Origin of the sequence: Roseomonas gilardii subsp. gilardii, from assembly GCF_023078375.1 — a bacterium.
In the GTDB taxonomy this organism is placed as follows: domain Bacteria; phylum Pseudomonadota; class Alphaproteobacteria; order Acetobacterales; family Acetobacteraceae; genus Roseomonas; species Roseomonas gilardii.
Window position 1 is genome coordinate 731,914 of record NZ_CP095554.1, and the last position, 55,986, is coordinate 787,899.

At 71.5% G+C, this 55,986-nt stretch carries 49 protein-coding genes and 2 pseudogenes (2 of these 51 cut by a window edge); 21 read left to right on the forward strand and 30 right to left on the reverse strand.

All coding sequences use genetic code 11. The features are described from left to right. Together MVG78_RS03445 and MVG78_RS03450 are read right to left on the reverse strand one after the other, a co-directional pair. On the reverse strand, positions 1-377 hold the 5' end (the start) of the coding sequence (locus MVG78_RS03445) for an IS110 family RNA-guided transposase (RefSeq protein ID WP_247558213.1). It extends 592 nt beyond the left edge of the window; only the first 377 of its 969 coding nucleotides appear in the window; its start codon is at positions 375-377; the stop codon falls past the left edge of the window. A gap of 356 nt (positions 378-733) precedes the next feature. Then, positions 734-1,681 (reverse strand): MYG1 family protein, encoded by a 948-nt coding sequence (locus MVG78_RS03450; protein ID WP_247558215.1) that lies wholly within the window; start codon positions 1,679-1,681, stop codon positions 734-736. A 350-nt stretch (positions 1,682-2,031) separates the two neighbouring features. Here MVG78_RS03450 and MVG78_RS03455 point away from each other — a divergent pair, with 350 nt between their 5' ends. The 4 genes from MVG78_RS03455 (at position 2,032) to efeO (ending at position 7,365) form a co-directional block, all read left to right on the forward strand. Beyond that, positions 2,032-3,108: a hypothetical protein gene (locus MVG78_RS03455; RefSeq protein WP_247558217.1), complete on the forward strand. Its 1,077-nt coding sequence runs from the start codon at positions 2,032-2,034 to the stop codon at positions 3,106-3,108. Positions 3,109-3,288: 180 nt separating this feature from the next. After that, a complete protein-coding gene (gene efeU, locus MVG78_RS03460) occupies positions 3,289-5,166 on the forward strand; it encodes an iron uptake transporter permease EfeU (RefSeq protein ID WP_247558219.1) in 1,878 nt (625 codons plus the stop codon). A gap of 33 nt (positions 5,167-5,199) precedes the next feature. Further along, complete coding sequence (gene efeB, locus MVG78_RS03465) at positions 5,200-6,459, forward strand: iron uptake transporter deferrochelatase/peroxidase subunit (RefSeq protein WP_247558221.1); 1,260 nt, start codon at positions 5,200-5,202, stop codon at positions 6,457-6,459. Between the two features lie 42 nt (positions 6,460-6,501). Continuing rightward, positions 6,502-7,365, forward strand: coding sequence for an iron uptake system protein EfeO (gene efeO / locus MVG78_RS03470; protein WP_282615045.1), 864 nt, complete (start codon positions 6,502-6,504; stop codon positions 7,363-7,365). Between the two features lie 236 nt (positions 7,366-7,601). Here the strand turns inward: efeO and MVG78_RS03475 are convergent, their stop codons facing one another. The 4 genes from MVG78_RS03475 to hemE are packed head-to-tail and all read right to left on the reverse strand — an operon-like array spanning position 7,602 to position 12,386. Beyond that, on the reverse strand, positions 7,602-8,594 hold the full coding sequence (locus tag MVG78_RS03475) for a hydroxyacid dehydrogenase (protein ID WP_247558222.1): 993 nt from the start codon (positions 8,592-8,594) through the stop codon (positions 7,602-7,604). A 6-nt stretch (positions 8,595-8,600) separates the two neighbouring features. Beyond that, positions 8,601-9,650, reverse strand: a complete 1,050-nt coding sequence (locus MVG78_RS03480) for a trypsin-like peptidase domain-containing protein (RefSeq protein ID WP_247558224.1) — start codon at positions 9,648-9,650, stop codon at positions 8,601-8,603. A 13-nt stretch (positions 9,651-9,663) separates the two neighbouring features. Beyond that, a complete protein-coding gene (locus MVG78_RS03485; protein ID WP_247558226.1) occupies positions 9,664-11,337 on the reverse strand; it encodes a DUF4118 domain-containing protein in 1,674 nt (557 codons plus the stop codon). Then, entirely contained in the window at positions 11,337-12,386 is a 1,050-nt protein-coding gene (gene hemE, locus MVG78_RS03490; RefSeq protein WP_247558228.1) for a uroporphyrinogen decarboxylase, read from the reverse strand. The genes MVG78_RS03485 and hemE overlap by 1 nt, the downstream gene beginning before the upstream one ends. 315 nt (positions 12,387-12,701) lie before the next feature. Here hemE and MVG78_RS03495 point away from each other — a divergent pair, with 315 nt between their 5' ends. After that, the gene (locus MVG78_RS03495; RefSeq protein WP_247558230.1) at positions 12,702-13,598 is read left to right on the forward strand and encodes a pyruvate, water dikinase regulatory protein; all 897 of its coding nucleotides are present in this window, start codon (positions 12,702-12,704) and stop codon (positions 13,596-13,598) included. A 387-nt stretch (positions 13,599-13,985) separates the two neighbouring features. Here the strand turns inward: MVG78_RS03495 and metX are convergent, their stop codons facing one another. The 5 genes from metX to MVG78_RS03520 form a co-directional block, all read right to left on the reverse strand. Continuing rightward, entirely contained in the window at positions 13,986-15,140 is a 1,155-nt protein-coding gene (gene metX / locus MVG78_RS03500) for a homoserine O-acetyltransferase MetX (protein ID WP_345892854.1), read from the reverse strand. Between the two features lie 440 nt (positions 15,141-15,580). Further along, a complete protein-coding gene (locus MVG78_RS03505) occupies positions 15,581-16,801 on the reverse strand; it encodes a YeeE/YedE family protein (protein ID WP_247558232.1) in 1,221 nt (406 codons plus the stop codon). Between the two features lie 162 nt (positions 16,802-16,963). After that, on the reverse strand, positions 16,964-18,625 hold the full coding sequence (locus MVG78_RS03510; RefSeq protein ID WP_247558234.1) for a Na/Pi cotransporter family protein: 1,662 nt from the start codon (positions 18,623-18,625) through the stop codon (positions 16,964-16,966). Between the two features lie 129 nt (positions 18,626-18,754). Then, the gene (locus tag MVG78_RS03515) at positions 18,755-19,393 is read right to left on the reverse strand and encodes a Maf family protein (protein WP_247558235.1); all 639 of its coding nucleotides are present in this window, start codon (positions 19,391-19,393) and stop codon (positions 18,755-18,757) included. Next, complete coding sequence (locus tag MVG78_RS03520) at positions 19,390-19,656, reverse strand: hypothetical protein (protein ID WP_247558237.1); 267 nt, start codon at positions 19,654-19,656, stop codon at positions 19,390-19,392. The genes MVG78_RS03515 and MVG78_RS03520 overlap by 4 nt, the downstream gene beginning before the upstream one ends. Positions 19,657-19,913: 257 nt before the next feature. Here MVG78_RS03520 and metW point away from each other — a divergent pair, with 257 nt between their 5' ends. Continuing rightward, positions 19,914-20,528 (forward strand): methionine biosynthesis protein MetW, encoded by a 615-nt coding sequence (gene metW, locus MVG78_RS03525; RefSeq protein ID WP_247560287.1) that lies wholly within the window; start codon positions 19,914-19,916, stop codon positions 20,526-20,528. 77 nt (positions 20,529-20,605) lie between these two features. Next, positions 20,606-21,853: a glycoside hydrolase family 99 protein gene (locus MVG78_RS03530; protein WP_247558239.1), complete on the forward strand. Its 1,248-nt coding sequence runs from the start codon at positions 20,606-20,608 to the stop codon at positions 21,851-21,853. A 45-nt stretch (positions 21,854-21,898) separates the two neighbouring features. Here the strand turns inward: MVG78_RS03530 and MVG78_RS03535 are convergent, their stop codons facing one another. Then, the gene (locus MVG78_RS03535) at positions 21,899-22,087 is read right to left on the reverse strand and encodes a soj family protein (RefSeq protein WP_247558241.1); all 189 of its coding nucleotides are present in this window, start codon (positions 22,085-22,087) and stop codon (positions 21,899-21,901) included. A 284-nt stretch (positions 22,088-22,371) separates the two neighbouring features. Here MVG78_RS03535 and phbB point away from each other — a divergent pair, with 284 nt between their 5' ends. Next, entirely contained in the window at positions 22,372-23,094 is a 723-nt protein-coding gene (gene phbB, locus MVG78_RS03540) for an acetoacetyl-CoA reductase (RefSeq protein WP_247558243.1), read from the forward strand. A 152-nt stretch (positions 23,095-23,246) separates the two neighbouring features. Beyond that, positions 23,247-23,558 carry a YciI family protein gene (locus MVG78_RS03545; protein ID WP_247558245.1) on the forward strand — a complete coding sequence of 104 codons (312 nt, stop codon included), beginning with the start codon at positions 23,247-23,249 and terminating at the stop codon, positions 23,556-23,558. A 21-nt stretch (positions 23,559-23,579) separates the two neighbouring features. On the opposite strand, the gene MVG78_RS03550 is transcribed toward MVG78_RS03545, so the two are convergent. Then, complete coding sequence (locus MVG78_RS03550) at positions 23,580-23,921, reverse strand: phage holin family protein (protein ID WP_247558247.1); 342 nt, start codon at positions 23,919-23,921, stop codon at positions 23,580-23,582. 89 nt (positions 23,922-24,010) lie between these two features. Between MVG78_RS03550 and yddG the strand changes: the two genes are divergently transcribed. After that, positions 24,011-24,901 (forward strand): aromatic amino acid exporter YddG, encoded by an 891-nt coding sequence (gene yddG / locus MVG78_RS03555; RefSeq protein WP_247558248.1) that lies wholly within the window; start codon positions 24,011-24,013, stop codon positions 24,899-24,901. Positions 24,902-25,250: 349 nt separating this feature from the next. Here the strand turns inward: yddG and MVG78_RS03560 are convergent, their stop codons facing one another. Together MVG78_RS03560 and gloB are read right to left on the reverse strand one after the other, a co-directional pair. After that, on the reverse strand, positions 25,251-25,640 hold the full coding sequence (locus MVG78_RS03560; RefSeq protein WP_428480741.1) for a cupin domain-containing protein: 390 nt from the start codon (positions 25,638-25,640) through the stop codon (positions 25,251-25,253). A gap of 19 nt (positions 25,641-25,659) precedes the next feature. Further along, positions 25,660-26,439, reverse strand: coding sequence for a hydroxyacylglutathione hydrolase (gloB, locus tag MVG78_RS03565; RefSeq protein ID WP_247558250.1), 780 nt, complete (start codon positions 26,437-26,439; stop codon positions 25,660-25,662). 40 nt (positions 26,440-26,479) lie between these two features. On the opposite strand from gloB, the gene MVG78_RS03570 reads away from it, so the two are divergent. After that, positions 26,480-27,304: a class I SAM-dependent methyltransferase gene (locus MVG78_RS03570; protein ID WP_247558252.1), complete on the forward strand. Its 825-nt coding sequence runs from the start codon at positions 26,480-26,482 to the stop codon at positions 27,302-27,304. Positions 27,305-27,432: 128 nt separating this feature from the next. Here the strand turns inward: MVG78_RS03570 and MVG78_RS03575 are convergent. The 3 genes and pseudogenes from MVG78_RS03575 to MVG78_RS03585 form a co-directional block, all read right to left on the reverse strand. Continuing rightward, positions 27,433-28,607 (reverse strand): annotated as a pseudogene (locus MVG78_RS03575) (acetyl-CoA C-acetyltransferase). 148 nt (positions 28,608-28,755) lie between these two features. Beyond that, positions 28,756-29,535, reverse strand: coding sequence for an SDR family oxidoreductase (locus tag MVG78_RS03580; RefSeq protein WP_247558254.1), 780 nt, complete (start codon positions 29,533-29,535; stop codon positions 28,756-28,758). A gap of 430 nt (positions 29,536-29,965) precedes the next feature. Then, a complete protein-coding gene (locus tag MVG78_RS03585; protein WP_247558256.1) occupies positions 29,966-30,955 on the reverse strand; it encodes an aldo/keto reductase in 990 nt (329 codons plus the stop codon). 158 nt (positions 30,956-31,113) lie between these two features. On the opposite strand from MVG78_RS03585, the gene MVG78_RS03590 reads away from it, so the two are divergent. Continuing rightward, a complete protein-coding gene (locus MVG78_RS03590) occupies positions 31,114-31,392 on the forward strand; it encodes a CBU_0592 family membrane protein (RefSeq protein WP_247558258.1) in 279 nt (92 codons plus the stop codon). Between the two features lie 35 nt (positions 31,393-31,427). Here the strand turns inward: MVG78_RS03590 and MVG78_RS03595 are convergent, their stop codons facing one another. Further along, positions 31,428-32,600 (reverse strand): alpha/beta fold hydrolase, encoded by a 1,173-nt coding sequence (locus tag MVG78_RS03595; RefSeq protein ID WP_345892855.1) that lies wholly within the window; start codon positions 32,598-32,600, stop codon positions 31,428-31,430. 459 nt (positions 32,601-33,059) lie between these two features. On the opposite strand from MVG78_RS03595, the gene phaR reads away from it, so the two are divergent. The 3 genes from phaR to MVG78_RS03610 all read left to right on the forward strand — a co-directional run bounded on the left by phaR (position 33,060) and on the right by MVG78_RS03610 (position 36,277). Further along, positions 33,060-33,704 carry a polyhydroxyalkanoate synthesis repressor PhaR gene (gene phaR / locus MVG78_RS03600; protein WP_247558260.1) on the forward strand — a complete coding sequence of 215 codons (645 nt, stop codon included), beginning with the start codon at positions 33,060-33,062 and terminating at the stop codon, positions 33,702-33,704. Positions 33,705-33,765: 61 nt separating this feature from the next. After that, on the forward strand, positions 33,766-35,400 hold the full coding sequence (locus MVG78_RS03605) for an ABC transporter substrate-binding protein (protein ID WP_247558262.1): 1,635 nt from the start codon (positions 33,766-33,768) through the stop codon (positions 35,398-35,400). Continuing rightward, positions 35,372-36,277, forward strand: coding sequence for an alpha/beta hydrolase family protein (locus MVG78_RS03610; protein ID WP_247558264.1), 906 nt, complete (start codon positions 35,372-35,374; stop codon positions 36,275-36,277). The genes MVG78_RS03605 and MVG78_RS03610 overlap by 29 nt, the downstream gene beginning before the upstream one ends. A gap of 61 nt (positions 36,278-36,338) precedes the next feature. On the opposite strand, the gene MVG78_RS03615 is transcribed toward MVG78_RS03610, so the two are convergent. From MVG78_RS03615 to MVG78_RS03625, 3 genes are all read right to left on the reverse strand, one after another. Next, entirely contained in the window at positions 36,339-37,946 is a 1,608-nt protein-coding gene (locus MVG78_RS03615) for a serine hydrolase domain-containing protein (protein ID WP_247558266.1), read from the reverse strand. An 11-nt stretch (positions 37,947-37,957) separates the two neighbouring features. Further along, complete coding sequence (locus MVG78_RS03620) at positions 37,958-38,929, reverse strand: serine hydrolase domain-containing protein (protein WP_247558269.1); 972 nt, start codon at positions 38,927-38,929, stop codon at positions 37,958-37,960. 427 nt (positions 38,930-39,356) lie between these two features. Further along, a complete protein-coding gene (locus tag MVG78_RS03625) occupies positions 39,357-41,210 on the reverse strand; it encodes a putative bifunctional diguanylate cyclase/phosphodiesterase (protein WP_247558271.1) in 1,854 nt (617 codons plus the stop codon). A gap of 240 nt (positions 41,211-41,450) precedes the next feature. On the opposite strand from MVG78_RS03625, the pseudogene leuS reads away from it, so the two are divergent. The 4 genes and pseudogenes from leuS (at position 41,451) to MVG78_RS03645 (ending at position 46,140) form a co-directional block, all read left to right on the forward strand. Next, a pseudogene (gene leuS / locus MVG78_RS03630) lies at positions 41,451-44,044 on the forward strand (leucine--tRNA ligase). An 11-nt stretch (positions 44,045-44,055) separates the two neighbouring features. Then, on the forward strand, positions 44,056-44,616 hold the full coding sequence (locus tag MVG78_RS03635) for an LPS assembly lipoprotein LptE (protein ID WP_247558273.1): 561 nt from the start codon (positions 44,056-44,058) through the stop codon (positions 44,614-44,616). A gap of 38 nt (positions 44,617-44,654) precedes the next feature. Then, a complete protein-coding gene (gene holA / locus MVG78_RS03640; RefSeq protein ID WP_247558274.1) occupies positions 44,655-45,689 on the forward strand; it encodes a DNA polymerase III subunit delta in 1,035 nt (344 codons plus the stop codon). A 127-nt stretch (positions 45,690-45,816) separates the two neighbouring features. Then, a complete protein-coding gene (locus MVG78_RS03645) occupies positions 45,817-46,140 on the forward strand; it encodes a hypothetical protein (RefSeq protein ID WP_247558276.1) in 324 nt (107 codons plus the stop codon). 44 nt (positions 46,141-46,184) lie between these two features. Here MVG78_RS03645 and MVG78_RS03650 read toward each other — a convergent pair whose 3' ends face one another. The 6 genes from MVG78_RS03650 to MVG78_RS03675 all read right to left on the reverse strand — a co-directional run bounded on the left by MVG78_RS03650 (position 46,185) and on the right by MVG78_RS03675 (position 52,335). Beyond that, a complete protein-coding gene (locus MVG78_RS03650) occupies positions 46,185-47,042 on the reverse strand; it encodes a ParB/RepB/Spo0J family partition protein (protein ID WP_247560291.1) in 858 nt (285 codons plus the stop codon). Positions 47,043-47,062: 20 nt separating this feature from the next. After that, entirely contained in the window at positions 47,063-47,857 is a 795-nt protein-coding gene (locus tag MVG78_RS03655; protein WP_247558278.1) for a ParA family protein, read from the reverse strand. Positions 47,858-47,933: 76 nt separating this feature from the next. Next, positions 47,934-48,527, reverse strand: a complete 594-nt coding sequence (rsmG, locus tag MVG78_RS03660) for a 16S rRNA (guanine(527)-N(7))-methyltransferase RsmG (RefSeq protein WP_247558280.1) — start codon at positions 48,525-48,527, stop codon at positions 47,934-47,936. Continuing rightward, on the reverse strand, positions 48,524-50,398 hold the full coding sequence (gene mnmG / locus MVG78_RS03665; protein ID WP_247558282.1) for a tRNA uridine-5-carboxymethylaminomethyl(34) synthesis enzyme MnmG: 1,875 nt from the start codon (positions 50,396-50,398) through the stop codon (positions 48,524-48,526). The genes rsmG and mnmG overlap by 4 nt, the downstream gene beginning before the upstream one ends. 119 nt (positions 50,399-50,517) lie before the next feature. Then, positions 50,518-51,159: a TIGR02186 family protein gene (locus MVG78_RS03670; protein WP_247558284.1), complete on the reverse strand. Its 642-nt coding sequence runs from the start codon at positions 51,157-51,159 to the stop codon at positions 50,518-50,520. 264 nt (positions 51,160-51,423) lie between these two features. After that, the gene (locus MVG78_RS03675; RefSeq protein ID WP_247558286.1) at positions 51,424-52,335 is read right to left on the reverse strand and encodes a sulfite exporter TauE/SafE family protein; all 912 of its coding nucleotides are present in this window, start codon (positions 52,333-52,335) and stop codon (positions 51,424-51,426) included. 211 nt (positions 52,336-52,546) lie between these two features. Between MVG78_RS03675 and MVG78_RS03680 the strand changes: the two genes are divergently transcribed. Next, positions 52,547-53,230: a metallophosphoesterase gene (locus tag MVG78_RS03680; RefSeq protein WP_247558288.1), complete on the forward strand. Its 684-nt coding sequence runs from the start codon at positions 52,547-52,549 to the stop codon at positions 53,228-53,230. Beyond that, a complete protein-coding gene (locus tag MVG78_RS03685) occupies positions 53,214-54,173 on the forward strand; it encodes a bifunctional metallophosphatase/5'-nucleotidase (RefSeq protein WP_247558290.1) in 960 nt (319 codons plus the stop codon). The genes MVG78_RS03680 and MVG78_RS03685 overlap by 17 nt, the downstream gene beginning before the upstream one ends. A 243-nt stretch (positions 54,174-54,416) precedes the next feature. Here MVG78_RS03685 and ssuD read toward each other — a convergent pair whose 3' ends face one another. Both ssuD and MVG78_RS03695 read right to left on the reverse strand, forming a co-directional pair. Further along, on the reverse strand, positions 54,417-55,574 hold the full coding sequence (gene ssuD, locus MVG78_RS03690; protein WP_247558292.1) for an FMNH2-dependent alkanesulfonate monooxygenase: 1,158 nt from the start codon (positions 55,572-55,574) through the stop codon (positions 54,417-54,419). Positions 55,575-55,613: 39 nt separating this feature from the next. Beyond that, a protein-coding gene (locus MVG78_RS03695) for an aliphatic sulfonate ABC transporter substrate-binding protein (RefSeq protein WP_247558294.1) crosses the window boundary here: on the reverse strand, positions 55,614-55,986 show its final stretch. It continues 590 nt past the right edge of the window; 373 of the gene's 963 nt are visible here — the last part of the coding sequence; its start codon lies off the right edge, out of view; the stop codon is at positions 55,614-55,616.

Genomic DNA, 55,986 nt, shown 5'->3' on the forward strand with positions numbered 1-55,986 from the left:
AGCGGGCGCGGCTCGGGGCGGACGCGCTCGGCAAAGAGGGCCAGGATCTCGGCATCGAGCCGGTCGGTCTTGGCCAGCCGGCCCAGGGCGCGGGCGAAGTCGCGGGTCTGGCGCGGATTGACGCGCACCACCGGCAGGCCGGCCTCGTGCAGCAGGGCCACCAGGGTGGCCTCGTGGCCGCCGCTGGCCTCGATCACGATACGCGTGGGCGCGGCCTGGAGCAGGGCATCGAGCAGCTTGCCATAGCCCTGGGGGTTGCCGGGCAGGGTCAGGCGCTGCACCCGCTCCCGCGGGGCGGCGCCCGGGCGATGAAAACAGGCATCGAAGCGGGCCTTGGCGACGTCGATGCCGACAAAAAGGGGCGCGCTGGCGTCCATGGGCGTTCTCCGGAGCGGCCCGTCCTTGCATGCGGGGTCACAGGAGACCTTGCCGTGGCGGAGCCACGGCAAAGGACCGCGCGCCCCAGGCGACTGTTCGGGCTTTGCGGGACAAGGCGCCCGGCCCCCGCGCTGGACCACGGGCTCGGACCCAAGGGCTCATCGGGGTACCGGGCGCACGCCCAGTCTCCTGGACGCATCACCCAAGATGCAAGGGCGCCCCATGGGACCCTTGGGCGTCCTGGCGGATAAGGGGGGCCGGGGCGAGGGGCAGGGCCTCTCCCCCGGGGCGGGCCGAAACGCGCCACGCCGGAACACGCACCAGCCGGGGCGGTCAGGAAAGACCGCCACCTGCATCAGACATCCGGCATTCCGAGGAGCACGGCGCGGCGGGCCATGGCGAGGGCGCCGGCACGGGAGCGGGCAGCGCCGATGAAGCGTCGGACGTGGACGAAGACGGCATCGGGCACGCCGGAAGCCTCGGCGAGGTCCTTGTCCTGCAGGCCGGCCCAGGATTCGGGGAGGGGGAGGCGCTGGGCGAAGGATTTCGGCTCGGGCGGCATGGTGTCCACCATCCAGTTGCCGTTGTTCACCGGATAGATGGCGTAGAGCACCGGCAGGTCATGCTGGAAGACGGCGCTCTTCCAGGGCATGCGGCGACTGAGTTCCAGGATGCGCCGGTCGGCCGAGGCGGTGTGCGCCGCCACGACCTGGGCATCGGCGACCAGGCGCGCGCGCTGGGCCTCCACCCGGCGGCGCAGCACCGCCTCGACCAGGGCGACGGCCTCCAGGAAGGCGGCGTCCTCGGCGGCCTGATCCTCCGCACCCGGCGCGTCCCAGGCCAGGTTGCAGTCGCCGACCAGGCTGGCGAGATCCATGCTGCCGCGCGAGGTGGCGACGCCGTTGTCCACCTCGTCGATGAAGCGGACCATGGAGGCGTCGAGGTCCGCCGCGATGGCCGTGGCGAAACCGGCATCCTCCGGCCGCAGCAGGGCGCGCACCGCCGCTTCCCCATGCGTCTGCCAGACCAGCCCGGCGGAGCTGAAGGGTGTGCCGTCCGGGCGCGTCGGGGCACCGCGCTGGTGGTGGTCGAAGCGCTGCGTCGCCACGTCATGGACCAGCCCCACATCCCAGACCACATCGCCGCCGGTGATGCGATCGGCGTCGCGGGTGCGCAGCAGGACATGGTCCCGCCCAGGGGCATGCAACCCCAGGGCGAGGCGCAGCGCGACATAGGCGAAGGCCTCGTCGCAATGGAAGCTGCCGCTATGGGTGACGAGGAGGGGGAGGCGGGGTTCGGACATGCGGGCTCTGTAGCCGCCCTGGATCAGCCGCGGCAGGGGTCGATCCGTCTTTCCGGCCATGCCGGGGAAACGCCCTGCGGACCGCTTCGGGATGGGGTCCTGCCGCCACGGCGTGTCCTGGGCTCACCAGCCGGAAGCCCTGGAATGGGTCCGGGCGGCCCTCCACCGGCATGTCGCGGGAAAGTGACGGCGGTCCGAAACAGGCCGCGTGCCGTTTTCCCAGAGCTTCTCTCGATTCTTTCGCAAATGTACGAAATTTGTTAAAAAATCTGGATATTGATCTGCATGAGAGGCGGTTTATAGCATCAGGCACAGTCCTGCGTCAAAAAATTCAACCAGGGGTTGCCAGAATGGGTTTCGTCCAGAGCCCTAGCCATGCCTTCCCGAATCCAGCCGCCAACCCTGTTTCCATCGGCGCAGCACAGTCCCGGCTTTCCCGCCCCTGGGGTCACAGCCGGTTCCGCCGGTGGCTAGGCAAGGGCTGGCAGCACGGCCTCAGCCTGCCCTCCGGCCTCGCCGCCCGTGCCCTGCGCCTGCCCTGGCCCGACCGCTTCGTGGAGGGGGCGCTGGCCAGGGCACGGACCGCCCATCTGCCTTATCTTCCCACGCTGACCGCGCCGGATGCGGCCCTCCTCCGGAGCCTGCTGCGGGACGGCGTCTGTGTCACCTCGCTGGAGGAGCTGGGGCTGCCGGGCACGGCGGCGATGCTGGCCAGCGCCACATCCCTGACCGAACGGCTCGCGGCACGGCGCCACCATCCCGACCACGCGCATCGCCACACCATCACCGCCACGGCGCAGGATCTGCTGGACTTCCCGGCGATCCTGGAATGGGGGCTTGGCACGCGGCTACTGGACCTGGTGGAGAACTATCTGGGCCTTCCCGTGGCCTATGATGGGCCGGACCACTTCTACAGCCCCGCCGATGGGCGCGAGGCCGGGCCGCGCATCTGGCACCGCGACCGCGAGGACCGGCGCATGCTGAAGATCGCCGTCTATATCAGCGATGTCGGCCCCCAGGATGGCCCCTTCGAGATCGTCCGCCCCTGTTTCCGCGACGCCCTGGGCGGGCCTGGGCAGGCCGCCCTCCTGCCTCAGGCGGAGCTGGAGCGCCGGATCGGCCCGGGGAACATGGAAAAGGCGATCCGCACCTGCACCGGCCGCCGTGGCACGGTGGTGATCGCGGAGACGGCGGAGAACTATCATCGCGGCCGGCCGCCGGTGCGTGGCGACCGTTCGGCCCTCTATTACGGCTACTTCTCCCGCGTCACGCCGACGCCCTTCTTCTGCGAGCGCTCGCCGCTCAGCCGTGGGCAGATCGCGCGGATCGCCGCCGGCCTGCCGGAGCGCCAGCACGATGCGCTGCTCTGGCGCCGTTTCCTGCCTGCCTGGAAGCGGATCGTTCCGACCAACCGCCTGCGGGTCTGAGTTCGCGGGGGGCCGTGAAGATTAAAATCTGTACATGATAATGAATTGCATTCTTATCATGGCATAATCCGGCGACACCGAGCCTGGCAGGTCACGCCTTCCCATGCTTCCCCCTGCCTCTGCGAGGCCTCTGCCTCGCAGAGGCGCCGATTCCATTTTGCCGGGTCCGACCACACGACCATGCTTGTTCCGTTCCTCATCATGTTCCGGGAAGGGCTGGAAGCCGCCCTGATCATCGGCCTCATCGCCGGCTATCTCGGCCGCACCGGGCGCCGGGAGTGGCTGCCCCTGGTCTGGCTGGGGATCGGAGCCGGCGTGCTGGTCAGCCTCGGGGCCGGCCTTGCCCTGGAACTGCTGAGCACCGAATTCCCGCAGCGCGGGCAGGAGATCTTCGAAGCCGTGGTGGGGCTGGCCGCCGTCGGCATGCTCACTGCCATGGTCTTCTGGATGAAGCGGGCCGCCCGGTCGGTGAAGGCGGAGATGCAGGACCGCATCGATACCGCGCTGATGGGGGAGAGGCGGGGCCTCGCGCTTCTGGCCATGGTCTTTCTGGCGGTGGCGCGGGAGGGGCTGGAGGCGGCGGTCTTCCTGCTCGCCGTCATGCGGCAGAGCCCGGGACTGGCCGCGCCCATCGGCGCCCTGGCCGGGCTGCTGCTTGCCGTCGTGGTGGGCGCCGCCATCACCTGGGGCGGGCTGCGGCTGGACCTGCGGCGCTTCTTCCGGTGGAGCGGCGTGCTGATCCTGCTGGTGGCGGCCGGACTCCTGGCGGGGTCGCTGCGCGCGCTGCACGAGGCCGGGCTGTGGAACGGGCTCCAGGCCACGGTCTTCGACCTTAGCGATATCCTGCCCGCCGATGGCGTCGCGGGATCGGTGCTGGCGGGGATTTTCGGCTACAGCGATCGCCCGGCCCTGGGGGAGGTGCTGGTCTATCTGGCCTTCCTCGCCATCACCCTGCCGCTCTTCCTGCGGCCGGTCCCTGCTGGCGCCGCCCCTGCTGCCCCCGCCTTGGCCTCGCCGGGGCGGCAGAAGGTGACGGCGGGCGAAGCGCCGGCGCCGCCTCGCCTCCGGCCCGCGCTGGGCCTCCTGGCCCTGCTGGTCCTGGCGGTGCTGGGCCTGGGTGCCACCGCGCTGCGGCTGGAGCGCCGCGAGGCCGGCGCAGGGGAGGCGAGCAGCGTCACCGTGGCCATCACGGAGCGGGGCTGTGACCCCGGCGAACTCACCGTGCCCGCCGGGCGCACCGTCTTCCGGATCGTCAACCGCAGCGAACGCGTTCTGGAATGGGAGATCCTGGATGGCGTGATGGTGCTGGAGGAGCGGGAGAACATCGCCCCTGGCCTGACCCAGGGCCTGACGGCCCGTCTGGAGCCCGGCACCTATGCCATCACCTGCGGCCGCATCAGCAATCCACGTGGCAGGCTGACCGTCCTGCCGGCTGCTGCCGCCACGCCCTGGCGCCCGGAGCCGCGCGACCTGCTGGCCCCCATGGCCGAGTACAAGGTCCATGTCACCCTCCAGGCCATGACCCTGAAGGAAGCCGTGGAGGATCTGGACGATGCTCTGGAGAAGGGCGACGCGGCTCAGGCCATGCGTCTCCTCGCCGAGGCAGGCCAGGCCCGCGACCAGATCCTGCCCGCCCTCCAGCTCCTGCCCGGGGCCGGGACGGATCTGGCCTCGGTGACGGATGGCCTCGCCCGCCTGTCGGCCCTGATACCGGATGCCGGATCGGGCCATGGCGCTGTCCCACGTGAAACATTGGCGCGCCTGCGGTCGGACAGCGAAGGGCTGGCCGACCGGATCAGCGAGGCCCGGATCACTCCCGCGGCCATGGCGGAGGGAGCGTCACGGCTGTTGCAGGAGAAGGAACCCGCCACGCCCGCCATGCTGGATGGCGTCGGGCGCGTCGTCTCCCTGCTGCGGCCGCTTGGCACCCGCCTGGACCCGGAGCTCCAGTCCCGGCTCGACCGCTCGCTCAAGGCGGCGGGAGAAGGGGACAGGAGCGCCTTTCCCGTCCTGGCCGCGGATCTCGACAGGCTGGGCCGGCAACTGGAGGCCAACTAGCATGCCCTTCCACGCAGGCCGGGCGGAACCGGCATGACACGGAATTCCTGCCCCTTCGCCGCCGGGCGGCGCGGCCTGCTGCTGGGCCTGGCGGGCGGCGCCGGCCTCGCGACCACGGCCGCGGCGGCGCCCCTGATGCAGGAGCCGCCGGGACGCGATGCGGCCGAGGCGCGGCAGGCCATCGCCTTCCACGGCCCGAACCAGCCGGGCATCCTCAACCCGCCGCCCGCCGCCGGCATGGTCGCTGCCTTCGATGTCCTGGCGACCGACCGGGCGGGGCTGGACCGGCTCTTCCGCCTGCTGACCGGGCGGATCGCCTTCCTGATGGCCGGGGGCACACCGCCGGAGGCCGATCCGCGCTTCCCGCCGGCGGATTCCGGCATCCTCGGGCCGGTGATCGTCCCGGACGGGCTGACTGTTACCGTGGCGGTGGGGGCCTCGCTCTTCGATGGGCGCTATGGCCTCGCCGCGCTGAAGCCCGCCCATCTCGAAACGATGCGCCGCTTTCCCAATGACGCGCTGGAACGCGACTGGTGCCATGGCGACCTGCTGCTGCAGTTCTGCGCCAATACCCCCCAGAGCACGATCCACGCGCTGCGCGACATCATCAAGGTCACGCCGGACCTGCTGCGCCTGCGCTGGAGGCTCGACGGCACGCTGCCGCCCGCCGCCGATGGCAAGGCCACCCGCCAGACGCCCCGCAACCTGCTGGGCTTCAAGGACGGCATCGCCAATCTCGACCCTACCGACGCGGGGCTGATGGAGCGTCATGTCTGGGTGGGGGCGGAGGATGGTGAACCCGCCTGGGCCCGGGGCGGCAGCTACCAGGTGGTGCGGATCATCCGGAACTTCGTGGAACGCTGGGACCGCACCCCGCTCCAGGAGCAGCAGCAGATCTTCGGCCGCGACAAGCGGGAGGGCGCGCCGCTCGGCATGGAGCGGGAGCACGACATCCCCGACTACGCCGCCGATCCCGAGGGGCAGCGCATCCCCCTCGATGCCCATATCCGGCTGGCCAATCCCCGCACCCCGGACACGGCGGACAGCCTGATCCTGCGGCGGCCCTTCAACTACGACCGCGGGGTCACGCGCGCCGGGCAGCTCGACATGGGGCTGCTCTTCATCTGCTTCCAGCGCAACCTCCGGCGCGGCTTCATCGCCGTGCAGGAGCGCCTGAACGGCGAGCCGCTGGAGGAGTACATCAAGCCCACCGGCGGCGGGTACTTCTTCGCCCTGCCCGGCGTGCCGGCCCCCGGTCGGTATCTCGGCCAGGGGCTGATCGAAGCCGCCTGACGCCCCCATCCCTCCTTCATCCAGCACGAGGACGCCAGACCCATGCCAACCATCGCCGACCTCACCCGGCGCCGCCTTCTCGCCACGGCCACGGCGCTGGCGCTTCCCCTGGCCATGCCCGGCCTGACACGCTTCGCACAGGCGGCGGCACCGGCCTCGCCGCTCGACCTCGCCGAGCCGATCGCGCAGTACAAGATCTATGTGCTGGGCGAGGTCCGGCAGCTCGTGCGGCAGACGCGCAGCTTCACCGATGCGATCAAGGCCGGCGACCTCGCCAAGGCCCGAGCCCTCTATGCGCCGACGCGGGTGCATTACGAGCGCATCGAGCCGATCGCGGAGCTTTTCGACGATCTCGACAAGAGCATCGATTCCCGCGCCGACGACCATGACGAAGGCGAGAAGGACGCGGGCTTCACCGGCTTCCACCGCCTGGAATACGGGCTCTTCGCGAAGAACTCGACCGAGGGCCTCGCCCCCATCGCCGACAAGCTGCTCGCCGATGTGCAGGAGCTGGAGACCCGCATCCGTGGCCTGACCACCCCGCCGGAGAAGGTGGTGGGCGGCGCCGCGACGCTGATCGAGGAAGTGGCCGCGACCAAGATTTCCGGCGAAGAGGACCGCTACAGCGGCACCGATCTCTGGGACTTCAACGCCAATGTCGAAGGCGCCCGCAAGATCGTGGAACTACTGACGCCCCAGTTGAAGAAGGCCGACCCCGCCCTGCTGTCCAAGGTCGATGCCAACTTCAGGCAGGTGGAAGCCATCCTGGCCAAGTACCGCACCAAGGATGGCGGCTTCGAGAACTACGAGAAGCTCACCCCCGCCGACCGCAACGCCCTCCAGGCCCCCATCACCACCCTGGCCGAGGACCTCTCCCGCCTTCGCGGTACGCTCGGTCTGGGGTGATCAGGCCGGGGCCAGAGGGGCTCTGCCCCTCTGGACACCCCGCCAAGGGACGTTAGTCCCTTGGAACCCTATGAGCGCTCCGCGAGGAGGGGGTGATGGCCGCCGTCGTACCAATGGCGACCGGCATCCCGATCCCCCTCCTCGCGGAGCGCTCATGGCGGGGTCTCGGGGGGATACTATCCCCCTGAGCGGAGGGTCCGGGAGGCAGAGCCTCCCGGTCCAAAGGCCCGATCAACTCAGCCCGCGACCGCCAGGGCCGGGCGGCGCTGCAGGGCCTCGGGGTTGACGATGACGTCGGCGGGCAGGCGGTTGTTGAAGCAGTCGAGCACGCTCTGGGCCGCCGACATGGCCATGCGGCGGGTGCCTTCCTGGCTGCTGGCGGCCGTGTGGGGCGAGAAGATGCAGTTCGGCGCGTCCAGCAGCGCATTGGCGGCCGAGACGGGTTCGTCATAGAGCACGTCGAGGCCGGCCATGGCGACCTGGCCGCTGCGCAGTGCCTCGGCCAGGGCCGCTTCCTCCACCAGCTTGCCGCGCGCGGCATTGATGAAGAAGGCGCCGCGCTTCATGGCGCCGAGGAAGTCGGCATTCACTAGGCCCCGCGTCTCGGCAGAGGAGGGGCAATGCAGCGTGACGATATCCGCCACGGCCAGCCCGGCCTTCAGGTCCACCACCGCCTCGTAGCCCGAGCCACGGATGGTGCCGACGGGGATGAAGGGGTCATAGACCAGGACATTCAGGCCGAAGGCGGCGCAGAGCCGCGCCACGCGCGTGCCGATGCGGCCGAAGCCCAGGATCAGCACGGTGCGCCCGGCGATGTCATGCGTCGGCAGTTCCGGCACCACGCCCCAGTTCAGGTCGCGCACCCGGGCATCGTACTGCACCGTGCGGCGGGCGCAGGCGAGCATCAGCATCATCGTGTGCTCGGCCACGCTGCCGGCATTGGCCTCGGGCGTGATGGTGACCACCACGCCGCGTTCGGTCATGCCGGGGATGTCGATCAGATCGTAGCCCACGCCGTGGCGGGCCACGATCTTCAGCCCCGGCGCCTGTGCCGCCATGGCGCCATCGACCACGTTGGTGCGGACGATGATGCCGTTGGCGCGCGGCAGCGCCACGTCCATGGCCTCCTTCGTCAGCTTGTGGACGACCTCCACGGTGACGCCCGGCGCCGCTTCCAGCAGCGCGATGGCATCGTCGTGGATCGGGCGCATGATCAGCACATGGGGCATCTGGCCTCAGCCTTTCTCGCAACGGATGAAGACGGTGGAACGGTTGGCGATCTCGCCCACATCCGCGACGCTGCGGTCGGGGCCGCCCTCGCCACGCAGGGGCTCGATGCCGGACGCCTGGAGGAAGGCGGCGGCGCGTTCCCCCTTCACGGCGAAGTTGATGTTCTGCGCGATGTCGCCGGTGCGCTTGGCCACGACCTCGGCATTCAGCTTGGAGACCACGACGCCCAGCAGCTCGCCCCGCATGTCGAGCAGCGGGCCGCCGGAATTGCCCGGCTGCACCGGCGCGCTGATCTGGAACTGGTTCGGATCGTTGCCCAGGCCGTTCAGCCCGTTGACCTCGCCGCGCGTCAGCTTGGGGTCGGAGGAGAGCAGGCCGGTCAGCGGGAAGCCATAGGCGACGACGCCATCCCCCCGCCGCACCGGCTCCGTGCGGAAGCGGATGGGCGGGCCGTCCAGCCCCGGCACGGCGATCAGCGCGAGATCCAGCTTCGCATCCACCTTGGCCGGCGGCACCGCGGCGAAGCTGCGGCCATCGGGCGCCCGCACCAGCACGCGGTCGCATCCGTTGATGACATGGCGGTTGGTCATCACCCGTTCCCGCGCCACCAGGAAGCCGGTGCCGGAGGAAGCCCGCACGCCGGGCTTCGGCTGCGCCTCGGGCGCGGTCGGGGCCGTGGGCCGGGCGAGGGACGACAGGATGACGGTGCGGTCGCCGCCGCAGATATCCTGCCCGCGCTGGACCGCTTCCCGGCCGTCGGACGCCACCAGCCGGATGTCGAAGCGGCAGCCCGCCGTGGCGGCGGGGCGCAGCGTGTAGGCGGCCTCGGGCGCCAGTGGCCCTTTCAGCAGGTTGCCGCCCCAGTCGGCGCGGCCGGACCGCACGGCGAAGAGCTGCGTGGCCTCCGCCCCGGTGCGGTTGACGATGCGGAAGGGGGCACCGGCCTCGGGGCCCGTCCCGGAGCCCATCTGGGCGGCGGCGGGGGAAAGGAGAAGGGCCAGTGCCGCCAGGGAAAGGAGCAGGGTGTTGCGCATGGCGGCCAGGGTGTCATCCACGCCGCCGGGGCGGTCAATCGGCTCGCGTGGCGGAAACATTCCCATCGGCCGGACTTTCCCGCAATGCGTCATTCAAGACAATAGAAACAACCTTGAGTAGTTCATCACGGCCGAAAGGCTTGCGGAGGAAGGGGAAGCCCGTGTCCTCCACGTCACGATCCTGGAGGCCCGACATCAGCAGCACGCGGGCCCCCGGATGGCGGCCGCAGAGGTAGCGCGCCAGCTCGGTCCCGCTGACGCCGCCGGGCAGGGCGACATCGGCCAGCAGCAGGTCGGGAAGGGAGGCGCGCAGGGCCTCCAGCGCGCCGGCACCGTCGGCGGCGGCCTGCACCCGCAACCCGGCCTCGCGCAGGGTCTCCTCCATCAGCCGGCGCAGGTCCGGCTGGTCCTCGACGAGCAGCACACTGCGCCCGCTCCAGCAGGGGTGGAGGGATGCGGCGGGCTCCCGCTCCCCGGCCCGGGGCGGGCTTTCCTCCTCTGCCGCCTCCGTTCCGTCCGCCCATGGCAGATAGAGGGTCAGGCTGGTGCCGCGTCCGGGCAGGCTCTCGATGGTGATGGAGCCGCCGGACTGGCGCACGAAGCCATAGGCCTGCGCCAGGCCCAGCCCGCTGCCGCTCCCGACCGGCTTGGTCGTGAAGAACGGCTCGAAGGCATGGGCGAGGGTCGTCCCGTCCATGCCATGCCCCGTATCCGTCACCTGCAGCGCCACGTAGTTGCCGGGTTCCAGACGGAGCTCCCGCGCCCGGGCGGCATCGAGCGGCAGGTTGGCGGCCCGCAGCCGCAGCGAGCCGCCCGCCGGCATGGCGTCGCGGGCATTGATGGCGAGGTTCAGGATCGCGTTCTCGAACTGCGCCGGGTCGGCCCGCACCGGCCAGAGTCCGGGCGCCGCTTCCGCTGTCACGGCGATCGGCTCGCCGATGGTGCGCGCGATCAGCTCCCGCAGCGGCGGCAGGACCTGCGCCATGTCCAGGGTGCGCGGCCGCAGCACCTGCCGGCGCGAAAAGGCCAGGAGCTGGCGCGTCAGGTCCGCCCCGCGCTCGGCCGCCCGGCGGGCCAGCCGCGCCATGCCGCGCAGCCGCTCATCGGGCGTGGCGGCGATGATCCGGTCCGTCTGGCCGATCACCACGGTCAGCAGGTTGTTGAAGTCATGCGCGATTCCGCCGGTCAGCCGGCCCAGGGATTCCATGTGCCGCACCTGGGCGAGCGCCTCCTCGGCGCGCCGCCTGTCCTGCTGCTCCGCCTCCAGGGCCCGCGTGCGCTCGGCCACGCGGCGCTCCATCTCCGCCGCCAGCACCTCGGCCTTCAGCCGCGCCACCCGCATGGTCCCCAGGCTCCGGTGCAGCATCTCGGCGAGGACGCTGTTCAGCAGGGAGATGGCGAAGAACAGGGTCAGGCCCACCGTGTGCTGGACATCCAGCGGCCCGAAGCTGTCCTCCGGGTCCAGCAGGAAGAACCAGGACACCAGGCAGGACAGGACCGTGGCCATCAGGCCCGGCCAGAAACCGCCCATCATGGCCGTGGTCAGCACCGCCGGCAGGAAGGTGACGAGCGGATAGCTCCCCGGCGCCATGATGCCGTCCAGTGCCAGCCGCAGCCCCAGCCCGGCCGCGACGAGCAGCAGTCCGGTTCCCCAGACCAGCAGGGGCTGGCGACGCCAGCGCTCCAGGAAGAGGAGCCGTTCGGCCATCAGACGGCGGCGCGTACCATGCGCACCAGGGCGGCCACGTTCTCCGGCGGGGTTTGCGGCACGATCCCGTGCCCCAGGTTGAAGATGAAGGGGCGCCCGCGCATCGCCGCCATCAGGGAGCGTGCCTCCGCCTCCAGCGCCGCGCCGCCCGCGACCAGGGCCTGCGGGTCGAGATTGCCCTGCAGCGCCAGGCCCGGTGGCAGGTTGGCCGCTGCCCAGCGCGGGTCCATGGCCGTGTCCATCCCGACCGCCTGCACCCCCGTCCGGGTGGCGTATTCAGCCAGCATCGGGCCGGCCATGCGGGGGAAGCCGATGATCGGGAAGCCGGTGGGCAGGTGCTTGCGCAGGCGGCGCACCAGCTCGCCCGTGGGCTCGATCACCCAGCGGCGGAACTGGGAGGGCGGCAGCAGTCCGGCCCAGCTGTCGAACAGCATCAGCACCTCGGCCCCGGCCCGGACCTGGGCCAGCAGGTATTCCGCCGTCGCCTCGGTCAGGGTGCGGATGAGCCGCCCGAACAGCAGCGGATCACCGAAGGCCATGCGGCGGGCATGCGCGAACTCGCCGCCGCCGCGGCCCTCCACCATGTAGCAGGCCACCGTCCAGGGTGCCCCGGCGAAGCCGATCAGGGCGGTGCGCTGGTGCTGCACCGCCAGCGTGGCACTGAGCAGGGAGACCGTCTCGAAAATAGGCCGGGCCCGGTCCAGGAACCCTTCCAGCCGCAATCCGGCGATCGCCTCGGCATCGCGCAGCGGCTCCAGCAGGGGGCCTTCGCCCTCGGCGAAGCGCAGGGGCTGGCCCAGCGCCCAGGGCACCATCAGGATGTCGCTGAACAGGATGGCGGCATCGAAGCCGTAGCGCCGGAGCGGCTGGAGAGTCACCTCGGTCGCCAGTTCCGGGTTGGTGCAGAGACTCACGAAATCCCCGGCCAGCGCCCGGACCTCCCGGTACTCGGGCAGATAGCGGCCGGCCTGGCGCATCAGCCAGAGCGGCGGCGGCCAGACGGCCTCGCCGGCCAGGGCTCGAAGGAAGGGCTTGTCCGGCATGTCCATGGTCCCTTCTCACTCGAAAATAAGAGTCAGAGAAGAGATGAGGTGGTCTGTAGGGCCTGTGGATAAAGGGGACGCAGGGCATCCACAGACTCATGCCGGAGTTTTCCACAGAGCCTGAGTCGGGGTGACTCGGCGAGTCAGGGCGAGTCGCTGACTCAGTCCCTGAGTCACACCGGGCCTGTGACTCAGCCATCCCGAGTGGGACGGGATGTGACTCGTCATCCCCGACTCTCCCCGCCTATGAGTCAGGGAGGGGAGTTTTCCCCCGGATGCACCATCTTCCCCGCTTTCCTCCACCGTTTCACAGTGGGGCCCATGTCCACCCGCGCCATCAACCTCCACCTGATTTCCGACAGCACCGGCGAGACGCTGGCCTCCATGGCCCGCGCCACCCTGGCGCGGTTCGAGGACCCCCATTGCATCCAGCACCGCTGGTTCCTGGTCCGGTCCCGCTTCCAGCTCGAACAGGTGCTGGAAGGCATCCAGGCCGAGCCCGGGCCGGTGCTCTTCACCATCGCCGACCGCTCCATCCGGCACAGCCTGGAGGAGTTCTGCGGCCGGCTGGGGGTGCGCAGCCTTTCCGTGCTGGACCAGACGCTGGAGCTCCTCCAGACCGAGATCGGTGAGCATGCGCGGGAGAAGCGGGCCGCCCAGCATGTGCTGGATGCCGACTATTTCCGCCGCATCGACGCCATGCACTACGTGCTGGCGCATGATGACGGGCAGGGCACGGCCGGTATCCACGAGGCCGATGTCTGCCTCGTGGGCGTTTCCCGCTCCTCCAAGACCCCGACCTGCTTCTACCTCGCCAACCGGGGCATCAAGGCCGCCAACGTCCCCATCGTCCCCGGCGCCCCCCTGCCGGAGGAGCTGAACGATCCGCCCTGCCCGGTGATCGGCCTGACCATCGACGTGCATTCGCTGATCGAGATCCGCCGCCACCGCCTCAAGCTGATCGGCGGGGCCGGGGTGCGGCAGGACAGCACGGATTACGTGGACCAGGAGGCGGTGAAGGCCGAGATCCTGGCGGCACGCCGGCTCTGCACCTCCCGCGGCTGGCCGGTGATCGACGTCACCCGCCGCTCCATCGAGGAAACCGCGGCCACGGTGGTGCAGCTCATCGAGGCCTGGCACCTCCGCCGGGCCCGCGCCGCGGCGCCCTACAAGCCACAGGACCCGGCGGCGGAGGTCATGGGCCGGCCGGCCGGCTGATCGGGTTTCGGGTCACGCTGTCCTTGGGGGCAAGGCTCCGCCTCGCCCCCAAACCCCCACTCCGCCAGGACCCTGCGGGCCCTGGACCCCATTCGTTGGCATTTGCTGTGGCCGGATCGCGCCGGAGAGCCATGCTCTCCGGCGACTGCCAGTGCCGCCAGTGCGGACACGGTGTTGTTTTTCTTTTCGGGCGCCCCGCCGGTCCACCTGCTCTCAGGGATCAGGCGTCAGGCTGACAGCAGCCACCAGCGCCAGCGAAAGCCCGGGGTCCGGGGACCGGCTTCGGTCCCCGGCGGAGTGGGGGTCTCGGGGGCGAGGCAGCGCCTTGCCCCCGGGCAGGTGGCCATGAAAGCGACATCGAAGTCCGGGCCGCGAAGGCCCTTCGTGTCAGACGCCGAGCTGTTCCGCCGCGCCGCGCAGGAAGCCGCGCAGGGTGTGCCGGAATTCCGGCTCGTCCAGCAGGAAGGCGTCGTGTCCCTTGTCGGAGGCGATCTCCAGAAAGGAGACATTGGCCGCCGCCTTGTTCAGTGCCCGCACGATCTCGCGCGATTCCTCGGTCGGGAAAAGCCAGTCGGAGGAGAAGGAGGTGAGGAGGAAGCGCGTCCGCGTGCCCTGGAAGGCCAGGGACAGGTCCCCGCCATGTTCCGCCGAGAGGTCGAAGTAGTCCATCGCCCGGGTGATGGTCAGGTAGGAATTGGCGTCGAAGCGGCGCACGAAGGTCGAGCCCTGGTGCCGCAGATAGCTTTCCACCTGGAACACGTCCTCCAGGAAGGTCAGCGCCTTGGCGCCCTGGAGGCGGCGGCCGAACTTCCGGGCCAGCGCGGCCTCGGACAGATAGGTGATGTGGGCCACCATGCGCGCCACGCTCAGGCCGCGCGCCGGGATCCGGCCATCCTCCCAGTAGCGGCCGCCCTTCCAGTCCGGATCGGAATGGATGGCGGCGCGGCCCACCTCGTCGAAGGCGATGTTCTGCGCCGAATGATGCGCGGCGGTGGCGATGGCCACGCAGGCGAAGACGCGGTCCGGGAAGGTCGCCGCCCATTCCAGCGCCTGCATCCCACCCATGGAGCCGCCGACCACGGCCAGCAGGCGCGTGATCCCCAGATGCTCGACCAGCCTGGCCTGCGCCCGCACCATGTCGCGGATGGTGATGACGGGGAAATCCGTGCCCCAGGGCCGGCCGAGCCCGCGCCCCTCGGCATCCGTCATCTCCTCCCGCGGGCCGGTGGAGCCCATGCAGCCGCCCAGCACATTGGCGCAGATGACGAAGAAGCGGTCCGTGTCGATCGCATCGCCCGGCCCGACCACGCCCTTCCACCAGCCGTCGCGGCCGGTCACCGGATGCGGCTCGGCCACATACTGGTCGCCAGTCAGGGCATGGCAGATCAGGATCGCGTTGGAGGCATCGGCGTTCAGCCGGCCATAGGTGCGATAGGCCACCGCCATGGGCGCGATGGTCATGCCGCAATCCAGGGCCAGCCCGTCCGCGAAGACGGCGCGCTGGTGTTCCACGCTCGGGAGAGGTGCCAGGGTATCGCTCACGGCCGATGGATTAGACCAGATCGAGGGATCACGAAATGGAGGCCGGTGCCCATCGCGGAAATGGGCGGTGTGACGCTTCGTGGCCGGCCCCGGGGGAGAGGCGCCGCCTCTCCCGCCGGACTCCCACTCCGCCCATGACCATGATCAGGACCGGAGCCGGTCCCCGGACCCCGGGCTTTCGCTGGCTCCGGTGGTGGGCGCTGTTTCCCGGCCCGGTCCCTGGGCGCAGGTGGACCGGCGGGGCGCCCGAAAAGAAAAACAACACCGTGTCCGCACTGGCGGCACTGGCAGTCGCCGGAGAGCCAAGCTCTCCGGCGCGATCCGGCCACAGCAAATGCCAACGAATGGGGTCCAGGGCGCGCAGCGTCCTGGCGGAAAAGGGGGTCCGGGGGAAAAGGCGGAGCCTTGTCCCCCGGGGCCAGCCAGGAAGCGCCTGCCTTTCAGCACCCGGTGAGACGTGGTGTCCGCTCGACCTCCAGCCCGAAGAGGGGCCGCAGGCGGGTGCCGAGGATGTTTCCGGCGAAGGCGGCCGCGAGCCAGACCCAGCCATGGAGGCTGCCGGAGGCGATGCCGGAGAAATAGGCGCCGATGTTGCAGCCATAGGCGAGGCGCGCGCCATAGCCGAGCAGCAGCCCGCCCAGGATCGCCGCCAGGGCGGAGCGCAGCGGCACGCGCCAGACGGGGGCGAAGCGGCCGGCCAGGGCGGCCGCGAGCAGGGCGCCCAGGATGATGCCGAAATCCATCACCGAGGTGACATCGGCCAGCACGCTGCCGTGCAACTGCGCCTGGGCGGCGGGCGTGGACCAGAAGGGCCAGGCATCGACATCGAAGCCCAGGGCGAGCGCCGCCTTGGAGCCCCAGAGCGCGAAGGCCGAGGTGATGCCCCAGGGCCGCCCGGCCAGGGCCAGCGTGGCGAAGTTCAGCAGGGCCAGGGCCACCGCCCCCGCCAGCAGGGGCCAGGGGCCGCGGGTGAAGCGGGCCAGTCCCTGGCGCGGCGAGGCCGGACGGGCGGCCAGGACGCCGTGGCGCCGCCGCTCCAGCACCACGGTCACGGCGGCGATGACGGCGAAGGCCGCGAGCTGCACCGCCATGGCGGCCCAGGGGCCCCAGAGCTGGACGATGGAGAGGCGCGGCAGGCTGGGCAGCGCCGCCCACCAGTGGAGATGCGCCGCGCCGATCGCGGAGCCGGCGATGAAGGCCGCCAGGGTGATCAGCATGCGCGTGGAGCCGCCGCCCACCGTGTAGAGCGTGCCGGAGGCGCAGCCGCCCCCCATCTGCATGCCGATGCCGAAGAGGAAGGCGCCCACCACCACCGAGGTGCCGGCTGGCGAGACGAGCCCGGTGACCGGCTGGCCGAACAGGCTGCCGGAGGCCAGGACGGGGAAGAACAGCACCGTCGCCAGGGCCAGCATGACCATCTGGGCACGCAGCCCCTCGCCACGCCGGTCGGCGATGAAGACCCGCCAGGCGGAGGTGAAGCCGAAGGCGGCATGGTAGAGCACCAGCCCCATCGCGGCGCCCAGCAGGTAGAGCAGGGCCTGGTAGGGGCTGACGGCCTGTCCGATCACCAGGGCACCGAGGATCAGCGCGGCGCCGGCGAGGAGGGCGGCCGGCCTCTGGATGCCAAGGGCGGCGGGGGAGGCCAGGGTCGTGGCGGACATTCGGGAGTTCCGCGAAATGGGGGCGTCGAACCACCCAAGAACGTGCCTGAATGGTACTTTCCGCCATATAAGCGAAGCAAAAGCGTGGTTCCACGCCGTTCCGGCCCGCGCGGGACATGAGAGATGCGCGGAGCACGCGACGCGGCCGGTCCGGCCGCGCGCCTATTCCGCCACCACCGGCGGGGCGCGGAGCCGGGTGGAACGCAGCTCGCCCTGACGTTCCAGCAGCGGATAGGCGATGCCGGCCAGATGCGCGCCGATGCGCTTGAGGTCGCGCGTCACGTCCAGCACCAGGCTCGCCGCGGCGGAACCCGTGGGGCTGGTTTCCACGAGATGGTCCGTCGCCTCCCGCTCCGCCGAGCGCCAGGCCTCCTTCTCCCGCACCAGTTGGCGCGCCGCTTCCGTATCCTCCAGCATGAAGACCGCGACGGCGAGGCGGAGCTGCGCCAGCAGGCGGTCGTTCTGCTGTTCCAGCACCTGCAGGTCCTCCGGCGAGAGCGGGATGCCACGGCGGGCCCGGCGGGCGGCGTGCTTGGACAGGTTGCGCGAGACGGCGTCGCCCGCATGTTCCAGCGAGATGGCGAAGGCCCGGATCTCGGCGAGGCGCCGGGCCTCCGTCTCCGGCAGGTCCTCCTGCGGCAGGCGGCTCAGATAGGCGTGGATGGCGCCGTGCAGCCGGTCCAGCACATCGTCCAGCCGCCCCACCGCCCGGGCCTCGTCCCGGTCGGCGCGGCGCAGCGCCTCGCCGGAATCGCGCAGCATGGTTTCCAGCGTGTCGGCCATGCGCAGCACCTCCCGCGACGCATTGGCCAGGGCGACGGACGGCGTGGCGAGCGCCCCTTCGTCGAGGTAGCGCGGCGCGCTGGGGTTGCGCTCCGGCGGCAGGTCCGGGAGCAGCCGGCGCAGCAGCTTCGACAGCGGGTCCAGCAGCGGCAGGAACAGCACCGCCATCACGAGGTTGAAGCCGAGATGCGCATCCGCCACCAGCCGGCCCGGCGCGGCGGAGAGCAGGGCGGTGACCTGTGGCAGCAGCGCCAGCACCAGGGCCGCCCCGGCGAGGCGGTTCAGCAGGTTGCCCACCGGCAGGCGCAGGCCGGCGGGGTCCGTCCCGCCGCCCCGCGCGCCATGGCGCGCGGCCAGGAGCGGCGGCACCGCCCCGCCCAGATTGGCGCCGGCGACCATGGCCACCGCCGTTCCGGCCCCGATGACGCCGGTGGAGGCGAGCGAGCCCACCAGCAGCACGGCGGCCAGCGAGGAATGCGTCGCCCAGGCCAGGAGCGCGGCCAGCAGGGCGGCGGCGGGCGGGGCGCCCTCCAGCAGGTGCAGGAGCTGGCGCAGGCCTACCGAATGTTCCACCGGCTGCATGGAGGAGAGCAGCAGGAACAGGGCGCAGAGCATCAGGCCGAGCCCGATCGCGGCCCGGCCGAGATCGCGGGTGCGCGCCTTCTTGCCGCGCCTGAATGCCATCCAGCCGAGCAGGATGACCAGTGGGAAGACAGGGCGGAGATCGAAGGACAGAACCTGCGCGATCAGCGCCGTGCCGACATTGGCCCCCAGCATGGCGCCCAGCGCCGGCACCAGCCCCAGCGCCCCGGCGGCGTGCAGCCCGCCCACCATCAGCCCCGCGGCGGTGGAGGATTGCAGTGCGGTGGTGGCGAGCAGCCCGGCGGCGAAGGCCCGCCAGCGGTCTCCCAGGGCGCGGCCCAGTCCTTCGCGGAGCTGGGCACCATAGGCGCGATCGATCCCCCGCTGCACGAGGCTCAGCCCATAGAGCAGGAGGGCCGCCTCGCCGGCGAGCTGGATCATCAGGCTCAGTCCGTACAATCCCTGTCTTTCACCTCCCTGGCTCTCGGGGCCGGGGGACGCATCGTCTCACGGCGCAAGATGACAGAACGATGACAGGAGGGGGCCGGGTTTCCAACCCGGGCCGCAGGACCGTCCCGGGAGGGTGCTTTAGCGCCCCAGCACGCCGTGCTGCCGGAGGAAGTCGAGCAGGGGCAGGAGCGGCAGGCCGAGGATGGCGCTGTGCTCGCCCTCCACCTTGCGGAAGAGCTGGATGCCCGGCCCTTCGAGCCGGTAGGCGCCGACCGAGGCCATGGCCTGTGCCCCTTCCTCCGCCACATAGGCATCGAGGAAGGCGTCCGAGAAATCCCGCATGGTCAGGCGCGGCACGGCCAGGTGCTGCCAGATCCGGACCCCGTTGCGCCAGCACAGCACCGCCGTGTGCAGCCGGTGCTCGCGGTTCCGCAGCGTTTCCAGATGGGTGCGGACCTCGCCCAGGCCGCGCGGCTTGTCGAACCAGCGCTCCCCTTCCTCCGTCCGGCAGGTGAGGAGCTGGTCGCCGCCGATCACCAGCACGTCCGGCGCACCCTGCCGCGCCAGCCTCTCGGCGACGCGGCGGGCCTTGGCCTCGGCCAGCAGCATCGCCGCCTCGCCGGGCGGGATGCCCTCGGCTTGGCAGCTCAGCTTGATGCTTTCCTCGTCCACGGCGGCGGCCACCGCCTCGAAGCGCAGCCCGGCCGCCCGCAGCAGGGCGGTGCGGGAGGCCGAGGCGCTGGCCAGGACGATGGCGGGGTTCTCGGTCTGGATCAAAGGCGTGCCGTGGGGTTGACGCTGGGAGGGATAGGCGATGGCGAGGGCGGCGTCACCTCCGGCGGTGCGCCCGGGGCGATCTCGGGCGCGGTGTCCGGCGTGATCTCCGGCACACCCGGTCCCGGTCCTGGTCCCGGCCCCGGCGTTGGCGGCGCCGAGGGCGGCGTGGCGGGGGGCTGCGGCACCTCCGGCGTGGCGGGCGGGGCGGACGGGTTGTCCGGAGTGGCCGGGCTCGGCTGGTTCGGCGTGATCGGGTCGGACATCGGCCGTTTCCTTTCGCTGTCGGGTCCGCGCCCGCCTCGGCATGGCGCGTCCCGGAAAGAACGGCGCGGATGGGCAAAAGCTCCAGGCGCGCCGAGCTTCCCCGATGCCGGGCCGGGGGCCGGGACCCGTGTTCCGGCATGTGACTCCGGCCCCGATCTGCCCTACATCCGGTCCCGATCCGTCTTCCGCGATCTGGTTTCTGGGATGGGACGCCTTGCCCGATAACGTGCCGCCGGTCCGCTTCGTCGCCAAGAACATGCGCCTCGACCTGCGCCTGATCGCGGAGATGATCCCGGAGGGTGCCAGGGTCCTCGATATCGGCTGCGGCGACGGCGCGCTGCTCGACCATCTGACGCGCGAGAAGCGGGCGGATGCGCGCGGCATCGAGATCGACATGGCCGAGGTGGCGCGGGCGGTGGGGCAGGGCCTCGCCGTGATCCATGGCGACGCGGATACCGACCTCGCCTTCTATCCCGACCGGGCCTTCGACTATGTGGTGCTGTCCCGCACCTTCCAGGCGGTGGAACGGCCGCGCGAGGTGCTGGCGCAGATGCTGCGCATCGGCAGCCGCGCCGTGGTCTCCTTCCCCAATTTCGGGCACTGGCTGCTGCGCTGGAAGCTGCTGGTCACCGGCCGGATGCCGGATACCGAGACCTGGAACCGGCCCTGGTACGAGACGCCGAACATCCACCCCTGCACCATGCTGGACTTCATCGCCCTTTGCGAGATGGAGGGCTATATCGTGGAGCAGTGGCTGGCGGTGGACGAGCACGGGCTCCAGGCACCCTGGCGGCGCAGCCTGCGGCTGGCGAACCTGTTCGGCGAGCAGGCGCTCTTCGTGCTGCGCCGGGCGGACACGCCGCCCCGGTAACTCCACTTCCGGTTGATCTTCCCTCCCTGCTCCTGTCCTCTCCGGAGGGTGTGGGAGGGGATGCCATGAGGACCGTGATGACCCGGTTCCGCCGGGGCCTGCTGCTCGCCGGCTGGCTGGGCCTGCTCGCGGCTGTGCCGGCCCTGGTGCCGGCGCGGGCCGAGGGTCTCGATGGCCGCATGATCGTCGGCTACCAGGGCTGGTTCGCCTGTCCGGGGGAGGCTCCGGGGGGAGGGTGGTTCCACTGGTTCGCGCCCCGTCGCGGCGGCGGGCTGGAGCCGAGTTTCGACCTCTGGCCCGATGTGTCCGGCATGCCCGCCGAGGCGCTCTGCGACACGCCGCTGCGCGACGCCACGGGAGCGCCGATGCGGGTCTATTCGGCGCAGCGGCGCGCGACGCTGGAGACGCATTTCCGCTGGATGCGGCAGCACGGGCTGCACAGCATGCTGCTCGCCCGCTTCGCCAACGCGCTGGGCACGCCCTTGCAGGGCATGGCCGACCGCACCCTGGACCTGGCGCTGGAGGCCGCCGCCTCGCAGGACGGGCAGGTCTTCATCGTCTATGACCTCACCGGCTTTCCGCAGGAGCGCTATCGCGAGGTGGTGGAGGATCTCCGCCGGATGCGCGCCGCCGGGATGCTCGACCGGCCGTCCTGGCAGCACCATCGGGGCCGCCCCGTGGTCAGCCTCTTCGGCCTGGGCACGGTGGGGATCGGCTTCGACGCGGCGCATGCGAAGGCGCTGATGGAAGGGCTGCACGCCACAGGGCCGCTGACGCTGATGGGGGGCGTGGCGGTGGACTGGCGGACGCTGACCGGTGCCTCCCGGCGGGAGCCGGAATGGGCGGCGGTCTATCGCAGCTTCGACATCATCAGCCCCTGGCCGGTCGGCGCCTATGGGGACGAGGCCGGGGCGGACGAGTTCCTGCGCAGCCATGTCCTGCCCGACCTCGCGGAAACGCGGCGCCTGGGCATCGGCTACCTGCCCGTGGCCTGGCCCGGCTTCTCCGCCACCAACCTGAAGCGGCATGACGGGCGTTCCGGCCCGCTGAACCAGATCCCGCGCCGCTGCGGCCGGTTCTACTGGCATCAGGCGCGGAACCTGATCGGCGCGGGGGTGCGGATGATGCAGACGGCCAATCTCGACGAGTTCGACGAGGGGACGGCCATCCTGCCCTATCTGCGGGACGTGCCGCACCCGCCGGGGGCGGCAGCTTTCCTGTCGCGCGACGCCGATGGCTGCGACCTGCCGGCGGACGGCTATCTGCGGCTGGCGGGGCAGGTGGCGCGGGGGCTGCAGGCGGGGCTGTTGCCGCCCTCGCCATGAAAGAGTGCGGCGCAGCGACTCGTGGAGGCCCTCCCGACAGAGGAATCAGGCGGCGAGGCGGCGTTCGGTGGTCTCGCGGCGCAGGGCCTCCATGGCCTCGGCGAGATGCCCGGCCGCTTCCTCGGCACCCAGTTCGAGGCAGCGGCGCTCCAGCACCTCCAGCATGCGCAGCACGGTGTCGGGCTCGCGCTTCGCGTGGTCGGGCCAGAGGAGGGCGACGACGGGCATGTTCATGATCAAAAGAGCTCCAGGGCAAGGCGGTCTGCGGCGCGGCGCTTAGCACCGGCGCCAGCGGCCCTGCCACGCTCTTCTCGCGTGGCTCGCCCCCGTTCCGCACAGGCCCACCCGTGGCCCGGGCCGGGAGGGGCAGGCCTGTCCCCGGGCTTCCATTCCGGGTGGTATCAAAAGGAATGCTGAACCTTGGCTTTGCGTAACTTCGTTTCTTGCTTACGCTTGTTCAGACGGGCCGGAGCGGCGAGGATCGCGACGGCCCGTTCTGTCAGGAGGAGCGCCAAAGCATGGCACGCGTCGCACTTGTCACCGGTGGTCAGCGCGGCATCGGGGCTACCATCAGCGAGAGACTGAAGGATCAGGGCCGCACCGTCGTGGCCTCCTATGCCGGGAATGAGGAGGCCGCCCGGGCCTTCACGGAACGCACCGGCATCCCCTGCATCCGCTTCGATGTCAGTGATTTCGAGCAATGCAAGGCCGCCGTCGCCGAGATCAAGGAGAAGCACGGCCCGATCGAGATCCTCGTGAACAATGCCGGCATCACGCGGGACGGCACCATGAAGCGCATGGACCGCAAGATGTGGGATGACGTGATCGACACGAATCTCGGCTCCTGCTTCAACCTCTGCAAGCTGGTCTGGGAGGACATGTCGTCCAGGAAGTTCGGCCGCATCGTCAATATCGGCTCGATCAACGGGCAGGCCGGCCAGTACGGGCAGGTGAACTACGCCGCCGCCAAGTCGGGTATCCACGGCTTCACCAAGGCGCTGGCGCAGGAAGGCGCGCGCTTCAACATCACCGTCAACGCCATCGCCCCAGGCTATGTGGACACGGAGATGGTGCGCGCGGTGCCGCCCGACGTGCTGGAGAAGATCATCGCCCGCATCCCGGTCGGACGCCTGGGCCGGGCGGACGACATCGCACGCGGCGTCTGCTTCCTGACCGCGGACGATGCCGAGTTCATCACCGGCTCGACCATCTCCATCAACGGCGGCCAGCACATGTACTGACCCGGCCGGAGAGCGCCGGCCCGGTTCCGCCGGGCCGGCGTCGCGGAGCTGGGCGCCGCGGGACCGCCCGGGATGGTTGACGGCCCGGGCCGTCTCGTCCTTCCTCCCCTCCTCCGGACGGGAGTTGCCGGGAACAGCGGAGGAGGAACCCGATGCCCTTCATGGTGCTCGCCTATGACGGCAAGGATGCGGAGGCCCCGGCCCGCCGGAAGGCCGCCCGCCCGGCCCATCTGGCCCGCGTGGCGCAGGAGGCCGAGTCCGGCCGCCTGTTGATCGGCGGGCCGCTGACCGATGCGGATGGCCGGATGATCGGCTCCATGATGGTGCTGGACCTGCCGGACGAGACCGCCGTGCATGCCTGGCTGGCGGAGGACCCCTATGTGCGGCAGGATGTCTGGAAGGACATCAGCATCCTGCCCTTCCAGATCGCGCCCCTGAAATACCGGCCCCTGCCGGGTGGCTGAGACCGCGATCCCCGCTGGCCGTCAGAGCCGGTCGCGGACGAGGCTGCTGGCGAACCAGGACACGATCGCGACGATGATGGCGCCCCAGAAGGCGGACCAGAAGCCGTCGATGCTGACCGGCGAGAAGAGGCTGGTCAGGCCGAACATCGCCGCGTTGATCACCAGCGAGAACAGGCCGAGGGTGAGGATGGTCAGCGGCAGCGACAGCAGCGCGACCACCGGGCGGATCACGGCATTGATCAGGCCGAAGACCACCGCGGCGAAGAGCGTGCCCACCAGGCCCGGCAGGTGGATGCCGGACACGATCTGCGAGGCGACCCAGAAGGCGATGGCGGTGATGACGGTCCGGAGCAGGAAGCCCATCTGCCCGATTCCTTGTCCTGTGGCGGGCGCAGTGTAGAGCAGTTCCGGCCTGATTCCCGCCTGCCGACCCCTGTGACCGGACCTTCCCCATGAACACGCCCCGCGCCACGCCGGCCCCGGCATCCCGGCCCGCTCCCCGCCTGAATGGCGCGACCTGGGCGGGCTGTGGCGCGCTGGTCCTCTGGGCGGCACTGGGCCTGCTGTCGCGCCTGGCGGCGGGGCTGCCGCCACTTCAGCTCACGGCCATGGCCTTCGCCGTGGGCGGCGGCCTGTCGTTGCTGCTGGTGGCGGCGCGCGGAAGGCTGGGCGCACTGCGGCAGCGGCCCCTGGCATGGATGCATGGCGTCGGCGGGCTCTTCGGCTATCACGCGCTGTATTTCGCCGCGCTCGCCCTGGCGCCACCGGTCGAGGCGAACCTGCTGAACTATCTCTGGCCGCTGCTGATCGTGCTGCTCGCCGCGCCGGTCCTGGGCCTGCCGCTGGGGCGGCAGCGGCTGCTGGGCGTGGCGCTCGGCTTCGCGGGCTGCGTGGTGCTGGTGGGGGCAGGGGCCTCCTTCCCGCCCGGCGCCGTGCCGGGCTTCCTGCTTGCCCTGGCCGCCGCCCTGACCTGGGCCAGCTATTCCGTCACCTCCCGCCGCTTCTCGCAGGTCCCGACCGAGGCGGTGTCGGGCTTCTGCCTCGGCGCCGCGCTGCTGGCCGGCCTGGCGCATGCGGCCTTCGAGACCACCATCCTCCCCGATGCCCGCCAGGGCCTCGCCGCGCTGCTGCTCGGCCTGGGCCCTGTGGGCGCGGCCTTCTTCCTCTGGGATGCGGGCATGAAGCGGGGCGACCCGCGCCTGCTCGGCACCCTCGCCTATGCGGTGCCGGTCGTCTCCACCCTCCTGCTCCTCCTCGCCGGGGAAGGTCAGCCGGACTGGCGTGTCGCCGCCTCCGCCCTCCTCGTCACCCTCGGCGGCTGGATCGCCGCCCGTGCCCGGTGAGCCCTGGGTGGTCGGGCCTTTGGACCGGGAAGCTCTGCCTCCCGGACCCTTTGCTGAGGGAGGGGCCGCTCAGGGGCATAATATGCCCCCGAGACCCCGCCATGAGCGCTCCGCGAGGAGGGGGATCGGGAAACCGGTTGATCCTGGCGCAACGGCGGTCAGTCCCCTCCTCGCGGAGCGCTCATAGGGTTCCCAGGGACTAACGTCCCTGGGCGGGGTGTCCAGAGGGGCAGGGCCCCTCTGGCCCCGGTCCGAACCACCAGGACCACCGCTCAGGACCGGCGGGGTGACCAGCCGGAGGGGGCCAGTTCGAAGCCGGCGAAGGAGAAGGCCGGGCAGACGGTGCAGGTCACGAGGCTCCAGCCCTGGCCGGCCGCCGGGGGCAGGGGGCGGCGGCCTGCCACCAGCGGCGGGGCACCACGGCGGACAGGCGCTGCCCGGCGGAAAGATGGGGGCCGAGCACGACCTCCAGGGGGTCCGACCCCTCCCAGCAGAGGCTGAGCTGGAGCGGCGCCCCGGCATGCCAGTGCCAGCCCTCGGCGGCATCCACCCTGTGCCAGTGGCTCCTCTCCTTCGCCGAAAGCAGGAAGAGGATCGAGGTCCCGGCCCCGCGTGTGCCGTCGCCGGGATCATCGCGCCAGGTTTCGCGGTAGCGGCCGCCCTCGGGATGTGGCTTCAGCTCCAGTGCCTCCGCCACCGCATCGGCGGTAAGCCGGGTGTCGCGCAGGTCGATGTTCATGAGGGGCCTCCCTGATGGATCACCGGAACTCGTCCTTGGCCTTCCGCAGCTTCGCCAGGGTTGCCACATCCGGGGCACGCAGGAAGGGATTGGCCGCCATTTCCTCCTCCAGCCGGGTGGGAACGGTCGGCTCGCCCCGGCCGCGCTGTTCGCGCGCCTGCTGCGCCCGGGCCTGGAGAGCCTTGTTGTCCGGCTCCACAGTCAGGGCGAAGCGGGCGTTGGACAGCGTGTATTCATGGCCGCAGCAGACCAGGGTTTCCGGCGGCAGGATGCGGAGGCGTTGCAGCGAGGTGAACATCTCCTCCGCCGTGCCTTCCAGCAGGCGCCCGCAGCCGAGCGAGAAGAGGGTGTCGCCACAGAGCAGGATATCCTGCCCCGGCTTTTGCCCCGGTTTCTGTCCAGCTTTCTGCCCTGGGCCCTGGGGGCGGGGGCTCTGTAGATGAAAGGCGATATGCCCGCGCGTGTGGCCGGGCGTGTCGATCACCACGGCACGCGCCGATCCGATGGCGATGCCGTCCCCCGGCGACAGGGCATGGTCCAGCGGTGGCAGGCGATAGGCATCGGCCCTGGCGCCGACCACCTTCGCGCCGGTGGCGGCGACGAGTTCCGCCACGCCGCCGATATGGTCCTGGTGATGATGGGTGAGCAGGATGAAGTCGCACCGCCCCTCCGGCAGATCGGCCAGGACGGGCCGTGCCTCGCCCGGGTCGCAGATGGCGACGGTGCCGGTCGCCGCATCCGTCACCGCCCAAGCATAATTGTCCGACAGGCAGGGAATCGCCCGAACCGTCAGGGCCATTGGCAGTGTCTCCCTTCGATGACCGCCCTATATTCGTCCCATGAGCGCCGAGGTCCATGGACTCGACCAATTCTACGCATCGCCCACCGGGATCGTTGCCAAGCGATTGCTACGGGCCAGGCTGCGTGCCGTCTGGCCTGAACTCGCGGGGAGCGATGTGCTGGGCGTCGGCTATGCCGGCCCCTATCTGCGCCTCTGGCGCCGCCGCGCCGCGCGGCTGATCTCGGTCGCGCCCCTACAGGGGCCGCCGCCGGGCCGGCTGTCGCCCTGGCCGGCGGATGGCCCCTGCGCCCTGGCCCTGGCCGAGGAGGAGAACCTGCCTTTCCCGGATCTCAGCTTCGACAATGTGCTGATGATCCACGGGCTGGAACATGCCGACCATACGAGGCGCCTGTTGCGGGAGGTCTGGCGCGTCTTGCGGGATGAGGGGCGGCTCCTGGTCGTGGTGCCGAACCGGCGCAGCATCTGGGCGCATCTGGACCATACGCCGCTGGGCCATGGGCAGCCCTATACCCCGGCCCAGCTCGCGAAGCTGCTGGAACGCGGCATGTTCCACGTGGAACGTCGCGATGGCGCGCTGTTCGTGCCACCTTTCCGGTCCAGGCTGCTGCTGCGGACGGCGCGGCTCTGGGAAGGTGCCGGCCGCGCCCTTTCACCGAAACTGTCGGGCGTGACGATCATGGAGGCCCGCAAGGAGGTCTTCGGTGCGCTGCCGCTGAGGAGCCAGCCGAGCGGCCGGCGAGTGACCGTGCCCGCCTGGGTCGGCCGTGGCCTGGCGCCGGCGGCCCGGGAACAGGGCCATGCCTCGCCGTCGGATGAGGTTCTGGCGCGCGAGGGCGATCTGGGGACCGAAGCGCCGCGTTGAGATTCGGCGAACCGGGGCCAAGCCCCGTACTGACGGAAGGGGCCGGGGGAAAAGGTGAACCTTTAACCCCCGGGAAGCGAAACACCCGGCCGGCGATCACCGGGATCGCCGGCCGTATCGGCTCCCTGTCAGGGAGCCTCGACGCACATGGCGACACCCATGCCGCCGCCGATGCAGAGGGTGGCGAGGCCCTTCTTCGCCCCGCGCCGCTTCATCTCGTGCAGCAGCGTGGTCAGCACCCGGGCGCCCGAGGCGCCGATCGGATGGCCGATGGCGATGGCACCGCCATTGACGTTCACCTTGTCCGGGTCCCAGCCCAGGTCCTTGTTCACCGCGCAGGCCTGGGCGGCGAAGGCTTCGTTCGCCTCGATCAGGTCGAGGTCCTGGATGTTCCAGCCCGCCTTCTGCAGGGCGCGGCGGGAGGCCGGGATCGGCCCGGTGCCCATGATGGTCGGGTCCACCCCCGCCGTGGCCCAGGAGGCGATGCGCGCCAGCGGCGTCAGCCCGCGCTTCGCCGCCTCTGACCCCTTCATCACCACGATGGCGGCCGCGCCGTCATTGATGCCGGAGGCATTGCCCGCCGTGACCGTACCGTCCTTGGAGAAGGCCGGGCGCAGCTTGGCCAGGATCTCCATCGTCGTCTCGGGCTTAGGGTACTCGTCCTTCTCCACCACCGTGTCGCCCTTGCGGCCCTTCACGGTGACGGGGGCGATCTCATCGGTGAAGCGGCCGGCCTTCTGCGCCTCGCCCGCCTTGCGCTGGCTGTTGTAGGCGAGCTCATCCTGCTGCTCACGCGTGATCTGGAACTTCTGCGCCACGTTCTCCGCCGTGGTGCCCATGTGATAGCCGTTGAAGGCTTCCCACAGCCCGTCGCGGATCATCGTGTCCACCAGCGCCAGGTCGCCCATCTTCTGGCCGGCGCGCAGGTTGGCGCAGTGCGGCGACTGGGTCATGCTTTCCTGGCCGCCCGCGACCACGATGCCGGCATCGCCCGTCGCGATCTGCTGTGCCGCCAGCGCCACGCTGCGCAGGCCGGAGCCGCAGACCTGGTTGATCCCGAAGGCGGTGCGCTCCACGGGGATACCGGCATGCACGGCCGCTTGCCGCGGGGGTTCTGCCCGGCGCCGGCGGTGAGCACCTGGCCCAGGATCACCTCGTCCACATCCTCCGGACGGATGCCGGCCCGTTCCAGCGCTGCCTTGATGGCGATGGCGCCCAGCGTATGGGCCGGGAGGCTGGCGAAGGCGCCGTTGAACGCCCCGACAGGCGTGCGCATGGCGGAGGCGATGACGATATCGTCCATGGTAGCGGTCCTTCCCCAAGGTTTACGGCTGATCTTGGTCCGCCCCCGGGAGGGCGGCAAGGCACCCCCGCCATGACAGAGGGGTGATTTGTTCGGAAGCCGAGAAGAAATCCTCCGGCCCCTATCCAGGCGTGGGGCCGGCGCGGGCTCAGAAGCTGCCCGGGAACTGGCCGCCATCGGCGAGCAGGCTCTGTCCGGTGATGAAGCCCGCCTGGGCCGAGCAGAGGAAGGCCACGGCCGCCGCGATCTCCTCCGCCGTGCCGTAGCGCTTCGCCGGGTTGGCGGCGGCGCGCTCGGCCCAGATCGCCTCATAGGGCCGGCCGGTCATGGCGGCGAGGCCGCGCACATGCGCCTCCTGCGCCTCCGTCGCCACGATGCCGGGCAGGACGTTGTTGATGGTGACGCCCCGCGCCACGGTCTGCCGCGACAGCCCGGCGCAGAAATTCACCAGGCCGGCCCGCGCGCCGTTGGACAGGCCCAGCTCCGCATGCGGCGACTTCACGCTGCGGGAGGCGAGGTTCACGATGCGCCCGAAGCCGCGCGCCATCATGCCGTCCACCACGCCACGGATCATCTGGATCGGCGAGAGCATCATCATGTCCAGCGCCCGAACCCAGGTGTCGCGGTCCCAGTCGCGGAAATCGCCGGGCGGCATGCCATCGCCGTTGTTCACCAGGACGTCCGGCTCCGGACAGGCCGCCAGCACGGCGGCGCGTCCCTCCCCGGTGGTCAGGTCTGCCGCGACGGGGGTGACGCGGGCACCGGTTTCCGCCGCGATGGAGGCGGCGGCGGCCTGGATGGTATCCGGCGTGCGGGCGGCGATGGTCAGCACCATGCCTTCCCGCGCCAGGGTCAGGGCGATGGCCCGCCCCATGCCGCGGCTCGCACCGCACACGATCGCCCGCTTGTCCTTGAGCCCGAGATCCACGCCCGCCCACCTTGCAGCTCTGCCGAAGGCCGGCAGGTTAGCGCGCGATCACAGGCGCGGGGAAATCCCCCTGGCGGTTTTCGTCGGGCGTCCCGGGGGAGAGGCTTTGCCTCTCGCCCCGGACCCCCTCTCCACCAGGACGCCCAAGAGTCCCATGGGGCGCCCTGGACCCGATGGGTTGGTTCCGGGTGGTGGCTCTTGGCTCCCTGGTCTGATCCGTCAGCGCGGTGGGCAGGTGAAGCTCCAAAGGAAACGGAGACCATCTCCGTGCTGGCGGCACCCGCAGTCGCCGGAGAGCGATGCTCTCCGGCGCGATCCGGCGTCAGCGAGCGCCCACGAACCGGGTCCAGGGCCCGCAGGGTCCTGGCGGATAGGGGGTAACGGGGGCGAAGGCGGAGCCTTCCCCCGGGCCACCGGGCGCAACGGGCTCCTATCCCCCCGGCACCGGCGCCGCCTCGGGGAGGATTCCGTCCTGCTTCAGGGCCCGCCAGAAATCGGCCGGGATGGGTTGGCGCATCAGTTCCACATTCTCCCGCACCCGCTGTGGGTTCTTGGTGCCGGGGATCACCGAGCACACCACCTCCGGCGCGGCGCAGAATTGCAGGGCGGCGGCGCGCAGGTCCACGCCATGCCGCTTCGCGATGGCGGCGAGGCGGTCGCGCGCGGCGACCTTCTCGGCGGAAGCCTCCTGGTATTCGAAGTTCCGCCCGCCGGCGATCAGGCCGGAATTGTACGGGCCGCCCACCACCACATGCGCGCCCCGCTCGGCGCAGCGGGGGAAAAGCTCCTCCAGCGCCGGCTGGTTCAGCAGGCTGTAGCGCCCGGCGAGCAGGAAGACATCCGGATCGGCCTGCTCCAGCGCCAGGACACAGGGCTCGACCCGGTTCACCCCCAGGCCCCAGGCGCGGATCACGCCTTCCTCCCGCAGCTTCGTCAGCGCCACGGCGGCGCCCTTCATCGCCGTGTCGAAGACCTCGCGCCAGCGTGGCCCATGCGCATCCTCGGCGCAGTCATGGATATAGGCCACGTCGATGCGGGCCAGGCCCAGGCGTTGCAGGCTGTCCTCGATCGAACGGCGGGCGCCGTCGGCCGTGTAGTCATAGTCCACCCGGAAGGGCAGGCCGGCGACGAAGGGCCCGTGCTGCCCGCCCTTGCTGGCATCCGCCCGCAGCAGCCGTCCGACCTTGGTGGAGAGCACGAACGCGTCGCGCGGCTGGTTGCGCAGGAACGCCCCGAAGCGGTGCTCGGAAATGCCGGGCCCGTATTCCGGCGCGGTGTCGAAGTAGCGGATGCCGCAGTCCCAGGCGGCCTGGAGCGTGGCCGCGGCATCGGCGTCGGAAACACGTTCGAACATGTTGCCCAGGGGCGCGCCGCCGAAGCCGAGGGGACCGGGCGGGGCGTAATGCTGGCTGGCGGACAATGGGATACCTCCTTCGCTTCGGCGGATCGCACCGGGAGCAGGACGCCGCAGCGGCCATGGAGTTGCCCTGGAAGCCATGCTGGAAACAGGCATCGGTCTGCACGGCCATCCATCCCTGTTGTAGGAGACGCCCGACGCGCAGCGGATCACGGAATGGGATGACGGAGCTTCTGGAGCGATTGACCCTGGTGGATCTGGTGGGCTCCATCGGGACGCTGATAGTGGTGACGGCCTACTTCCTGACCCAGGCCCGCCTCCTGGCCGCAACCGGCCTGGCCTTCCCGCTCATCAATCTCTGCGGCTCGGGGCTGATCGCCTTGTCCCTGTCGCGGAATTTCAACCTCGCCTCCGCGCTGATGGAGTTCTTCTGGATCGCCATCAGCCTGCTCGGCATCGTCCAGGCTTTGAGGGAAAGGGGCCGGCGCGGCGGCTGCTGAATCTCCGCGAAGGCGGCCGTACGACGCTGCCCCGATCACCCCAGCCCGCGCGCCCAGTCCAGCAACGGCCGCCACAGCACCGTCTCTCCCGTCCGCCCGGCGACCATGCCGATATGCCCCGCCGCCGCATCGTGCCGCAGGGCGCCCGGCAGGGCCTCGGCCAGGGCGCGGGCGCTGTCGGGCGGCACGATGCGGTCGCGGTGCGGGATGGCGACGAAGGCCGGGCCGCGCCAGCGCGCCGGATCGACGGCCTCCCCCGCCACGCGCCATTGCAGGCGGGCCGGGGTGTTCTGGCCGTACCAGCCGCCCAGGCATTCCCGCGCCACCGGGGCGGGCAGGGGCACGCCGTCGTTCAGCCAGTCCTCCAGCGCCACGAAATGCGCCGCCCGCTCGGAACCCGGCTTCAGCCGGGCGAAGGCGCGGAACTTGCGCGCCACGCCGAACGGATCGAGCTGGGCGAAGAGGGTCTGGATGGCCTCGACCGGCAGGGTGCCGGTGGCGGCGAGGGCCGGTTCCAGCAGCGGCAGCAGGCCGGCGAGGCTGCGCGCGCGCGGTGCCTGATCCCCGGCATGGAAGTCCCAGGGCGTGGCGAGCAGGGCCAGGGCGCGCACCCGGTCCGGCCGCCGCATCGCCGCCGCCAGGGCCAGCAGCCCCCCCATGCAATAGCCGACCAGCACCACAGGCCCCGGCACCGCCGCCAGGGCGCGTTCCAGCCGCCCGGCGACGAAGCCGGTCAGGTCCATCCCCCGCTCCACATCGCCGGGATAGCCCCAGTCCAGCAGCAGGGGGCGCGCGCCCTGTCCCGCCAGCCAGGCCAGGATCGAATGCCCCGGCATCAGGTCCAGCACCCAGGCCCGGTTCACCAGGGAGGGCACGAAGAACAGGGTGGGACCGGAGGCCTCGCCCCGGCCGGGCGGCCCATGGTCCAGCAGCCGGCTGGCGCCTTCCTGCCAGAGGACCGGATGCACCGGACGTTCCGGGAGGGGTTCGTACCGGCGATAGGCCGCGAGTCCGCCGATCAGCCCCGAGTCGAGGTCGAAGAGGCGCCGCGCCACCGCGGCGCGCAGCTCATCGGCGTTTGACCCGGACGCGTCGAGGGCGCGCAGCAGGCGCAGCGCCTCCCGCCGGGTCCGGGCCGAGATCGGCCAGGCGCCGCTCCAGCTCTGCCACGCGTCGCAGGAGGACTTCGACGAGCGCGGCGGAACCATCGCCAGCGCCAGTTGCGCCCGCCACCCCGCCAGCAGGAGGTGGAGGGGCAGGGGACGCGGCCCCCGGCGGAAAGCCCCAGGAGGGTCCGTGTGGGGATTGGGCGCGGAAGAAGGCGGCGAAGGGGCCGAACTCATGCGGCGGTGCCATTCCGGCGGTGGGCCAACCCGCGGGCCATCCCATGGGTCCGCCGGGCGCCCCGCCGGGGGCGCCGCCCCAGCCTGCCGCGCCCTGCGACATCCAGGCGGCCAGCATCCGCGCCAGCTCCGGGTCGGTCATCCATCCGGCGATTTCCGTCTGCCACAGGGTGATCCAGTCCTCGGCCAGCTGTTCCAGCGTCCGCGCTTCATGCTCCCGATCCCCCTCATCGGGGTGCGACATCCATCCTCCTGCGCACAACCCTTTCGCGCCGCCGCATAGTGGGGCTAGCATGAAGCCCAAGGAACAGGGAGGGTGCCCACATGGTCGAACCCACGAGGCTCCGCGAAATGCCGGACGACGACACCGCCGGATCCAGCCAGGCGACCGGCCAGGGGCCGTCCCAGCCGGCGAAGCCGCCGGTGGTGGTGAAGAAATACGCCAATCGCCGCCTCTATAACACCGAGAGCAGTTCCTACGTCACCCTCGAGGACCTCGCCCAGATGGTCCGCGCCGGGCGCGACTTCGTCGTCTACGACGCCAAGTCGGGCGACGACATCACCCGCTCGGTGCTGACGCAGATCATCGTCGAGGAGGAATCGAAGGGCAGCGCCATGCTGCCGACCTCCTTCCTGCGCCAGTTGATCGGCCTCTATGGCGGCAACATGCAGACCGTGGTGCCGCGCTATCTGGAAACGGTGATGGCCGGATTCGCCCAGCAGCAGGAGCAGATCCGCCGCTCCATGGAGGCGATGGGCGGCCTGACCTCCTTCCCCACGCCCTTCGCCGGGTTCGAGGAGCTGAGCAAGCAGAACATGGCGATGATGGAACGCGCCATGACCCTCTTCAGCCCCTTCAGCGCCACGCGCCGCGAAGGCGCGGCCCCGCCGAGCGAGGTCGATCTGCTGCGCGAGGAACTGGCGGCGGTGAAGGAGGAACTGGCCAGGGCCAAGGCGGGGAAAGGCTGAGACGCTCTTTCAGCCGGCCGCGGGCTGGCCGTTCCGCCTGACCTGCGGCAACCTCCGTGCCATGCTGGCACGTCCTTTCCTGTTCCTGGCACCGGTCCTGATGGCCGGTGCCATCCTCGCGCCCCATCCCGCGCGGGCCCAGCCCGCCGAGGCGCCGCTCCTTCGCATCGGCCTGGCCGCGGAGCCGAGTGCCGCCGACCCGCACCATTACGCCCTGACGCCCAACAGCACCCTGCGGGCCCATCTCTTCGATGCCCTGACGGATGTGGACGCGGCGCTGAAGGTGGTGCCGGGCCTCGCCACCCGCTGGGAGCGGACGGATGACCGGAGCTGGGTCTTCCACCTCCGGCCCGGCGTGACGTTCTCCAATGGCGAGTCCTTCGGCGCGCCCGATGTCGTCTTCTCCTTCTGCCGCATCCTGAACAACAAGGATGAACTGGTCTCCTCCTTCTCGCAGATCGTGCGGCGCCTCGAATCGGTGGAGGCGAAGGGCGAGGACACGCTGCTGATCCGGACCCGGGTGCCGGAACCGCTCCTGCTCTCCGATCTTTCCGCCCTGGCCGTCATCCCGCGCTCGCTGGGGCGCAAGGAAGGCGTCCGCTTCGATGGCGGGACCGCCTGTGGCGGGGAGGCGCAGGGCCCCTGGCCGACGCAGGCCGCCTTCAACAGTGGCAGCGCCGCGATCGGCACAGGCCCCTATCGCCTGGCCACCTATGCGCGGGGCGAAGCCATCGTGCTGCGGCGGAACGAGCACTACTGGGGGCCGAAGCCGCACTGGGCCGAGATCCGGATGACCCCCATCACCCAGGCCGGGCCGCGCATGGCGGCGCTGCTGGCGGGGGACCAGGACCTGATCGAGTCGCCCGCCACCGCCGACCTGCCGCGCCTGCGCCGGGAGGCCCGGTTCGCCATCGCCGCCGCGCCCACCACGCGGCTGATCTTCCTGCAACTCGACACGGCCCGCGATCCGTCGCCCTTCGTGGAGGGGAGGAACGCGCTGCGCGATCCGCGCGTGCGGCAGGCGCTCTCCCTGGCCATCGACCGCAAGGCGCTGCAGGAGCGGATCATGGATGGCGGCGCCACCCCGGCCACCCAGTTCCTGCCGGACGGCATGCTCGGCACCATCCCCGGCCTGCCGGTGCTGCCCTACGATCCCGCGAAGGCGAAGGCGCTGCTCGCGGAGGCCGGCTATCCGGACGGCGTCTCGCTGACGCTGCACGCCACCAACAACCGCTACATCAACGACGCGCGCCTGGCGCAGGCCATCGTGCAGCAGTGGCAGCGCATCGGCGTGAAGGCGGAGCTCGACGCCATCCCCGCCGTCAGCTTCTTCGCCCGCCGCGGCAAGCGGGACTTCTCCGTCGCGATGGGCGGATGGAGCACGGATGCGGGCGAGACGCTGAACTTCTTCCGCTCCTGGCTCATCAGCACCGATGCCGCCAAGGGGCTCGGCACCAGCAATTACGGCGGCTGGTCGGACCCCGCCTTCGACCATGACGTCGGTGCCGCGCTGCTGGAGATGGATGAGGGCCGGCGCGCCACCCTGTTGCAGCAGGCCGGCCGCCGCGCCCTGGCGGAGATGCCCGTCATCCCCCTGCATTTCGAGAGCGCGGTCTGGGCGATGCGCAAGGGCCTGCGCTATCCCGGCCGCGTCGATCAGACGACCCTTGCGACGGAAGTGGAAGAGACACGATGACCCCCGGGAACTGCGCGCGGCCCTTTCCGCCCCTGGCCGGGCCTCCATCCCCTATACCGATCCCTTCAGCCCCGACCGGCCGCTGGTGCTCGAATGCTACCGCCCGGCCGCCCACCGGCCGGACAGCCCGGTGGTGCTGGTGCAGCACGGCATGGGCCGCAATGGCGACGAATACTGCGAGGCCTGGGTCCCCGCCGCCGACCGGCACGGGCTGCTGATCGTGGCGACAAGTTTTCCGGCGGCCTCCTGGCCCGGCTCGCGGCCCTACAACGACGGCCATGTGCTGGAAGAGGATGGCAGCCTGCGGCCGAGGGAGAACTGGTCCCAGGCCATTCCCGGCCGTGTCTTCGCCCTGTTGCGCGAGGCCGGGCTGACCACGCGGGACAAGGCCCATCTCTGGGGGCATTCGGCCGGCGGCCAGTTCGTGCACCGGCTGATGGCGACGCAGCCGCACGACATCTTCGAGGCGGTGGGCCCGGCCAATGCCGGCTGGTACACGCTGCCCACGCTCGACCTGCCCTATCCGCAGGGCCTGGCCGGCATCGGCCTGTCGCGCGAGGACGTGGTGCGGCTGCTCGCCTATCCCATGGTCCTCTTCGCCGGGGACCAGGACATCGAGACCCAGGCGGACAACCTGCCGAAGCACGAGGCGGCGCTGGCGCAGGGGCCGCACCGCTTCGCCCGCGCGCATCACTACCTGGCCCGTGGGCAGGCGGAGGCGGCGCGCCTGGGCGTCCCCTGCAACTGGCGGCTCGTGGTGGTGCCGGGCATCGGCCATGAGGGCATGCGCATGTCCGCCGTGGCGGCGGACTACTGGTTCGATGGCCGGATGCCCGAGGCGCCTGTGGCACCGCGCGCCGTGACGACGGAGCTCTGACGCCCCTCAGGACCGGACCCGCCCCCGGAGGCAGCGTGCCGCCGGGGGCGGGAGGCCGGCCTCAGCCGAGGCGCTGATAGGCCACCCGCTTCGCCCGCCCGCCATGGACCTCCAGCTCCCTGGGCGCCCCGGCCGCGTCGCGCAGCAGCCGCACGTCCAGCCAGCCATTCATCAGCGTGCCGGGCACATGCACGCGCACCACGTCGCCCTCCACCGGCTCCACCCGCCAGGGGCCGGCCGAGACCACCGGGCCGCGCAGCCGCACCGCCATGCCTCCGCCTTCCTCCGGCGCGATGGTCCAGACCGCGTCCATCTCCTCGCTGCGCCAGGTGCCGGCGAGGCCGGGCGGCAGGGCGGCGCCGGGGGCCACGCGGTGCCAGCGCGAGACATGCCCGGCATCCTGTTCCACCTCGATCAGCTCCCGCCCCAGTGGCCGGATGAACAGCGCGGTGCTGCTGGCGGGCGACATCAGCCGCCCGTCCGGCGCCGCCACGGCCTTCACGGCGAGGCCGTTCAGCGACAGCGTGGCCCCGCCATCCTCCGTCGCCGTGATGTCCAGCGTGGTGGTGCTGTCCGGGTCCAGGTAGCAGCCCGCCAGCGCCTCCAGCTCGCCACGCGGAGGCAGGGCCCGCGCCGGGCGGATGCCCGGCCGCTCCTCCAGGATCACGTCCAGCACCCGCTTCGCCAGCGCGCCGGGATCGGCGGTGCTGTCATTGGTGATGGCGATCACCGTCACCTCATGGCCGGGCACGCGCAGGAATTCGGTGCGGTAGCCGGGCCAGAGGCCGGAATGGCCGACCGTCCGCACGCCGCGATAGCTGCGCACGATCATGCCGCGCGCGTAGAAATTCTCCCGCCCGTTGTTGAAGGGCGTCTGTTCCGAGAGCGCGTCCAGCCAGTCCGCGCCCAGGCGCCGGGTGGTGAAGTTGCGGTCCCAGAGCGCCAGATCCTCGACGCCGGACACCAGCCCGCCCTCCCCGCCGATGCGGAAGCCGTGCGGCGCGCGCGCCCAGCCGCCGCCTTCCTGCGGGCGATAGCCGGTGGCCAGCCGAGGCACCGCCTCATAGGGGTCCTCCACCATCCGCGTGTCGCTCATGCCCAGCGGCGCGAAGATCCGCCGTTCCAGGAAGCCGGGCAGGGGCTCGCCGGACAGGTGCTCGGCGATGCGGCCGAGCAGCAGGAAGTTGCTGTTGCTGTAGAGGAAGCGGCCGCCGGGCGCGAAGTTCAGCCGGCGCTGGCGGCGGATGCCCTCCAGCAGCATGGCCTGGTCCACCGCCGTGCCGAGATCGGCGCCGCCCTGGCGCTGGATCTCCAGCATGTCGCGGATGCCGGAGGTGTTGTGCATCAGATGCGCGACGGTGATGCCGGGGTCGAGATCGGGCAGTTCCGGCAGGTGCCGCCGCGCTGGATCGTCCAGCGAGAGCTTCCCTTCCTCCCGCAGCATCAGGATCGCGGCGCAGGTGAACTGCTTGCTGACCGAGGCGATGCGGAAGCGGGTGCCCGGCCCGATCGGCACGCCGTGCTCGATGCTGGCGAGCCCCGCGCCCCGGTGCAGCACCAGCTCGCCCTTCCGCACCACGCCCAGCGCCACGCCGGGCCCCGCGCGGTCCCTCCAGGGGGCGAGCAGCGCGTCCACCCGGCGTTGCAGCAGCAGCGAATCCAGTTCCATGGGGCGTTTCCTCAGACCAGGGAGTCGAGCAGCGCGGCGATGAGGAGCCCCATCGCCGGCTTGCTGACGGTGCGGAAGGGCTCGGTTTCCGTCTGCGCGCGATGGACCACGACCAGGGCGAGGCCGGGCACCACCAGCAGGAGATGCCCGCCCCAGCCGCGCGCCGAATAGGCGTCGCGCGGCAGGATCACCCCGGGCAGGTGGATGCCGTCGCGGCAGAGCCACCACATGTAGCCATAGGCGCCGTCATCGCCCGCATCGGAGAGGGGCCGCAGGGAGGCGCGCACCCAGTCGGCGGGCACGAGCTGTTCCTCCCCCCATCGCCCCTCCTGCAGCCAGAGCTGGCCGAAGCGGGCGAGGTCGCGGGCCGAAAGGCGGATCGGATAGGCCGGGTGGAGGCTTTCGGGCGATGCCACATGAAAGGCGTCGCCGGCTGTGAAATCCTGCATCCCCAGCGGCCCGGCGAGGCGGGTGGCGAAGGCTTCCGGAATGCCCTGGCCGGTCATGCGCTCGTAGACCGTGCCGAGGGCGTTGAAGTCCCAGTTGTTGTAGGTCCAGCGCGTGCCGGGCGGATGGGCATGGCGCGGCGGCTTGATCCGCTTCATCCAGTCGCTCTCGTAGCCGGCCGGATGCATGATGCCGGAGCGCGCGGTCAGCAGGTCATGGACCGTGGCGCCGCGCTCCACGGGCGAGAGCCTTTCGCGGTCGTCGATGCCCAGGGATTCCAGCGTCGCCGACAGGTCCATCCGCCCCTCCGCCACCGCCATGCCGATCAGGGCGCAGAGGATGGACTTCCGGATCGACCGGATGTTCGCCTTCCAGGCCGGGTCGCCCATGGCGCCGACGGTGCGCCCTTCGCGCAGCACCAGCAGCCCCTCGCAGCCCAGGGACTGCGCGCGGTTCAGCACACGGGCGAAGCGGGTGGGATCGAAGCCGGCGGCGGCGGGGCTGGGCCAGGGCGTGCCGAAGGCGGGGCGGTTCATGGCCGCCATGGTGCCCCGGATCGCCGGAAAGGCGAGCCCTTGCCGGATGGGTTGTTCCGGCCTTGCCCTGTCCCGGGGGCAAGGCGCTGCCTTTCCCCCGGACCCCCTATCCGCCAGGACCCTGCGGGCCCTGGACCCGGTTCGTTGGCGCTGGCTGCCGGCCGAAGCACGCCGGAGAGCATGGCTCTCCGGCGACTGTGGGCGCCATAAGCGCGGACAGAGTGTTGTTTTTCTTTTCGGGAGCCCCGCCGGTCCACCTGTTCTTGGGGATCAATCTGCAGGCTGACGGTTGCCACCAGCGCCAGCGAAAGCCCGGGGTCCGGGGACCGGCTTCGGTCCCCGGCGGAGTGGGGGTCCCGGGGGCGAGGCGGAGCCTTGCCCCCGGGGGCAGCCACCGGCCGCGACGCCCAGGCCGGGAAGGCGCGGATCATGCTGGCAGGGCCAGGAAGTGCTCCACCGGCATGGCGCGCCCCCAGAGCCAGCCCTGGACCTCGTGGCAGCCGACCTGCCGGACCATGGCGAGTTCCGCCTCCGTCTCCACCCCTTCGGCCACCAGATGCAGGCCGAGCGCCCGGCCCATGGCGGCGATGGCCTGCAGGAAATCCGCCCCGCGCGGGCCGGTGGCGGCGGCCCGGACGAAGGATCGGTCGATCTTCAGCTCGTCGATCGGCAGGTCGCGCAGCCGCGACAGGGAGGAATAGCCCGTGCCGAAATCGTCGATGGCGATGCGGCAGCCGATCTGGCGCAGCGCCAGCAGATTGCGCTCCAGCGGCGCGGGCTCCCCGGACAGCGCGCCCTCCGTCACCTCGATCACCAGCCGGTCGCCGGAGGTCCGGCACCGCGCCAGCCGTTCCGCCAGCCCTGCCGCGAAATGCCCGTTGGCGAGGCAGACGGGCGGCAGGTTGATGCCGATCCGCCGCCCGGGGGCGAGGCGCGGCAGCAGGGGCACCACCCGTTCCAGCAGCCGGTCGGTCAGGCCGCGGATCATCCCGGTTTCCTCGGCCACCGGGATGAACTCGGCGGGCGGGACGAGGCGGCCATCCGCGCGGCGCCAGCGCAGCAGGGCCTCGCCGCCGGTCAGCGCCTTGCCGGCGGCGGTGTAGCGGGGCTGGATCTCGACGAAGAGGCCGCTTTCCGGCCCGGCATCGAGCATCCGGTGCAGGTCCTGGAACAGGGCGAAGCGGTGCCGGGTCGCCGCGCGCATCGGCGCGGCGAAGCGCCGGACCTGGCCGGAGGTCCCCTGCGGCGTCTGGGGGCGGGCCTCCAGCAGCGCCACCGTGGCGGCCTCCAGCAGCGCCTCGGCCGAAGGCCCGTCCTCCGGCGCCCTGGCCAGGCCGATGGCGAGGGCGGGCAGGGGCGTGCCGCCCGGCGCCAGGGCCATGCCCTCCATCGCCTCGCCGATCCGCGCCGCCAGGGCCTCGGCCCGGGCCTGGGCGGCGGGATCGGTCAGCAGGATGTCGAAGCCTTCCTCGCCCGAGCGGGCCAGCAGGGCATCGCCGGGCAGCAGGGGCGCGATCCGCCCCGCCACGGCACGCACGGCCTCCTGGCCCGTCTGCCGGCCGGTGGCGGCGACGATCTTGTCCAGCCCTTCCATCCGCAGCCGCAGCAGCGTGGCACTGGCGCCCGGCTGGTCGAGATGCGCGGCCAGCACCTCCCGCAACCGGCCATGGTTGGGCAGGCCCGTCAGCTCGTCCACATAGGCGAGGCGTTCGATGCGGGCGGCGGCGGCGTGCAGGGCCGTGTTGTCGCGGATCACCGCGACGAAATGCTGGCCCCCGTCCATCTCCAGCTCGGACAGGCTCAGATGGATCGGCACCGGCCGGCCGTCGCGGTGCCGCGCGATGGTTTCCCGCCCGACGCCGACGACGCGCGGCACCCTGCTTTCGTGGTAGCGCGCCATGTAGCCGTGGTGCTGGCCCGCCTCCTGGGAATTCACCAGGATCGCGACGTTGCGGCCCAGCAGCTCCTCCGGCGCCCAGCCCAGGATGTCGAGCATCTTGCGGTTGGCGTAGGTGATCCGGCCGGCCGCATCCGCCACCACGATGCCTTCCGCGACATGGTCCACCACGGCCCGGAAGCGATGGGTGGCGGCCTGGTCCTCGCCCGGATGCGGCATGGGGGGCGGTGCGGGGGACGGGGTGGCGGGTGGGGATGCTGCCATGGCCTCCGCCATGCCGTGCGGGCCGGTTCCGGCGGCCCGGGCCTCCCGGGAGCGGCCGGCCGCCTCATCCGCCATGCCGGTGCGTACCGGCTGGCTCCGGCACGCCGTGACAGAGGTCATTCAGGTTCCACAACTGAGGCGTGTTTCGATTTTCTTCTCCCATCCTACAGGATGCAATCCGAAAGGTTAACTCTGCATCCCGATCCGTACCCTTCCCACCGCCATCCAGGCGGCTTAATCCTGGCGCGACTTTCGGCCGGATGCCGGGCTCTTCCAGTGGTTCCCCAGGGCTTCGCGGCCCGGCGGCGTCTGGAAAGGCCGGCCACCCCGGCCGCGCCTCTGCCAGACAGCCGGAACGAGATGACCGACGCCGCCACGCCCGCCCGCTATGACTTCGCCGCTGCCGAACCGCGCTGGCAGGCGGAATGGGAGGCACGTGGCTGCTTCGCCGTTCCCGACGTGCCCGATGGCAGCAAGCCCAAGGCCTATGTGCTGGAGATGTTTCCCTACCCCTCGGGCAAGATCCATATGGGGCATGTGCGGAACTACACGCTGGGCGACGTGATCGCGCGGCACAAGCGCGCCACCGGCCATGCCGTGCTGCATCCGATGGGCTGGGATGCCTTCGGCCTGCCGGCGGAGAACGCGGCGCGCGACCGTGGCGTGCATCCGGCGAAGTGGACCTATGCCAACATCGCCAACATGCGCGCCGAGCTGAAGCGCATGGGGCTGAGCCTGGACTGGAGCCGGGAATTCGCCACCTGCGACCCGGAATACTATGGCCAGCAGCAGGCGCTGTTCCTGGAATTCTGGAAGGCCGGGCTGGTCGAGCGCAAGGAGAGCTGGGTCAACTGGGACCCGGTCGACCACACCGTGCTGGCCAATGAGCAGGTGATCGACGGGCGCGGCTGGCGTTCCGGCGCCATGGTCGAGAAGAAGTCGCTGAGCCAGTGGTTCCTCTCGATCACGAAGTTCGCGCCCGAGCTGCTGGAAGCGCTGGACGGGCTGGACCGCTGGCCCGAGCGCGTGCGGACGATGCAGGCGAACTGGATCGGCCGCAGCGAGGGCGCGCGGGTGCGCTTCGCGCTGGCGGAGCCGGTGGATGGCATCCCGGAGGTGGAGGTCTTCACCACCCGCCCGGACACGCTCTTCGGCATGAGCTTCCTGGCGGTCGCCGCCGAGCATCCGCTGGCCGCCGCGGCCGCGGCGCGCGATCCGGGGGCCGCTGCCTTCATCGCCGAATGCCGTTCCGCCGGCACCTCCGAGGCGGCGATCGAGCAGGCGGAGAAGCGCGGCTTCGACACCGGCTTCCGGGTCCGGCATCCCTTCATCGAGGGCGCCACCTTCCCCGTCTGGATCGCGAATTTCGTGCTGATGGAATACGGCACCGGCTCGCTCTTCGGCTGCCCGGCGCATGACCAGCGCGACCTCGACTTCGCGCGGAAATACGGGCTGGGTGTCATCCCGGTGGTGCTGCCGAAGGGCGGGGACGCCGCCTCCTTCACGGTGGGCGATACCGCCTTCACCGAGGACGGCGTGATGATCAACTCCGGCTTCCTCGACGGCAAGGACACCACCGCCGCCAAGCGCGCCGCGATCGACGCGCTGGAGGAGAAGGGCATCGGCCGCGGCGTGGTGAACTGGCGCCTGCGCGACTGGGGCGTTTCCCGCCAGCGCTACTGGGGCTGCCCGATCCCGGCCATCCATTGCGAGGCCTGCGGCGTCGTGCCGGTGCCGGCGGAACAGCTGCCGGTGCTGCTGCCGGAGGATGTGGACTTCTCGAAGCCCGGCAACCCGCTGGACCACCATCCGGGCTGGAAGCACGTGGACTGCCCGCGCTGCGGCGCGAAGGCCCGGCGCGAGACGGACACCTTCGACACCTTCGTGGACAGCTCCTGGTACTTCGCCCGCTTCACCGCGCCGCGCGCGGCGACGCCGCTGGTGGCGGAGGCGGTGAACCACTGGATGCCGGTGGACCAGTATATCGGCGGCATCGAGCACGCGATCCTGCACCTGCTCTATTCGCGCTTCTTCACCCGCGCGCTGCACAGCATGGGCAAGCTGGCCACGCCCGAGCCCTTCGCCGGGCTATTCACCCAGGGCATGGTGACGCACGCCTCCTACCGCGCCGCGGATGGCCGCTGGCTCTATCCGGAGGAGGTGGAGATCGCCCCCGACGGCAGCGCCACGGCGAAGGCGAATGGCGAGGCGGTGACGATCGGCCGTGGCGAGAAGATGTCGAAGTCGAAGAACAACACGGTCGATCCGGGTGCGATCATCGACCGCTTCGGCGCCGACACGGCCCGCTGGTTCATCCTCTCCGACAACCCGCCCGACCGTGACATGGAATGGTCGGAAGGCGGCGTCACCGGCGCGCACCGCTTCGTGCAGCGCCTGTGGCGGCTGGTGCACAACGCCGTGGGCGAGCTGCCCGCGCCGGGCACCGAGCCGGGCGATGCGGGGCGGGCGCTGCGCCAGGCGACCCACCGCACCATCGCGGCGGTGAGCGAGGCGTGGCGGAGCTTCGCCTTCAATGTCGGCGTGGCGCGCATCCACGAATTCGCCAACACGCTGGAGGCGGCGAAGGATGCCGATGGCGCGGCGCGGCGGGAGGGGCTGGAGGCGATGGCCCGCCTGATCGCCCCGGCCATGCCGCATCTGGCGGAGGAGCTGTGGTCCATGCTGCGTCCCCGGGGTGCCCTGGCGGGGAGAGGCTGGTGGCGGAGCTGGACTGGCCCGAGCCCGACCCGGCGCTGCTGGTGGCGGACAGCATGACGATCGCCGTGCAGGTGCTGGGCAAGCTGCGCGCCACCATCCAGGTGCCGGTCGATGCCGGGGAGGATGCGGTGCTGGCCGCCGCCGAGGCCGAGGAGAACGTGCGGCGCGCCATCGGCGGCAAGCCGGTGCGCAAGCGCATCTACGTGCCCGGCCGCATCGTCAACTTCGTCGTTTGAGGGGGAAAGACTTGCGCGATCGCTGGAGCAGGCGGGCCCTTCTGGGCGTGACGGCGGGTGGCGTGGCGGGGCTGCTGGGCGGTTGCGGCTTCCGTCCGCTCTATGCGCCGGGTGGCCAGGCGGGTGACCGGTCGGCCGCCGCCGGCGCCACGCGGGAGGAACTGGCCTCCGTGCAGGTCGCCCTGATCCCCGAGCGCAGCGGGCAGCTCCTGCGCCGGACGCTGGAGCACCGGCTCGGCACCGGCTATGGCGTGGCGCCACGCTACGACCTGCGGGCCTCCTTGCAGATCGGCGTGGAGCAGGAAGGCTTCCGCAAGGACGGTGCGGCCACCCGCTCCCGCTTCGTCGTCACCGCCCCCTGGCAGCTCTACACGGCCGCGGTGCCGCCGGTGCTGATCGCGAGCGGCGCCGAGACGAGCGCCGATGCCTGGAACCTGCCGGACAACCAGTTCTTCGCGGCCGATGTCGCCTCCGAGGCGGCGCAGCGCCGGCTGATCGACCTGCTTTCCGCCGATATCGTGGAGAAGGTCGCCATCGCCCTCTCGGCGCATGCGGCGGGCCGGAGCACCTGATCCGGCCTTCCACCGGGCGGAGCTGAAGGAGCGGCGACATGCCCAAGATCGAGGCCCGCCGCGTCGCCGCCTTCCTGCGCGATCCCGGCGCGGCGCGGCTCGTGCTGCTCTACGGTGACGATCCCGGCCTGGTGCGGGAGCGTTCCGACGCGCTGCTGAAGGCCGTGGTCGGCGGCGACGATCCCTTCCGCGTGGCGGAGCTGGCGCGCGATCAGGCGCAGCGGGGCGGGGCCCTGGCCGGGGAGGCGGCGGCGCTGGCCATGACCGGCGGGCGCCGCTTCGTGCGCGTGCGCGATGCCACCGATGCCCTGGCCCCCGCGGCGCGCGAGGTGCTGGCCGGGCGCGGCGAGGCGCTGGTGGTGCTGGAGGCGGGGGAGTTGCCGCGTTCCTCCCGCCTGCGCGCCCTGGCCGAAGGGCCGGGCGAGGCCGTGGCGGTGGAATGCTGGCGCGAACGCGGCGAGGCGCTGACCGCCAGCATCGGCGAGATCCTGCGCGAGGAAGGGGTGAAGGTGGAGCCTTCCGCCCTGGACTGGCTGAGCGAGCGGCTGGGCGAGGACCGTCGCCTGATGCGGCGCAGCCTGGAGAAGCTCGCCCTCTATGTCGGCCCCGGTGGCACGGTGGGGGAGGAGGATGTCCTCGCCTGCCTGGACGAAGGCATCAGCGCCGAGATCGGCGAGGCCCTGCTGAGCGCCACGGCGGGCGACGTGCCCCGCACCGATGCCCTGCTGGAAGGCGCCTTTTCCGAAGGGCTCAACCCGGTGGCGGCGATCCGCGCCGCCTTGCGCCATGTGCAGCGGCTGCATCTGGCCGCCCTGGCCGTGGCGGCGGGGCAGCCCCCCGGCACGGCCATGCAGGCCCTGCGCCCCCCCGTCTTCTTCCGCGACAAGCCGGGCTTCGAGCGCGCGCTGCGGATCTGGCGGCCCCACGCCCTGGCGGAGATGGGCGCGATGCTGCTGCGGGCCGAGGCGCGGGTGAAATCCGGCGGCACGGGAAAGCCGGTGCCCGACCGTGCCGTGGCGCGGGAGGCGGTGATGGCCATGGCCCGCCGGGCGGCGGCGCTGGCGCGGCGATAGGGACAACCATCCGGGGAAAACTGCGGGGGTCTGCTCCTCCTGTGCGATTCGGCACAGCCAGATCCGGCGGGTGGCTGCATCCTCTCCGGCACGTTCGGCCATCCTCGCCGGACCCCGGGAGCCAGACATGCGCGAAGCCCTGCCGCATTCTCAGCCGAACCTCCTTGAGCCGGACGCAGCGGCCCCGGTCTCCGCGGAGGCGAAGGAAGCCCAACTGATCCGGGACTGGCTGGTGGTCGAGGGAATCCAGCGGCTGCTGGCGGGGCTGCAACCCGACATGCTGGATCTGTTCGGGCAGGCGCTGGAACAGGTGGCCCGCGATCTGCGCGCCCACTCCACCGGGTTGCACATGGCGGGGCCCGTGGCGGTGCGGAAGCCGGAAGCCGCGACCGCCCTGGGCAGGGCCCGGACAGCGAGGCTTCCGCCCCGCCACCGTTCCCCGCTGATCTGACCCGGTACCTCCCGGCGCGTCACGCTTTCGGGGGGGGCGCCCCGTCAGGCATCGCCCGGATGCGGCGCCGCGCCGGGCTTCAGCAGGCGCAGGACGGCTTCGAGCTGATCGAGGTCGCGCCAGGACAGCACCAGCTTGCCGCCCTTGCCGGACCGCTTGATGGCCACGCCCAGGCCCAGGCGCTCGCCCAGGTCCTTCTCCAGCGCCCGGGTTTCCGGGTCCGACACCGTGCGCGCGGCGCTCGGCCGGGCGGGGGAGGCAGCGGCCAGCGCCTCGGTCTGGCGGACGTTCAGCCCCCGGGTCACCACCTGCTCGGCCAGCGCCACCGGGTCGTCGGCGGTCAGCAGGGCACGGGCATGGCCGGCGGTGAGCGAGCCGGAGGAAAGCAGGGCGCGCACCTTCTCCGGCAGGTTCAGCAGGCGCAGCGTATTGGCGACATGGCTGCGGCTCTTGCCCACCGCCTGGCCCAGCGTCTCCTGCTTCAGGCCGAAATCGTCGAGCAGGCGCTGGTAGCCGATCGCCTCCTCCAGCGGGTTCAGGTCCTCGCGCTGCAGGTTCTCCACGAGGCCGGCCGCCATGGCGGTGCGGTCGTCGAAGTCGCGGACGACGACGGGGACCTCGTGCTGCTTCGCGAGCTGGGCCGCGCGCCACCGGCGCTCGCCGCCGATGATCTGCCAGAGGCCGCTATGGCCGGGCTTCGGCCGCACCAGGATCGGCTGGAGGATGCCATGCTCCCGGATGGATTCCGCCAGTTCCTGGAGGGCCTCCGGCTCCATCGGGCCGCGCGGCTGGAAGGGGCCGGGCTCCAGCGCCTCGATCGGCAGCATGCGCTGGTGGTCATGGGGGGCGGCGGTGCTGGCGACGGCGACGGGGGCATCACCCAGCAGGGCCGACAGGCCCATGCCGAGACGGGCAGGCTTCTTCACGGGGTCTCCTTCTCGGCGGCCGTTTCCGCCTCGGGAGCGGGGCCTGCCGTGCGCTTGCGGGCGCGTTCGCGCTTCAGCAGCTCGGCGGCGAGGCGGATATAGGCCTGCGCGCCCGCCGAGCGGGAATCATAGAGGATCACCGGTAGCCCGTGGGAGGGCGCCTCGCTGACCCGGACATTGCGGGGGATGGTGGTCTCGAAGACCTTGTCCTTGAAGAAGGAGCGCACATCGGCCCCGACCAGCTCGGACAGGTTGTTGCGCCGGTCCACCATGGTCAGGACGATGCCCTCCAGCTCCAGCGCCGGGTTCAGGCCGCGCCGCACGCGGTCCAGCGTCCGGGCGATCTGGGACACGCCTTCCAGCGCGAAGAACTCGGCCTGCAACGGCACCAGCACGGAATGCGCGGCGACGAGCGCGTTCAGCGTGACCAGCCCCAGCGAGGGCGGGCAGTCGAAGATGATGCGGTCGTAGTCCTTGAGCACATCGCCCCCGGCATCGAGCGCCTCGGCGAGGCGGCGCTCGCGCTTCTCCTCGTTCACCAGCTCCACCTCCGCGGCCGCGAGATCGGCATCGGCGGGGAGGAGGGAGAGGTTGGGGATCTGCGTCGGGGCGATCACCTCGGCCAGGGTCTTCTGGCCGGTGAGCAGCGCATAGGTTCCGGCGCCGCGCTGGGCGCGCGGGCTGCCGAGGCCGGTGGAGGCATTGCCCTGCGGATCGAGGTCGATCAGCAGCACGCGCTCGGTGGAGGCCAGGGCGGTGGCGAGGTTCACCGCCGTCGTGGTCTTGCCCACGCCACCCTTCTGGTTGGCGAGGGCAAGGCGGTGGGCCGGTCGGGAGGACCCGGGGCCACGCCGCCGGGGAGAGGTATCAGAGGCCGGCACGTCGTATCCCGGAGATGCGGAGAAGAGTGGCGGAAGGGTCGGTCCCGCTGGGGAACCGCTCCACCGCCATGGACCATGAGGGGGTGGCCTCGGTCAACTCGGCCTCGGCGGTTTTGCCCTTCGGGAACAAGGCAATGCCCTCCGGCGCCAGGAAACGGGCGGCATAGGGCAGCAGCAGTTTGAGCGGCGCCAGGGCGCGGGCGGTCAGCACGCCCAGCGGGGGGAGGGTGGTGTCCTCGATCCGGCGCGGATGCACGGTGATGTTCCGGGCGCCCAATTCCCCCGCCACGGCCTGGAGGAAGGCGGCCTTGCGCTTGTCCGCTTCCACGAGGTTCCAGAGGCGCGCGGGCTCGGCCAGGGCCAGCACCATGCCGGGCAGCCCGCCGCCCGAGCCGAGATCGGCGGCCGGCATCTGGTTGCCGGGGAGGAGGGGGAGGAGCTGGAGCAGATCCTCGATATGCCGGGTGCGGAATTCGGCGGCGTCGCGCGGGGCGATCAGGTTGATCCGCTCGTTCCAGCGCAGCAGCATCGCGGCATAGGCATCCAGCCGTTCCCGCGTTTCACGTGGAACCTTGGTCATGCCGCCACCCCATGCGTCCTGTCGGCCATGCGCCGCAGATGGCCCGCCAGCGCGGCGAGGCCGGCCGGGGTGATGCCGGGGATCCGCCCGGCGCTGCCCAGCGTGGCGGGGCGGGCGGCATCGAGGCGCTGGCGCATCTCGGTGGAAAGCCCGGGGACCGAGGCGAAATCCAGCCCTTCGGGGATGCGGAGGCGCTCCTCGCGCTCCAGCAGCCGCATCTCGGCCTCCTGCCGCCGCAGATAGGGGGCATAGAGCGCCTCGGCCTCCAACTGCGCCAGGACAGTCGGGGAGAGGTCGCGCAGCCAGGGAAAGGCCAGGCTGGCATCGATGCCGGGGAGGGAGAGCACCTCCAGCACCGTGCGCCGCTTGCCATCCTCGTTCACCGGGATACCGGCGGCATTCAGGGCGCTGGGCGTGGCGCTCTCGGTCCGGGCGCGGTGCAGCGCCGCCTCCACCGCCTGGCCGAATGCGGCGAAGCGGGCGGCACGTTCCGCCCCGATGCAGCCCCAGCGCAGACCCAGCGAGGTCAGGCGCAGCCCGGCATTGTCGGCCCGCAGCGAAAGGCGATGCTCGGCCCGCGCCGTCAGCATGCGATAGGGCTCGCTCACCCCCTGGGTGGTCAGGTCGTCCACCAGCACGCCGAGATAGGCTTCGGAGCGGAGCAGCAGGCGGTCCTCCCGGCTTCCCCCGGCGCGGGCGGCGGCATTCAGCCCCGCCAGCAGCCCCTGGGCGGCGGCTTCCTCATAGCCCGTGGTGCCATTGACCTGTCCCGCCAGGAAGAGCCCCGGCACGGCCTTGGCCTCCAGGGTCGGGCGCAGGGCGCGCGGGTCGAAGAAGTCGTATTCCACCGCATAGCCGGGGCGCAGGATCGCCGCGCGCTCCAGCCCGGGGATGCTGGCGATCATCGCCGCCTGGATCTCCGCCGGCAGGCTGGTGGAGATGCCGTTGGGATAGACCGTCGGGTCCTCCAGCCCTTCCGGTTCCAGGAAGATCTGGTGCCGCTCCCGCTCCGCGAAGCGCACCACCTTGTCCTCGATGGAGGGGCAGTAGCGCGGGCCGCGCCCGGTGATCTGGCCGGAATGCACCGGCGCCTCGTGCAGGTTGGCGCGAATCAGCGCGTGCGTCTCCGGCGTGGTGGCGGTGATGCCGCATTCCACCTGCCGGTTGGCGATCCGCTCCGTCATCCAGGACAGCGGCTCCGGCACCGCGTCGCCCGGCTGCATCTCCAGCGCGGCCCAGTCGATCGTCCGCCCGTCCAGCCGCGGCGGCGTGCCGGTCTTCAGCCGCGCGGTCGGCAGGCCCAGCGCCGCCAGCGCCAGGGCCAGCCCGACCGAGGGCGCATCGCCGACACGCCCGGCGGCCTCGCGCTTCCGCCCGACATGGATCTCCCCGCGCAGGAAGGTGCCGGCCGTCACCACCAGTGCGCCACAGCGCAGCCTTTCGCCATCCGCCAGCAGCACGGCGGAAACGGCGCCGGACGCATCGCGCTCCAGCCCCTCCGCCGCGCCTTCGCGCAGGGTCAGGCCGGGCACCTGCCGCAGCAGGGCCTGCACCGCCGCGCGGTACAGCGCCCGGTCGGCCTGGGCCCGCGGCCCGCGCACCGCCGGCCCCTTGCTGGCGTTCAGCAGCTTGAAATGGATCCCCGCCGCATCGGCGGCGCGGCCCATGAGGCCGTCCAGCGCATCGATCTCGCGCACCAGATGCCCCTTGCCGACCCCGCCGATCGCGGGGTTGCAGGACATCTCGCCCAGCCGGTCCAGCCGGTGGGTCAGCAGCAGCGTGCGGGCCCCACAGCGCGCGGCGGCGGCGGCGGCCTCGGTGCCGGCATGGCCGCCACCCACCACCACCACATCCCAGAAGGTCTCGGTCATGCGCGCCCGTATAGCGCCGGGGGCGGGCCGGTGCATCCTCCTTGGCGGGTGGCGTCGCGCTTCGGGGCTGGCCCCCGGGGGAAAAGGCGGAGCCTTGTCCCCCCGGGGAGGGGGCAAGGTCAGCGCCGGAACAGGATGCTGCCGACCCAGCCCGCGAAGGCGGCGAGGGCGATGCAGGCCAGGCCGTAGAGAAGGGGCTGTTCGTGGGAGACGGTGGTGATCTCGGCCGCGGTGCCGACGCGCCGCACCTCGAAGGGGAGTTCCTGCCGCGCCACAACGCGTCCTTCGCGCACCAGCAGCACCTGCACGAAATAGTCCCCGGGCGGCACGATGGAGGGCAGCGACAGCCGGGCGTGGAAGAGCCGGCCGCCGGACACCTCGACCGGCGCCTTGTCCTCCTGCCAGAGATCGGCGGCCACCTTGCGGTCCACCAGCGCCTGCCGGAAATCCGGGTCGCTGCTGCCCTGGGCGCGGCGGGCCAGGGCATTCAGGCCGAGTTGCAGGGCGCGGCGCTCATCCTGTCCCAGCAGGCTCCGGAGCGGCTGCGTGCCAGCGAGCGCGTACCAGGAGGGTACGTCGTCGAAGCGGGCGGAGCTGCCATTGACCCAGGCGCCGAGCACGCGGGTCCGGCGGCGGACGACCTGCGACTGCGCCGGGCCCTGTCCCACCACGATGACATTGTCGCCCGCGGGGCCGATGGGACGTTCCGTGGCCCCGAAGACCAGCACGTCGGTGCCGGAGAAGGCGGTGGTGACCTCCACGCTGGGCTGGCCGAGCTGGGTGACGAGGGCCGGCGCGCCCTGGAGGGAGGGGGCGCCGGCGGCGGCGGGGGCAGGGGCGGCGCCGGCTGGGCGGGCAGCCGGCCCGGCAGGAGGGCGAGCAGCAGCAAGGCCGCCGGAGCGAAGCCCCTGGCCAGCCAGCCCGGGCGCCCAGGCTGCCTGTTCCGATCCGGGCCGGGCAACCTCACGGCGCGCGCGCCGCCGGCGGACCCGGCCTCCGGGCCATCCTTCCCCGTCCGCCGGGTCTCATCGCACGGGACCGATGGCGTAAAGGCTGTCAGGGGTCCGCAGCAGTTCCCACAGCAGGCTGAGCGCCACCGTCAGCACCAGCGAGCCCAGCAGGGCCCGCATCTCCTCCCCCCGCAGCCGGTTGCCCCAGGCGGCGCCGAACTGCGCCCCGGCCACGCCGCCCAGCAGCAGCAGCAGCGTCAGCACGATATCCACCGAACCCGTCTGCAACGCCTGCAGCAGCGTCACGCTGGCGGTGACGAAGGTGACCTGGAAGAGCGAGGTGCCGATGGTGACGGAGGTCGGGATGCCGAGCAGGTAGATCATCGCCGGCACCAGCATGAAGCCGCCGCCCACGCCCATGATGGCCGAGAGCAGGCCGATGCCCATCCCCACGGCGAAGGGCGGGATGGCGGACATGTAGAGGCGCGACTTGCGGAAGCGGATCTTGAGCGGCAGCCCATGCGCCCAGGAATGCTGGTGCAGCCGCTTCGGCGCGATGCCGGCGCGGCGGCGCAGGATGGCGCGCACGCTCTCGCGCACCATCAGCGCGCCGACCGAGCCCAGCACGACGATGTAGAAGAGCGACACGACCAGATCGGCCTGGCCCATCCGGCGCAGCAGCACGAAGAGCTGCGTGCCGAGCGTCGAGCCGGTGAGGCCGCCCGCCAGCAGCACCAGCCCCATGCGGATATCGACATTGCCGCGCCGCCATTGCGCGATCAGCCCGGAAACGGAGGCGCCGAGCGTCTGGTTGGCGCCGGAGGCGACGGCGACGGAGGAAGGGATGCCGATCAGGATCAGGATCGGCGTCAGCAGGAATCCGCCGCCGACGCCGAACAGCCCCGACAGGAAGCCGACGCCGCCGCCGATCCCCAGCAACAGAAGCGCATCCACCGACATCTCGGCGATCGGCAGATAGACCTGCATCCGATTCCCCGTGCCCCCCGCACCATATTCCCGCCCGGGGCCTCGCCCCGAACCCATAGCCCATAAGCGCGGTCTGGTTGACACGCGGCAACGGGGGCCGGATCGAATCCTGTCCCCTGTGGCTTGCTGATCCAAGCTTCGAATCGTGGCGGGTTTTCGGCTAAGGATCGGCAAATCAGCCGCGGTGGCTCGCGGCCTGGAGGCTTCCCCGGTGCCCGACACCTTCTCCCTGTCCCGACGCCGCCTGCTCGGCGCCTCGCTGGTCCTGCCCGCCCTGACCCTGCCCATGCTGGCTCTTCCGGCCATCCGGCGCGCGCAGGCGGAGCCCACCGGGCGCGTCTCCATCGTGCACTTCAACGACTTCCATTCGCACCACGACCCGATCGTGGCGGGCGGCGCCGCCTGCCGGGAGGGCAAGACATGCTTTGGCGGCGCCGCGCGCCTGGCCACCGCGATCCGCGAGGCCCGGGCCGCCGCCACGGCCGATGGCTACGCGCCGCTGACGCTCGATGCGGGGGACGAGTTCACCGGCACGCTGTTCTACACCCTCCACCGCGGCGCGGCCGAGGCGGCGGTGCAGGTGGCCAACGGCGTCCAGGCCATGACCCTGGGCAACCACGAATTCGACAACGGCCCGGCCAATCTCGCGCGCTATCTGGAGCGGCTGCCCTTTCCCATCGTCTCGGCCAATCTCGACCTCGCCGACGAACCCGCGCTGCGCGACCGCGTGATCCCCTGGACCATGCTGGAAGCCGGCGGGCGCAAGGTGGCTGTGGTCGGCCTCACCACACAGGAAACGGCGATCACCTCCTCCGCCGGCCCCACGGTCCGCTTCGGCGACCCGGCGGCGGCGATGGAGCGCGTGCTGTCGCAGCTCCGTGCCCAGGGGGAGTGAGGGCGCCGCCACGGTGCTGGTGCTGTCGCATCTGGGCCTGGAGGCCGACCGCAAGCTGGCGCGCGAGGTGGCGGGCATCGACCTGATCGTCGGCGGCCATTCGCACACGCTGCTGGCCAATGGGCTGGAAGGGGCGGAGGGGCCGGACCCGGTGATGGAGCAGGGCCCCTCGGGCCTCGTCCGCATCGTGCAGGCGGGGTGCTACAGCCGCTATCTCGGTCGGCTGGACCTCGACCTCTCGCCCGAGGGCCGGGTGCTGTCGCATCGCGGGCTGATGCGGGAGCTGACCATGGACGTCGCCCCCGATCCGGCGGTCGCCGCCATCGTCGCCACCTATGCCCGGCCGCTGGAGGAGCTGCGCCGCAAGCCGGTCACGACGATGCCGGTGACGCTGAGCAACGAGAGCTGCCGCACCAGCGAATGCGCCCTGGGCAATCTGATGGCCGAGGCCATGCTGGCCGCCGTGCCGAAGGCCGATGCCGCCATCACCAATGGCGGCGGCATGCGCACCGGGCTGGTGGAAGGCATGGTGACCATGGGCGACATCCTGGCCATGCTGCCCTTCAACAACACGCTCGCCACCGCCACGCTGAAGGGGGCGGACATCAAGGCGGCGCTGGAGAACGGCCTCTCCCGCGCCCCGGAAAGCATCGGCCGCTTCCCGCAGGTGGCCGGGATGCGCGTGGTCTGGAACATCCAGCGCCCGCCCGGCGACCGCATCGTGAGCCTGGAGATCGGCGGCAAGCCCTACGACCCCGAGAAGGTCTACCGCATCGTCACCAACAACTTCATGCGCCAGGGCGGCGACGGCTACGACAGCTTCCGCGACAAGGCGCTCGACCACTACGACAACGGCGCGCCGCTGGAGGATTCCCTGATCGACTACCTCTCCGCCGGCAAACCCCTCCCCGGCATCGACGGCCGCCTCGCCCGCGGGACCTGAAGAGGATCGGGCCGGGGCCAGAGGGGCTCTGCCCCTCTGGACACCCCGCCAAGGGACGTTAGTCCCTTGGAACCCTATGAGCGCTCCGCGAGGAAGGGGCTTCGACCGCCGTTGCGCCATCTGGCGACCGGTGTCCTGTTCCCCCTCCTCGCGGAGCGCTCATGGCGGGGTCTCGGGGGATACTATCCCCCTGAGCGGAGGGTCCGGGAGGCAGAGCCTCCCGGAGCGCCACGCTTGAACTTCTCAGGACGCCGCGACGCGGGCGTGTTCGGCGGCCTCGGCGGTGGCGAATTCGCTGCTGACGGAGGCGTGCGCCCGGCGCTGGCGGTGGTTTTGGATGCCCAGGGCGGGGAAGAGGAGTTCGGCGACGCGGTAGGCTTCTTCCAGGTGCGGGTAGCCGGAGCCGATCACCGTCTCGATGCCGATCTCCTGGTATTCGCGCAGGCGCTGGGCGACCTGGGCGGGGGTGCCGACCAGAGCGGTGCCGGCGCCGCCGCGGATCAGGCCGACGCCGGCCCAGAGGTTGGGGGCGACCACGAGGCGGTCGCGGCGGCCGCCATGGAGCTCGGCCATGCGGCGCTGGCCGACGCTGTCCATTTCCTTCAGGAAGCGCTGCTGCGCCACCTCGATGGCCTTGTCAGACACGCGGGAGATCAGCTTCTCCGCCGCCTTCCACGCCTCCTCCTCGGTCTCGCGCACGATGAAGTGCAGGCGGATGCCGAAGCGGAGCTTGCGGCCGCGCAGCGCGGCGCGGCGGCGCACGGCCTCCACCTTCTCCGCCACCTGGGCCACCGGCTCGCCCCAGGTGAGATAGGTCTCGACCTGCTCGGCCGCGAGCTCCTGCCCGGCCTCGGAGGAGCCGCCGAACCAGAGCGGCGGATGCGGCTCCTGCAACGCCGTCAGGTCGAGATGCCCGTCCTCCATGCGGAAGTACCGGCTGTCATGGTTCACCCGCTCGCCGGAGAGCAGCCCGCGCCAGATGCGCAGGAACTCGGCGGCCTGGGCATAGCGCTCGTCATGCGGCAGGAAGACGCCATCCGCCGCCAGTTCGCGCGGATTGCCGCCCACCACGACGTTGAGCAGCAGGCGCCCGTCGGTCAGCCGGTCCAGCGCCGCGGTCTGGCGCGCGGCGAAGGCCGGGGTGGTGACGCCCGGGCGCAGCGCGACGAGGAACTTCAGCCGCTCCGTGGCAGGGGCGAGGCCGGCGGCGGTGATCCAGCTATCCTCGCAGTTCTGGCCGGTGGGCAGCAGCACGCCTTCATAGCCCAGCCGGTCCACGGCCTGGGCGACCTCGCGGAAATAGCGGAATTCGGGCGGCCGCTGCTGGGCCTCGGAGCCCAGATAGCTCCCGTCGCCATGGGTGGGGATGAACCAGAAGAAGCGGATCGGCGTGTCGGTCATGCGTGGGATTCTTCGGAAAGGGCTGGCCGGGAGGCGGGATCAGGCGCGGGGCGGCGTCCAGACCGCGTCGCGGATCTGGATCGGGCGGCGGATCAGGCCGAGCCGGAGGAAGCGGTCGGCGGTGGCCTGCTGCTTCGCCACGATCTCGTCGCTCAGCGGCAGGATGCCGAAATCGGTGCGCTCGGCGGCCACGGTCTGGGCCTTGATCTCGACGCCGGTGATCTCGGCGAGGGCGGCGGCCACCTGGCCCCGGTTGGCCTCGGCCCAGGCGGCGGCCTGCTTCAGCCCTTCCAGCGCCTGCACGATCACCTGCGGGTATGCCTCGGCGAAGGCGCGGCGGGCCAGCAGGAAGGAATGGGCCGGCGCCACATCCGCCGCGCTGGCGAGGATGCGGACAGGCTCGCGCGCCTGG

Bases quoted from the DNA above. Each gene is read 5' to 3' on its own strand.
- MVG78_RS03450 (WP_247558215.1), bottom strand. From the start codon at position 1,681: ATGTCCGAACCCCGCCTCCCCCTCCTCGTCACCCATAGCGGCAGCTTC.
- MVG78_RS03455 (WP_247558217.1), top strand. From the start codon at position 2,032: ATGGGTTTCGTCCAGAGCCCTAGCCATGCCTTCCCGAATCCAGCCGCC.
- efeU (WP_247558219.1), top strand. From the start codon at position 3,289: ATGCTTGTTCCGTTCCTCATCATGTTCCGGGAAGGGCTGGAAGCCGCC.
- efeB (WP_247558221.1), top strand. From the start codon at position 5,200: ATGACACGGAATTCCTGCCCCTTCGCCGCCGGGCGGCGCGGCCTGCTG.
- efeO (WP_282615045.1), top strand. From the start codon at position 6,502: ATGCCAACCATCGCCGACCTCACCCGGCGCCGCCTTCTCGCCACGGCC.
- MVG78_RS03475 (WP_247558222.1), bottom strand. From the start codon at position 8,594: ATGCCCCATGTGCTGATCATGCGCCCGATCCACGACGATGCCATCGCG.
- MVG78_RS03485 (WP_247558226.1), bottom strand. From the start codon at position 11,337: ATGGCCGAACGGCTCCTCTTCCTGGAGCGCTGGCGTCGCCAGCCCCTG.
- hemE (WP_247558228.1), bottom strand. From the start codon at position 12,386: ATGGACATGCCGGACAAGCCCTTCCTTCGAGCCCTGGCCGGCGAGGCC.
- MVG78_RS03495 (WP_247558230.1), top strand. From the start codon at position 12,702: ATGTCCACCCGCGCCATCAACCTCCACCTGATTTCCGACAGCACCGGC.
- MVG78_RS03505 (WP_247558232.1), bottom strand. From the start codon at position 16,801: ATGTCCGCCACGACCCTGGCCTCCCCCGCCGCCCTTGGCATCCAGAGG.
- MVG78_RS03520 (WP_247558237.1), bottom strand. From the start codon at position 19,656: ATGTCCGACCCGATCACGCCGAACCAGCCGAGCCCGGCCACTCCGGAC.
- metW (WP_247560287.1), top strand. From the start codon at position 19,914: ATGCGCCTCGACCTGCGCCTGATCGCGGAGATGATCCCGGAGGGTGCC.
- MVG78_RS03530 (WP_247558239.1), top strand. From the start codon at position 20,606: ATGACCCGGTTCCGCCGGGGCCTGCTGCTCGCCGGCTGGCTGGGCCTG.
- MVG78_RS03535 (WP_247558241.1), bottom strand. From the start codon at position 22,087: ATGAACATGCCCGTCGTCGCCCTCCTCTGGCCCGACCACGCGAAGCGC.
- phbB (WP_247558243.1), top strand. From the start codon at position 22,372: ATGGCACGCGTCGCACTTGTCACCGGTGGTCAGCGCGGCATCGGGGCT.
- MVG78_RS03545 (WP_247558245.1), top strand. From the start codon at position 23,247: ATGCCCTTCATGGTGCTCGCCTATGACGGCAAGGATGCGGAGGCCCCG.
- MVG78_RS03550 (WP_247558247.1), bottom strand. From the start codon at position 23,921: ATGGGCTTCCTGCTCCGGACCGTCATCACCGCCATCGCCTTCTGGGTC.
- yddG (WP_247558248.1), top strand. From the start codon at position 24,011: ATGAACACGCCCCGCGCCACGCCGGCCCCGGCATCCCGGCCCGCTCCC.
- MVG78_RS03560 (WP_428480741.1), bottom strand. From the start codon at position 25,640: ATGAACATCGACCTGCGCGACACCCGGCTTACCGCCGATGCGGTGGCG.
- gloB (WP_247558250.1), bottom strand. From the start codon at position 26,439: ATGGCCCTGACGGTTCGGGCGATTCCCTGCCTGTCGGACAATTATGCT.
- MVG78_RS03570 (WP_247558252.1), top strand. From the start codon at position 26,480: ATGAGCGCCGAGGTCCATGGACTCGACCAATTCTACGCATCGCCCACC.
- MVG78_RS03590 (WP_247558258.1), top strand. From the start codon at position 31,114: ATGACGGAGCTTCTGGAGCGATTGACCCTGGTGGATCTGGTGGGCTCC.
- MVG78_RS03595 (WP_345892855.1), bottom strand. From the start codon at position 32,600: ATGGTTCCGCCGCGCTCGTCGAAGTCCTCCTGCGACGCGTGGCAGAGC.
- phaR (WP_247558260.1), top strand. From the start codon at position 33,060: ATGGTCGAACCCACGAGGCTCCGCGAAATGCCGGACGACGACACCGCC.
- MVG78_RS03605 (WP_247558262.1), top strand. From the start codon at position 33,766: ATGCTGGCACGTCCTTTCCTGTTCCTGGCACCGGTCCTGATGGCCGGT.
- MVG78_RS03615 (WP_247558266.1), bottom strand. From the start codon at position 37,946: ATGGAACTGGATTCGCTGCTGCTGCAACGCCGGGTGGACGCGCTGCTC.
- MVG78_RS03620 (WP_247558269.1), bottom strand. From the start codon at position 38,929: ATGAACCGCCCCGCCTTCGGCACGCCCTGGCCCAGCCCCGCCGCCGCC.
- MVG78_RS03625 (WP_247558271.1), bottom strand. From the start codon at position 41,210: ATGACCTCTGTCACGGCGTGCCGGAGCCAGCCGGTACGCACCGGCATG.
- holA (WP_247558274.1), top strand. From the start codon at position 44,655: ATGCCCAAGATCGAGGCCCGCCGCGTCGCCGCCTTCCTGCGCGATCCC.
- MVG78_RS03645 (WP_247558276.1), top strand. From the start codon at position 45,817: ATGCGCGAAGCCCTGCCGCATTCTCAGCCGAACCTCCTTGAGCCGGAC.
- MVG78_RS03650 (WP_247560291.1), bottom strand. From the start codon at position 47,042: ATGGGCCTGTCGGCCCTGCTGGGTGATGCCCCCGTCGCCGTCGCCAGC.
- rsmG (WP_247558280.1), bottom strand. From the start codon at position 48,527: ATGACCAAGGTTCCACGTGAAACGCGGGAACGGCTGGATGCCTATGCC.
- mnmG (WP_247558282.1), bottom strand. From the start codon at position 50,398: ATGACCGAGACCTTCTGGGATGTGGTGGTGGTGGGTGGCGGCCATGCC.
- MVG78_RS03675 (WP_247558286.1), bottom strand. From the start codon at position 52,335: ATGCAGGTCTATCTGCCGATCGCCGAGATGTCGGTGGATGCGCTTCTG.
- ssuD (WP_247558292.1), bottom strand. From the start codon at position 55,574: ATGACCGACACGCCGATCCGCTTCTTCTGGTTCATCCCCACCCATGGC.